This is a genomic window from Rhodococcus sp. T2V (assembly GCF_029269925.1).
Lineage (GTDB): Bacteria > Actinomycetota > Actinomycetes > Mycobacteriales > Mycobacteriaceae > Rhodococcus_F > Rhodococcus_F koreensis.
Genome location: NZ_JARJBD010000088.1, coordinates 1 through 43,505, shown reverse-complemented (window position 1 = coordinate 43,505; position 43,505 = coordinate 1). Strand labels below are relative to the sequence as shown.

At 62.3% G+C, this 43,505-nt stretch carries 31 protein-coding genes; 12 read left to right on the top strand and 19 right to left on the bottom strand.

The annotated features are described in order from the left end of the window. Window positions 1–245: 245 nt before the first annotated feature. The 13 genes from P3H15_RS42505 to P3H15_RS42445 all read right to left on the bottom strand — a co-directional run bounded on the left by P3H15_RS42505 (window position 246) and on the right by P3H15_RS42445 (window position 20,061). Window positions 246–1,895 carry a peroxidase family protein gene (locus P3H15_RS42505; protein WP_276142780.1) on the bottom strand — a complete coding sequence of 550 codons (1,650 nt, stop codon included), beginning with the start codon at window positions 1,893–1,895 and terminating at the stop codon, window positions 246–248. 196 nt (window positions 1,896–2,091) lie between these two features. Beyond that, on the bottom strand, window positions 2,092–2,934 hold the full coding sequence (locus P3H15_RS42500) for a C1 family peptidase (protein WP_276142779.1): 843 nt from the start codon (window positions 2,932–2,934) through the stop codon (window positions 2,092–2,094). Window positions 2,935–3,258: 324 nt separating this feature from the next. Then, on the bottom strand, window positions 3,259–5,844 hold the full coding sequence (locus P3H15_RS42495) for a LuxR C-terminal-related transcriptional regulator (protein WP_276142778.1): 2,586 nt from the start codon (window positions 5,842–5,844) through the stop codon (window positions 3,259–3,261). A gap of 67 nt (window positions 5,845–5,911) precedes the next feature. Next, the gene (locus P3H15_RS42490) at window positions 5,912–7,033 is read right to left on the bottom strand and encodes a catalase family protein (RefSeq protein ID WP_276142777.1); all 1,122 of its coding nucleotides are present in this window, start codon (window positions 7,031–7,033) and stop codon (window positions 5,912–5,914) included. Between the two features lie 871 nt (window positions 7,034–7,904). Beyond that, window positions 7,905–8,051 (bottom strand): hypothetical protein, encoded by a 147-nt coding sequence (locus P3H15_RS42485; RefSeq protein WP_276142781.1) that lies wholly within the window; start codon window positions 8,049–8,051, stop codon window positions 7,905–7,907. Between the two features lie 11 nt (window positions 8,052–8,062). Next, the gene (locus tag P3H15_RS42480; protein WP_276142776.1) at window positions 8,063–9,424 is read right to left on the bottom strand and encodes an MFS transporter; all 1,362 of its coding nucleotides are present in this window, start codon (window positions 9,422–9,424) and stop codon (window positions 8,063–8,065) included. Between the two features lie 894 nt (window positions 9,425–10,318). Further along, a complete protein-coding gene (locus P3H15_RS42475; protein ID WP_276142775.1) occupies window positions 10,319–11,056 on the bottom strand; it encodes a hypothetical protein in 738 nt (245 codons plus the stop codon). 93 nt (window positions 11,057–11,149) lie between these two features. Beyond that, a complete protein-coding gene (locus P3H15_RS42470) occupies window positions 11,150–12,565 on the bottom strand; it encodes a glycosyltransferase (protein WP_276142774.1) in 1,416 nt (471 codons plus the stop codon). A 523-nt stretch (window positions 12,566–13,088) separates the two neighbouring features. After that, window positions 13,089–13,418 carry a LysM peptidoglycan-binding domain-containing protein gene (locus P3H15_RS42465; RefSeq protein ID WP_276142773.1) on the bottom strand — a complete coding sequence of 110 codons (330 nt, stop codon included), beginning with the start codon at window positions 13,416–13,418 and terminating at the stop codon, window positions 13,089–13,091. 489 nt (window positions 13,419–13,907) lie between these two features. Further along, window positions 13,908–15,683 (bottom strand): M20/M25/M40 family metallo-hydrolase, encoded by a 1,776-nt coding sequence (locus P3H15_RS42460; RefSeq protein ID WP_276142772.1) that lies wholly within the window; start codon window positions 15,681–15,683, stop codon window positions 13,908–13,910. Further along, on the bottom strand, window positions 15,655–16,575 hold the full coding sequence (locus P3H15_RS42455; RefSeq protein ID WP_276142771.1) for a M36 family metallopeptidase: 921 nt from the start codon (window positions 16,573–16,575) through the stop codon (window positions 15,655–15,657). The genes P3H15_RS42460 and P3H15_RS42455 overlap by 29 nt, the downstream gene beginning before the upstream one ends. After that, a complete protein-coding gene (locus tag P3H15_RS42450; protein WP_276142770.1) occupies window positions 16,560–17,732 on the bottom strand; it encodes a hypothetical protein in 1,173 nt (390 codons plus the stop codon). The genes P3H15_RS42455 and P3H15_RS42450 overlap by 16 nt, the downstream gene beginning before the upstream one ends. Window positions 17,733–18,858: 1,126 nt before the next feature. After that, on the bottom strand, window positions 18,859–20,061 hold the full coding sequence (locus tag P3H15_RS42445) for a lipase family protein (RefSeq protein WP_276142769.1): 1,203 nt from the start codon (window positions 20,059–20,061) through the stop codon (window positions 18,859–18,861). Window positions 20,062–20,755: 694 nt separating this feature from the next. Here P3H15_RS42445 and P3H15_RS42440 point away from each other — a divergent pair. Then, window positions 20,756–20,962 carry a sigma factor-like helix-turn-helix DNA-binding protein gene (locus P3H15_RS42440; RefSeq protein ID WP_276142768.1) on the top strand — a complete coding sequence of 69 codons (207 nt, stop codon included), beginning with the start codon at window positions 20,756–20,758 and terminating at the stop codon, window positions 20,960–20,962. Window positions 20,963–21,241: 279 nt separating this feature from the next. After that, complete coding sequence (locus P3H15_RS42435; protein WP_346348841.1) at window positions 21,242–23,854, top strand: LuxR C-terminal-related transcriptional regulator; 2,613 nt, start codon at window positions 21,242–21,244, stop codon at window positions 23,852–23,854. A gap of 1,118 nt (window positions 23,855–24,972) precedes the next feature. On the opposite strand, the gene P3H15_RS42430 is transcribed toward P3H15_RS42435, so the two are convergent. Continuing rightward, window positions 24,973–25,203 (bottom strand): hypothetical protein, encoded by a 231-nt coding sequence (locus P3H15_RS42430; RefSeq protein ID WP_276142766.1) that lies wholly within the window; start codon window positions 25,201–25,203, stop codon window positions 24,973–24,975. Window positions 25,204–25,391: 188 nt separating this feature from the next. Here P3H15_RS42430 and P3H15_RS42425 point away from each other — a divergent pair, with 188 nt between their 5' ends. The 3 genes from P3H15_RS42425 to P3H15_RS42415 all read left to right on the top strand — a co-directional run bounded on the left by P3H15_RS42425 (window position 25,392) and on the right by P3H15_RS42415 (window position 29,164). Next, window positions 25,392–26,573 (top strand): DUF2235 domain-containing protein, encoded by a 1,182-nt coding sequence (locus P3H15_RS42425; protein ID WP_276142765.1) that lies wholly within the window; start codon window positions 25,392–25,394, stop codon window positions 26,571–26,573. Window positions 26,574–26,705: 132 nt separating this feature from the next. After that, window positions 26,706–28,016: a hypothetical protein gene (locus tag P3H15_RS42420; protein ID WP_276142764.1), complete on the top strand. Its 1,311-nt coding sequence runs from the start codon at window positions 26,706–26,708 to the stop codon at window positions 28,014–28,016. Between the two features lie 869 nt (window positions 28,017–28,885). Next, window positions 28,886–29,164, top strand: coding sequence for a hypothetical protein (locus P3H15_RS42415; RefSeq protein WP_276142763.1), 279 nt, complete (start codon window positions 28,886–28,888; stop codon window positions 29,162–29,164). A 582-nt stretch (window positions 29,165–29,746) separates the two neighbouring features. On the opposite strand, the gene P3H15_RS42410 is transcribed toward P3H15_RS42415, so the two are convergent. The 4 genes from P3H15_RS42410 to P3H15_RS42395 all read right to left on the bottom strand — a co-directional run bounded on the left by P3H15_RS42410 (window position 29,747) and on the right by P3H15_RS42395 (window position 32,806). Further along, entirely contained in the window at window positions 29,747–29,881 is a 135-nt protein-coding gene (locus P3H15_RS42410; protein ID WP_276142762.1) for a hypothetical protein, read from the bottom strand. A gap of 467 nt (window positions 29,882–30,348) precedes the next feature. After that, complete coding sequence (locus P3H15_RS42405; RefSeq protein WP_276142761.1) at window positions 30,349–31,230, bottom strand: hypothetical protein; 882 nt, start codon at window positions 31,228–31,230, stop codon at window positions 30,349–30,351. 3 nt (window positions 31,231–31,233) lie between these two features. Further along, the gene (locus P3H15_RS42400) at window positions 31,234–31,482 is read right to left on the bottom strand and encodes a hypothetical protein (protein WP_276142760.1); all 249 of its coding nucleotides are present in this window, start codon (window positions 31,480–31,482) and stop codon (window positions 31,234–31,236) included. 451 nt (window positions 31,483–31,933) lie between these two features. Then, complete coding sequence (locus tag P3H15_RS42395) at window positions 31,934–32,806, bottom strand: endonuclease/exonuclease/phosphatase family protein (protein ID WP_276142759.1); 873 nt, start codon at window positions 32,804–32,806, stop codon at window positions 31,934–31,936. Between the two features lie 126 nt (window positions 32,807–32,932). Between P3H15_RS42395 and P3H15_RS42390 the strand changes: the two genes are divergently transcribed. Further along, a complete protein-coding gene (locus P3H15_RS42390; RefSeq protein ID WP_276142758.1) occupies window positions 32,933–33,205 on the top strand; it encodes a hypothetical protein in 273 nt (90 codons plus the stop codon). Between the two features lie 2,760 nt (window positions 33,206–35,965). Here the strand turns inward: P3H15_RS42390 and P3H15_RS42385 are convergent. Continuing rightward, window positions 35,966–37,375, bottom strand: coding sequence for an NAD(P)/FAD-dependent oxidoreductase (locus tag P3H15_RS42385; RefSeq protein ID WP_276142757.1), 1,410 nt, complete (start codon window positions 37,373–37,375; stop codon window positions 35,966–35,968). Between the two features lie 676 nt (window positions 37,376–38,051). On the opposite strand from P3H15_RS42385, the gene P3H15_RS55905 reads away from it, so the two are divergent. From P3H15_RS55905 to P3H15_RS42360, 6 genes are all read left to right on the top strand, one after another. Continuing rightward, window positions 38,052–38,225, top strand: coding sequence for a hypothetical protein (locus tag P3H15_RS55905; protein WP_369426228.1), 174 nt, complete (start codon window positions 38,052–38,054; stop codon window positions 38,223–38,225). Between the two features lie 1,233 nt (window positions 38,226–39,458). After that, the gene (locus P3H15_RS42380; protein WP_276142756.1) at window positions 39,459–41,282 is read left to right on the top strand and encodes a hypothetical protein; all 1,824 of its coding nucleotides are present in this window, start codon (window positions 39,459–39,461) and stop codon (window positions 41,280–41,282) included. Window positions 41,283–41,347: 65 nt separating this feature from the next. Next, a complete protein-coding gene (locus tag P3H15_RS42375) occupies window positions 41,348–41,575 on the top strand; it encodes a hypothetical protein (protein ID WP_276142755.1) in 228 nt (75 codons plus the stop codon). 385 nt (window positions 41,576–41,960) lie between these two features. After that, a complete protein-coding gene (locus tag P3H15_RS42370; RefSeq protein ID WP_346348840.1) occupies window positions 41,961–42,350 on the top strand; it encodes a transposase family protein in 390 nt (129 codons plus the stop codon). A gap of 39 nt (window positions 42,351–42,389) precedes the next feature. Further along, the gene (locus P3H15_RS42365; RefSeq protein WP_276142753.1) at window positions 42,390–42,728 is read left to right on the top strand and encodes a hypothetical protein; all 339 of its coding nucleotides are present in this window, start codon (window positions 42,390–42,392) and stop codon (window positions 42,726–42,728) included. 354 nt (window positions 42,729–43,082) lie between these two features. Continuing rightward, window positions 43,083–43,421 carry a hypothetical protein gene (locus tag P3H15_RS42360; RefSeq protein ID WP_276142752.1) on the top strand — a complete coding sequence of 113 codons (339 nt, stop codon included), beginning with the start codon at window positions 43,083–43,085 and terminating at the stop codon, window positions 43,419–43,421. Window positions 43,422–43,505 lie beyond the last annotated feature (84 nt).

The window sequence follows — 43,505 nt, the reverse complement described above, 5'->3', positions numbered from 1 at the left end:
CAGGTTGTGCGCCGAAGAGCCACCGAACAGCTTTCTGCTTGGCGCCTCGTCGGACTTCGAGGCAACGGCGTGCGCCCCATCTGGAGGCGTCGGCGGGGAGCCGGTGCTACGACCGGGCTTATCGTTATCTGACCGTATGGTCACCGCTTGAGAAGTTTCCGTTGTTGTTGCTCGGGCCAAGTCCTTCCCTGATTGTGGGTCTTGAGTCGAATCGGTTGACGAATCAAGGTTTATCGTGAGAGTCTTCAACGTTCCTTGCATCCGAAACTGGCGGACACCCTTTCGGGATGACGAGAGTTCCGTTCCACTATTTGTTGGAGGGTATGCGTTGACTCGATGATATCCATTCCAGTCGGCGTGAAGGTGTCGGAGTTGAAGACGTTTTTTGCGAGTAATGGATTGGTGAATGCTTGGGTGAATGCGTCGTTGGCCACCATATTGGTCATGAGGTCGCCCATCATGCGGTAGTCGGGGTAGTCTTCCGCGAAGATTCCGACGTACCATTCCAGATTGTCGATATTCGAATAGAGCCTCTTGAGTCGTTGCTGGATATCGAGATTTCCCGTAAGTTCTTCGAAGCTGTTGAGCGGTTTGAGTCCGAAGGCTTGCCGGTAGTTGTTGTAGGGCTTCAAGTGGGAATTTCGCATCAGGTGGATAGTTCGCTGCTCGGCCGAGGGGTGGTCGTCAGCCGGTGGCTCTGTGAGGAACCATGGGGTGTTCAGGAGGCCTAGCCGTCCCGAGTGTGTCTGTGTGCACGTGGTGAGGAGGTCTTCGATGCCCCGGTTGATGACGATGGGATTGTTGTGGAGGAAATCGGTGTATTGGAGTTGGTCGGGCTCCGTCCCGATTGTTTCTGGGACGAGCGAGTGCCAACGGTAGAGTAGGTTGAATTCGATTGCTGCCCAGTTGGATCGATTCCACTGTTCGTTTTCGGCGACAAAGGGGACCGTCTTGATGGGGAAGTCGAATGGGGCGATGTGTCGAATGTAGTCTTCCACGACCACCTTGATGAGTAAGACGATCATCACATTCCGGGCGGTCTCGAATTTCCGTGATTCCTCCCAATTGGGATTTTCATCGGAAATAATATCTGCGATGCGGTTGTGTTCGCGAAGGAAAATGGTATTGAGTATCGTGTGACCGATCGTGGTGTTTCCGTATTCGAGTCCGGTGGCGAAAGTCTTGTCCTCTCGATTCTGGCGATCTGCGGCTGAGTCGGGGATCCGGGAGAGGATCCGAAAGACGGATTGTTCGTTGAAGAGGGTTTGGAACTCATCTTCTATGGTGAGTGGCGCGCCTTCTTTGCGTGGCGTGAATAGGAAGGGTGGGTACTCCTCATTGTCGATGAATTGGCTCTTGAGCCGTCCGCCTGTGTGTGACCGCAGTATGTGAGTCTTGGTGGGACGCAAACCGTAGATCTGGCACAGGTCGATTTCTTGGGTGGAGGTGTTTTTGCAGGGGTTGCGGTGGTTGGTGCGCAGGAACGCGTCGGTGAACCACTGTGCGAAGAACATGAAGGTTGCGCTGGTGTCGGTGGACTTTGTTTCGTGGTCGCGGCGGAACAGGTTGAGTACCTCCTCGGCGGTTGGTAGGTCATGTTCATCGAGTGTGCTTGGCGGTAGGTGTCGGCCGCTGTAGCTTCGGTCTGTGAGGCTGGTCCAGGTCGTGTAGTCGCTTGCGAGCGAGAGCGGACGTGGTCGCGGTGGCGTCGCGTAGGCGAAGTCGTTGATGATCCAACGGCTCAGTGTGGTCTGCAGTCGAGGTATCCGCCCGATGGTGGTGACGATGCGGGGAGCAATCCTCGTGAGGTTCGGTCGTAGTGCGGGTAGCTGTTGGGCGAGGTGGCGGAGATGTCTCTGTGCGTTGTGGCGGTCCAGTAGTGACGGAGTGAACATGGGTATTCCTCCAGTGATGTAGTTATTTGTGGTGAGCGACACTGATGGTGACGCGCAGGCATGGGTGCTTTCGGCTGTCGGGACGCCCGGGTCGCTGAAATGAGGCCTACGTCCGGTATGTCGAGGGTCGACTGGGGTGGGTCTGTTGAGCCTCTCTGCTGGTGACCGAGAGGATCGTGTGTCTGGTCCGGTTGCCCTAAATCGTGACGCCGTAGGATTCGTCGAAGAACGCCTGCTCGATGTAGGCGGATCCGGCGTATGCGAATCCGCCGTCGCCCCAGCCTGCACCCCAGCTGTTTCGGACGATGAACCGGCCGTCTTCTCGGTAGCCGACGAGTGTGACGGCGTGCCCGCCGCGCACCGTGTCGGGCTGAAAAACATTCAATTCCCCGGTGTGTCCTACTTGGTCCCACGTCGCGTCGACGCGCAGGCCCACGAGCACTGGCCCGATGTTCGCGAGCCAGTGCTTCCACTGCATCTGGTCGCGCCGCATGTTGAAATAGCTCGCGGCGCGTCGGGTGAACGCGGCGGTGAAGAATGCGCTCTCGTCGCCGAGATACATAGTGCGGCCAATGTGGAAGGGTAGTAGGTCCTCGGTGACCACCCCGAAGGTCTTGCAGAGTGCGACGGCGGCTTTGAGGGAGGTGCTGCTGTCTTCGATGAAAGTTTCCGGGTAGCGGCGGGCGGCGTCTGTCTCCTTCGAGGCCATCCATACGTACCGGGGGGACAGTCTGTGGCCCTTGCTCAATCGGTTGGCTTTGACGAGCTGGTAGCGCAGTAGGCCGTCGGCGGTTGCCCACCCGACGCAGGAGCCAGTGTCCTCCTGATCGCCAACGTCCCACCAGTTTTCGCGAAGGTCTACGGACGGGGGAGGTGTCGCGAGTTCGATGGCGTTGCAGGCGAGGGCGTCGCTGAGAACCCAATCGGAGTCCGTCTTCGTGCTTGGAACGAGGTTGCAGATCCGTTCCAGGGAGTCGAAGTTGTCTTTCCCCTGTGGCGATTGCGTGTTGTGTGGGGGTGGATGAATTCGGGATGTCACGGTGCCGTCCTTTCGGCAGGAGAGCTGTCCGTCCCGATGGTTCCGCGCGCAGTGTGTAGTGGGTAGCGTAGTGCAGTACGTGATTCGACAGTGTGGTGGTTGCGGGTCTCCATGTCGGGTGGCTGTTTGCTCGGCGCGAGCGGCAGCAATCGATTGACGTGGCCATGCCAGGCGTATTTTGTTCCGCTCGACGCCGCGGCTGGGGCGGGGAACAATCCCAGAGACAGACGTGGTCTTGCGGGGTGTTTGCACGTGGTGACTTGTTTCCCTGTAGCGGGAGCGAGGTCCGGGGTGCTGGTGATTTTTCCTGCATGATGGAGTTCGCTACAGCTGTTGGATGAGATTGGCGAGTTGTTCGCGGTCGGTGAGGTCGAGTCGATAACAAGCTCGATAGAGATGTCCTTCGACAGTGCGCACGGACAGGGTGAGTCGGTCGGCAATCTGGTTGTTGCTCAATCCGGCGGCGACGAGTGTGGCGATCTCACGTTCGCGTGGCGTGAGGGGCAGGGGGTGTGCAGCGTGCTTGATGGCGGGTGTTGTCGCGCCACCGCAGGTTGCCGCGATCCGGAGTGCTCGGGCGCCCGACGCGCTGGCAGCTGATTTCTTGCCGGCATCGTCGTGTGCCAGAGCGGCCTGTGCGGCGGAGTCGGCAGCGGACAGAAGTACGCCGATCTCCTCGAACTCGCTGCTTGCCTCGTCGAGGCCGGTGCCGTCGGAGCCGGCGACTGCGGCGGCGTGATTGGCCTGCACGGTCACGATCCGGCCGTCGTTCTGACCTGCGAGTGCTGCCAGCCTGTCTGCCACCGTGCGGTCGCCGAACCGGGCGGCGTCGTGGAGTGCGTCCGCCTCGACTCCGTGCTGTCCCGATTCTCGTGCCATCCGCGCGGCATCTCGGGCCAGCTTAATGCTCCTGCACTCGGAGTCTTCAGCTGCAGCGATCCAGGCTCGGGCGCTCGCTAGGCGAGGTGTGTGCAGTTCCACGAAGCCGCCGGAGTGCTGCTCGGTTTCTGCGAGGACCCGCTGGGCGTCGTCGAGACGACCGAGCGCGGCGAACGCTTTGATCATCAGGATTCGGGGTGGGAGTTGCCAGGGTAGGGACTTCTCCGCGGTGAGTGCGGCGAGCGCCTGTTCTAGAAACTCGATGACATCGGGTAGTCGGCCCCGCCGGAGGGCCACCTCGCCGGCCATCACCCGTGAGAGTCCCCAGCCGAGGAACTGGCCCGGGGAGGTGAACTCCGAGTACTCGGCTGCGCGCCTGTCTGCGGTGTCGAGGTCTCCGATGGTGGCGAGGGCCGTGACGTCGCAGTAGTGCACCAAGACGTGGATCATTCCGTCGGTGGGCCGGGGATTGGAGCGGCATCTGGTGGCGATGGGGCCGAACTCGGCTCCGCGACCGGCTAGCGGAAGCGCCAGTCCTTTGCTGAAGGCGGCCCATTCGACGGCCTGCATCGGTGCGGCGGGGTTGGACAGGACCTCCTCGGCGAGTGCGAGTCCCTCCGCGAGGTTGTTCTCGTGGACCGCCATGGCGGACTCAGTCGCCGCGACAACGAGTTTCAGGGTGGGGTGTGTGATGCGGTCGTGGAGGAGTGTGAGGAGTTGGTGGGCACGCTCCGGGGTTTCCATCGACCAGAACATGAGGGACAGTAAAGGAATTCCCCAGCGAACGAGTTGAAGTTCGTCCATGTCGTCGGGGTTGAACTGGGCCAGTGCCTCCTCGGCCTGGCGGGGGTGACCCTGCCATAGAAGGGCTCGGGACTTGACCTCGGCGGCGTCGAGGCCGCCGCCCTGCTGGAGTGCGGCGTGGGCGAGTCGTTCGCCGAGCGGCACGTTGGACAGTGCGATGGCGTCGCGTGCGGCGGTGGTGAGGAGATGGGTGTCGGCGGTCTGGTCGCTGTCGAGATAGAGCTGGGCGATCTTGATGCGTGCGCTGGCGGAGGTTCCTTCGCGTTCGCGGAGGGCGGTGACGAGTTGGCCGCGGAGCCGGCGTGCGGCGGCGGTTCCGACGCGGCGTCTGACAACTTCCCCGAATAGTGGGTGGCTGAAGCGGGCTTGGCGGCCGTTGTCGACGATGTGGATCAGGCCGCGTGTCTCGGCGGTGTCCACCGCGTCTTCACCCGCTAGGGCGCAGAGCACGTCGATGTGGATCGGTTCGCAGAACGCGACCAGACGGAGGGCGTTGACGACACCGTCGCCGGATTCCTCGAGGCGGCTCTCGAGCAGCGAGGCGAGGCTCGTCGTCACGACTGTGCCGCCGCGAAGCTGCCATACGTTGTGGACCTTGCGGAGTTTGCCGGCCTCGAGTGTGCCTTCGACGAGGTGTCGGAGGTAGAGGGCGTTGCCACCGGAGGTTTCCCACATGACGTCGGCGCTGAGTCCTTCGAGGTGTCCGCCGATGATGGTTTCGATCAGTGTGATGCTCTGGTCCTTGGTGAAGGCGCGGAGTTCGAGGCGGTTCAGGTAGCCGTCTTTCCAGAGTGATGTGATCGCGTCCGGTACCTTTTCTCCGCTGCGGACGGTCGCGATGATCCGTGCGGCTCGGTCGATTGCAGTTTGGTGGAGCAGGGTCGCCGACATGTCGTCGAGGAGGTGGGTGTCGTCGACAACGAGAATGGTGTTCGGGTGTTCGAGGAGCGAGGTTCGCGCCGCCGAGATGAGAGCGATGGGGTCGCGGGTGGTTGTGGGTCCGATGAGCGGTGCGAATGCGCCGAGGGGGATGCCGCGGGCGGATTGGGTTCCACCGATCCACTGCACGTTGGAGTCACTGGATTCGGTGACGGCGCGGGCAAGTGTGGTCTTCCCGACGCCTGGGGGCCCGAACAGTGAAACGCCACTGCGTGTTCCGTGAGTTAACGCTGCCTGGATTGCGCGGAACTCTTCGGGTCGATCGATGAGCGGCCAGTTGTCAAGCATCTCTACTCGAGTATCGTTTGGGGGACGTGGATGGATCGGGATTGTTGCAGTCGGTTGGCATTGATTATCAGTCGGGCAGTTCGCTGATGTTTATGGGCTCGGAGAACTCGACTTTGTTCATCTTGTGCCGAAAGTCGCTCGAGGCTTGGTATGTCTTGATCTTCAACCGGTTGATGGACCCCAGAGGCTTGTGGGCGGTGATTCCGTTCCACGGGTTGAAGGCCAGGACGTCATCCGCGTATGCGCTGCGGGCGGGGCTATATGCATTCTGCAGTGGGAAGTTCAGTGTCGCGACTGTCTGGAAGGGCGACTCGTTCTGTGGCCACGCCACCTTGGCGTTCTCGATGGGCATTGTGCGCAGGTCGGTGCAGAGTTGCGCTTGCACCGCGTATGAGGCCGTATTCGTGCGGAAGAAGTCGACCACCGTGTCGCGGTGCACGTTGTCACCGGTCCCCGAAGGGACAAGCTGGCCGGTCAGGGCTTTGGCACCGTCGGAGAGCGGGGCGACCCGGATCTGAGCGATGTATTTCCCGAAGCGCAGAGGAGCAGCGGTGTAATAGATCTCTCCGAGGACATGCGTGTTCGGACGCGCGAACAGGCTGAGCACCGTTGGAACCGGAATACGTACTGGACCAGGCATTTTGGAGGCCCCGCGTAGGACGGCGCTGACGACATTCATAGCGCTGTCGGGGGTCCTCGCTAGGAGCCACGCCAATGGCATGCTTCTGCGGTAATGGCGGATGTCGGCAGACGGGAACGATGGGCTGTTGACAAGGAGAAAATCTTGCGATGTGCCATGGTCCTCGGGCAGCAGCCGCGTGCCGGTTACCCCCAGGACCTTGATTGCCATCGCCCGCACGCCGCGGACGTTGTCGCTCCGGATCGCGCCCGCGGTGCTGGAAAGACGTGCGATGACCGGGTAGGTCGCAGGCGCGGCGAATAGGCCTTGGCGGAGGTGTTCAGGGAGGTCGGCGGAAGTGACGAGTTCGCCCCGGAGGACGCCATGACTCTTGGCGTGTGCGTCGCGGATGGCATGGTTGTGTTTCTTGAATGCCCACTCGTTGTTCTTTCGGAGCGTCGCGACGACGTTTTCGATCTGTTCTTCTTCGCGGGGGCCGATCTGCTCCAGGTCGTCGCTGTAGGGCACGTAGTTTCTCGTTGTCGCGGCTGTCGTTGTGCGGTCGGTCATGAGCGGATCGCTTTCCGTTCCGGAGGGAAATAGGTGTGATCGAGTGCGGGTATGTGCTGGTGGGTGGTGTGGTGGTCCTTCTATCGCGTGTCTGCGACAACTGAGCGACGCGGAGCTGCTGCATGATCGACCGCGAACGAACTATGTTTGCACGAACTGTGTTTGCCCGAATCGGAACGATTTGCGCCACGCCTGGAATTGCCTGCGGACGCGTTCCAATCGCAAACCGTGGACCTGACGTTCTCGCGTAGTCGTCGACCTGGACAGGATCGGTCATCGAGGTCGTAACCTCACAGGGTATGAGCTGCCGACTGACTGCGCTGGGAGGTGTTCCGCGTACGAACGAGGTCGGCGCGACCCGCATGACCTATCGCCTTGCGCTCGCCGGTGTGACATCGCAGACCGAAGCGAGGCCGAAGACCATCGACGCGCACCAACGTCCACGGCGGGCCGCTCCGGCGGTTGTTTGACACTCGTGTCCAGCCTTCGCGTGGTGTATTGCGACCGCGGATGCGCGATGTGTGTCGAGATCGCGGGATTAGGAGCTCGATATGCATCACCACCTTCCGAACGCGCGATCGGGCTCATCGAGGTCCTGCAGTTCCAGTACACAGCTCCGGAGGGTTAAGGGAGCGAGTAGAGCACTACTCGAATGCTCCCGCAGTGAAAGGTCAAGCTCGGAAGGTCGGATTGCCGTCCGCTCCCGAGGTCCGGATGACAGATCGGCTGGCGCAAAGTTCTGGGCATGTCCTCATCGGTATAGGCAACGGGAGAACCCGTCGACGGCGGAGCGCAGGCACACGTTCCCTGCGCGGGGGCGCCGACGGGAGTCTCCGCGCGATCAACCCGCTCTTGACTGATCGGAGCCTTCTCAGTGCTTGCGCCAGTCACCGCCGTCGGGGATGCGGCCGGCATTCTTGACATCGACGTGCACCATGTGCCCGGCCCAGCCGGCGACGGTCCTTCCCGGGGCTCGGCTGGACTCGCCGTTCGGGCCGAGAAACCGATGCCGGTTCACCCTGAGATGGGCTAGGTCGGCTCGCTTCGGCCCGGGTCGAGGTTTGTGCGCAGCGGGCGGTTCGGAATCAGCGCGACGGCGCCGAGGCTAACGAGCGCGAGAGCCGCCAACGCCAGGAAGACCCGACCGGTGCCTTCGCTGTGTGCGGGTAGCGCCGCGGCGAGGACAGGCAGGCCCACCGCTGCGCCGATGGATCGAAAGTACAAAACGGCACCGCCGGCCGCGCCGATGCGGACGGGATCGACGGTGTTCTGCACTGCGAGCACCAGGTTTTGCAGGAGCATCCCGATGCCGAGCCCGCAGAGGAGGACGGCGAGCTCGATCAGCCACAATGCGCTGGTGGTGTCGACAGAGGCGAGTGCACCGCAACCGACGAGTTGGAGCAGCGCTCCGGCGACGAGAAACACCTTCCACCTGCCGAACCGGGTGATGAGGCGGCCGGACACGATGGAGGATAGGGCGAGGCCAACCACCATCGGAGTGAGGAGAACCCCGGCGGCGGTGGCGCTTTGGTCGCGAACACTTTGGAAGAATGCGGCCAGGAAGGACTGTGTCGCATAGAACCCGAGCCCGGCCGAGACGGACGCGGCGATCGTGCACACCACCGTGCGCTCGCCGAGGAGATCGAGCGGCAGAACCGGGGTCTGCGCGCGGCGTTCAACGACGAGTGCGGCGGCGACCAGGCTTGCCCCGACGACGAGGTAGCCGGTAGACGTCCAGGAAACCCAGCTCTGGCCGCCGCGACCGGTGAGGGTGACGCAGACCAACAGCGAGGTGACGCCGGTTGTGAGCAGTGCGGCACCGAGCCAGTCGATGCGCACTTTCGACCGTTGGCCGGCCACTGGTTGCGGTGTGTGACGCAGCGCGAGCACCGCCAATGCGGCCGGCGGCGCGCAGACGAGGAAGCAGGCGCGCCACCCGAGTGGGCTATCGACAAGCATTCCGCCCAGCAGCGGGCTGCCGGCCATCGACACCGCGATCACCACACCCACGTATCCGGAGTAGCGGCCCTGCTCGCGCGGTGGAATGATGGCACCGAGCACGGCCACGGTTATCGTCACTACGCCGCCCATGCCGACGCCCTGCAGCGCCCGGCCAACGAACAGTACACCCAGGGTTGGGGCGGAGGCCGCGACGACGGAGCCACCCGCCAGGATCAGCAGCGCCAATTCGATGAGCGCTTTGGGATTGCGCAGGTCAGCCAGCGTTCCCCAGATCGGCGTAGACGTGGCATTGGCCAAAAGCGATATCGTGATAATCCAGGTCAATCCGGCAGTACCGCCGCCCAATTCGGACGTGATCGTAGGCAGCGCGGGGAAAGCGACGGTCCCCGACAGAAGCGCGGTGAATACCGCGGCGAGCAATGCGAACAAGACACGCAGGATGTCGCGGTGGTGGAGGGGTTGCGTCGAGCGTGCGGGGGTCGCCGAGCGTGGCGACGTGCTGGAGGTGTGCGCGGACATTGCGGGGTCCTCGGAGAATGCGTCGGCCGCTGGAGGGTCGGTCGACGGTGGGCGAAGCGGTGGCAGCGGGGTAGGAATGCAAGTCGGAATCGAACCGTCTGATGGCGGCGGAATCACCGGACTGATACTCGGCGCTCCATATTCTGCATTCGCATGGCTTCTCCTCGGAAGTGTCGGCGGCGGACTGATCCGCCGATGCGACACGTCCATCGTCGCGCTCCGCGCCTGTATCCCGCGCGAGTAGTCCACTCCTCATCTCAGTGCTGCGCCGATGGCGGCGTCCCCTGTCAGCGTCGTGGTCGGACACACCTCAAAGTGAGGAGTGCCGGGGTCCTGGGCGGCCCGGGTCTCACTCTCGTCCTGGGCAGACAGTCAGGGCAGGTTGGTGTCCTGGCCGGTTCGTAGGGATGCAACGTGCGGCGCGGAGCCCTCGAACGCGGCTATACCAGCGGGCACGAACGTAGCCACGGATTGCTACCGCTTTGTTGGATATCTCCTCGGCGATCGCGACGGCCGCCGCGAGAGTCACCGAATTCTCCTATCTCCATGCTGATTCAGTATCAGAGCTACATTCTGGGCGTGATCTCGATCCGCCGTCCTCTCGGTCAGTCCGAGGCCGGGGGTCGAACTGGTCGGCCGAATTGACCGCAGAACCAACGTTCTGCGAGCGGTCACCATGAATCAGCGATGGATGAGAATCGTACTCTGCACGAAACAGCTTTCGCAGGATCGATTAAGGTTACTCGTGAAACGGAGACCCAGGTCGTCGTTGCGCGAGTGCCGTATATGTCCGAATCGACCAATCTACCGGTCGGCGTTATGCGCAGTACTCAGTTCAGTGAGTATCTGCGAGGTCTTGGGCGCCTGCTCCAGGCTGAAGGATAGGCCTTGGGCGCGGATCGCTTCCTCGAAACGCCTCTGGTGTTTGCCTGCGTCGCGCTCGGCGCGGATCGACAGCTCGAGAAAGTCGACGCTTCCGAAGGTCCATCGTTCGGCGTCGACCTCGGAATCGAAGTCGCCGACCGTGATGTTCTTCCATTTCGCGGCGTTGACGGGGCCCAGCGGGGTGAGACCTGCGAATGCGATCCGAAGGTCCGCGCAGTCTTCGAGGAACTGCTGTTGATGGTCATTGAACAGCGTGCAGAGATCGTTTCCGTTGGAGGTCACGTCTTCAATGAGTCCGGGGGCGAGTTGGTGGACGGCGGAGGCGGCCAGCGTGCGTCGCTGTCCAGCCCAGTCCTGCTCGAGTCGATATTTCTTTCCGTCGGGGGAGCTTGTGCTCCACTTCGGGATCAATTGTGTGCGCCGACATGGTCTGAGTTTGATCGTCGAGTCGTCCTTGCTGTGGCTGCTTCGGAGGCGTATTACGATGCCCGCAGCCAGCAGTGGCAATTTAGTTCGGATTCCTGGTGTTTCGTCCTCGAGGAACCAGATCTGCATTGGTGACCCGTGATCGGGATCGAGTCCGAGTGTTGACAGTGCGGTCGGCACCGGCACCTTCTCGGACAATGTGACCTTGATCTCGACAGGTTCGTTCGACATTTGGGCTCCTTGCTCTGGCAGATGGTGATCGGCTGGCGGTGATATTCGATGACGCTGTCCTTCCGATTTCCGGCTCGCTGGTGCTGGTTGGTGTCAGGGATGCATTTCGACGGGTGGGCCGAATTTGTTGGGAGTTGTCGACATGTCAATCGCGCCGATGGCTACGCATGTGGCGAAACGCGGCGGCTGTGTTGCGCGGAATCTCACCAACCGGGTGGAGCCGCCGGCAGGCCTTGAGGTGGGGCGTCGATACCGGCCGCCGATGCTCGCCGGTCGCGCGGACTTCAAGGACTCCGTGCGGTCAGCACCCAGGGCCATCACAGGCTTGCTCCCTTCGTCTGGCTCAGTGTTCCTTCGGCAGGCTTGGCTAGGTATGGGAGCCTTTCGATGAGGTCGGTTGCCCGAGTGGAGCCGTTGCGGGCGCGGATCTGCTTGCCGAGGTTGGCGGCGGCGATGCGGTGGGGGCCGTCGGTGAGGAGGCCGTCGGCGGCCGCGCGGATCGCACCAGCGCCACTGGCCGTCCGCGACCATCCGGTCGGGGTGGGTGGTGGGGTGCAGGCACTGTGCGGCTCCGTGGTTTTCGATGGTGCGGCCGATCATGTTCTGGTCGGCGAGGGGGTGGATGGGCATCACGATCATCGGAATGTCGTGGGTGAGGGTGCGCAGTGTGGTGTCGTGTCCGCCGTGTCCGATGACGAGGGTGGTCTTCGGGAGCACCGTGCTGTGGGGGCGGTAGCCGTGGATTTCGGTGTTCGGGCCGGTGGTGAGGCTGGTGGAGGTGATGGACGGTCCGGTGGTGACGACGGTGTGGGCGTTGATGCCACGCAGGGCGTCGAGGATGGATTGGAGTGCGCGGTGTTGTCCGGGGAGGTTGTTGATGCTCAGGCTGACCAGAATCTGGGGTTCGCGGTACGACACCGGTGTGAGGGTGGCGGGCATGGGGTGGTGCACGGCCCCGATGTGGTGGATCGCGGGGTGCAGGCGGCGTGTGCCCGCGGGGTCGAGGTGCTTGTCGGTCGCGACGAGGACGAGGTCGGAGGCCTTCCACAGCGCGAGGGGGTGGTGTCCGTGCAGTCGGGCCAGCACCTGGGTGGGACCGCTGCGCATGGCGCGTTCGACGAATTCGCAGAAGGTGTGGACGAGCACTACCCGCGGCAGGTGCGCCTTCTGCGCGGCGTGCAGGGCGCCGAGGAGCAGGCAGTCGATCACGATGAGGTCGGCGGGCTCGCGGTTGAGGGAGTCGAGCAGGTCGCGGCCGGGCCCGGGATCGGTGAACACGGACGGCGATGCGAATAGTCCGGTGGCGCTGCGGTGTTCGGTGGTGGACTGCCAGGGTCGGGCGTGCCGGTAGGGCTCGAAAGGAAACCCGGCGGGGGCGATCTGGGACCTTTGCAAGGCGTGTCCGAGGAAGCGAACGCTGTGTCCGCGCTTCTGGAGTTCGCGGGCGATTCCGAGGGCGGGTGGAAGGTTGCCTCCGCCGTCCCAGGTGACGAACAGTATCCGCGCCATGGCGGGCCTCCCAGAAATCGTGTCGGGTCGATCAGCGATCGGACCTGCCTGTCCAATAGTGGGCCCCGGTGCCGGCGGTGTGCTGATGCCTCCCAGCCTCGGCGTCGAGAGCTCGACGCTGAAGCAGTGGTGACGGCTGATCGGTCTGGAACTAGTATCCGGCCTGTCGATCGCATCTCTGCGGGTATTCGACTACTGCACTGGGGTTGTTGCTCCTTCGCCCTGGTAGTCGGTGAGTTGCGTCTGTCCGCGTTGCGAGGACGGCCGAACCGTGATTGCCCTCCGCGGCGTGGTAGTTCAGGGCTCAAGGTGCCGGGTCGTGGTCAAGATCGGCGCGAGGCGGCTCAGAACAGCAGTGTGTCATCCTCATTCGACTCAAGACGCAGTTCATCGCCATCATGAATCCTTTCGTCAGCCTCGTCTGGAGGACGGATTCCGGGTAAGAATTGTGCGATATCCCGCGGGCGGTGGACGGGATGAAGGCGGATTCATCCCGCCCACTGTGGGGATTCAATGCTGACTTCTATGTGATGTCCGGGATTATCAGCACCTCACCGACGTCGATACGATCGGGATTGGAGATGCTGTTCGCGATCGCGATCACGTCGTAGAGGGTTGCGTCCCCGTAGTAACGGCGTGCCAGTTTTGACAGTGTGTCGCCGCTGATCACCCGATGCCGCGGCGCATCGGGCCCGATATCTGGGATGATCAGGACTTGCCCAACCCTGATGATGTCCGGGTTGGCGATCTTGTTCACCAACGCGATGATTGGGTACAGGGATGCGTCGCCGTAGTAGTCCTGTGCTATGCCGGAGAGTGTCTCACCCCGCGCAGTGGTGTGCTTCGATGCCATGTCGGTCTCCTCTTCTCGGATGGTTCATTTCCTTTGCAAGGGATTGCATTCCCTCACGAGGCAATTGTTCATGGTTGTCTTGTCGGCGTTGTGGGTAGTTGACTACTCGTTCGCGGAATGGGTAACGGGGGGCTGTGATGTGTCGAGACCCGACTCGGCTCGGCAAAGTCGCCCGGTGCCGTTCCTCGTGCAGTACATTCGATCTGCCCTGCTGTGCCAGGCGAGCAGGACGATCGCATTGATCTGGCACGTGGACTATGGCCAGGACAGTCCCGCGACCCCGCCGCCCCGGTGGGGCCCGACCGTATTCGGATGGGGCATCCGATTGGTCGGCCGGGTGCGCATCAGACAGCCGCATTTGGTCAGTGCCGCAGCTTAGGGTGCTGAGTCCTCCCGATGCCAAACACGCGTTTCCATTGACGCCTACCGACCGCTGATCTGCACGTCGTCGTTGTGCACCTTGCAGTGACGAGTTGTCTGGCACTCGCGCTATGGGCTGCTGGTGGCTTCCGCGATGAAAGCAGCGTTCATCCTGAGGATCTCCGTTGCAAGGTTGGCGTCGATGGTGTCCAAAGTGTCGTCCGGGCTGTGGATGTTGTTGTTCGAGCTGTCTGCTCCCTCGATGGTGAGCACGGCGGGGATTCCGTGGTTGATGAAGGGTACGTGGTCGCTGTTGAAGGGGTTGAGGCTGGTTTCTACCGCGAGCGCGGTGTATGTGTGAGCCGCTCTCGTCAGACCGTCGATGACCTGCTGCGAAAGAGCTGCGCCTTCGAGCAGTACGGTGGGTTCCGTCGTGTTTGTCGTGGCGATCATATCCATGTTCAGAACTGCTCGAACACGTGTACGGTCGAGTGAAGACAGGCTCGCGACGTACTGATTGCTGCCGAAGAGTCCTTGCTCTTCGCCACCGAACAGAATGAACCGTAGGTCTTGGGATACCGTGGTTTCGGCGAGTGCACGTGCGAGAGTAAGGATTCCTGCGCAGCCGGAGGCGTTGTCGTCGGCGCCTGGAGCAGGTGCGTGGGGACCACCGGCAATGTTGATCGAATCCAGGTGAGCTGAGACGATGACGACGTCCCGTGGCGCGGGTGAAGTGCCCGTTCGGTCGGCGATTACGTTGCGGCTGGGCTTTCCGGCGACCGTGATCGTCTGGGTGCGTACGCGGTAGCCGAGGCTGTCGAGGACATCGCCGGCCCAATCGGCGGCCGCGACGAAGTCAGGGCTCGTTGAGTATCTCGTGGTGAAAGAGACCAGCGTGCGCAGGTCGAGCTCGAACTCTTGTCGGGACACTGCGTTGACTGACTTCTGTACGTCGAGGTCTGGTGTTCGTCGCCGCCCGACTTCGGGAACCCGTGTGTCGACAATAACGGTGTTCCAGGGGATCTTGGCAACGCTGTAGCAGGGGAGGTGTCCCTCGAGGTCCTGGTGCTCGGTGTCGTCGGTGACCACGAGGTAACGGCCCAGGTCGACGAGCACTGGTACGTCGGGCTTGTCTTGCTGGAAGAGGCGTCCGTTCTGGGTCACCAATCGTAGGTGTGTTGGAGATATGTCGTCGCGGATCGAGCCGGTCGGAGCGATGGTTTCGAGGACGGTACGGTCTCCCTCGATTACCAGCACGTCCTTGAGCCGTACCCAGGACGCGCCGGCTCGTTCGCAGGCATCGGTGACCTGGGCGGGTCTAGGATGACCACGAACAATCGCCGCCGCCGTTCGTGCTGTGGGTGGATGGATGTGGGCTTGCACGTGAGGGATCAGCTCGGCCAAGGACGTCATGTCTCCACCCGTTCCGTCGGGCGGGCACACAGACAAGGCGTGCATTCCCAGTCTGCGAGCGGTGTCGACGTGGATGCGGTTCTCGGAGACGAAGAGTACGTCGGCGAAGCGCATATCCGAGGCGGTCTTGGCGACCACCGCTTCGAAGAACGCAGCTGCGGGTTTGAACACCCCGACCTCACTCGACAGCGTGACTCTCGATGCGAGGGGTTGGAAGAAACGGTCGATGCCGAGTTTGCGGAGAATGGCATAGTACTTCTCCCGGATGTGCGGGAGATCGCTGCTCTGGGTCGGCATCTCGAAGTCGGAACCAAGGCTCAAAACGACTGGTGCGCCGTCAGGATCCCGCATCTTCGCGATGGACTCGAGTGTTTTCACCGCGCCCGGTAGCAGCTCGTCGTTGTGTTCTAGCGTGTCGCCGAGGTCGAACAGGACCATCTTCATCTCTCTACTCACTTCCTCGTCAGGGAACGTCGAAGTTCTCGACGACACCGGCCAGACTGGAAGAGTTCGATGGCGGTGATACGGCCCCGGCCCCCATGCCGCGCTTCGCGAATCCTCTCCACACCAGCGGAAGGTCGCTGGTGTCTAGCGTCATGACGGCCGTAAGGATTCCGTCTCGGGCCTGGGTGAAGGTTGGACTGTTCGGGGTGAGTTTGAGCCCGCCGACGACATAGTCGAGTACCCGCCGTTCGGCTTCGATGTGGCCGTGCTGTGCGACGAGATTGACGAACACCTCCCACAGGGCGGCGCACCACACCTCGCCCGCGTTGTGTACTTCGTTATTCGGACCGCCCGACGTCGGGTTTCGGGGTACGCCTGGCGGGATGATCACGCCGTTGCTGATGTATCGGAAGGTCAGCGGGTTCTTAGTCAGGTCGGCGGAGTAGGGGTAGCGGCGGATGGAAAAGTAGTAGTTGTTATCGAAGTCTGCTCGCAGGTCCGTCCACCCTCCCACCGGAAAGGCACCGTTCTCGAAATCGTCATCGCGACTCGAGGTCATGGCGATCGCGAAGAAGTCTCCCCACCCTTCGCCCATGGCCCTACCCTGTCTGTTGCCCAAGCCGTTGGCGTTTCCGACGAGACGATTGGTGATGTAGTGGCCCATCTCGTGGAAGGTGATCATCGCGTCGAAGTTGCTGGTGCGTGCGGGCATGGCTGGTTCGCACCCTCGGAAGAGGTACATCTGCATGCGGGGACTGGAGCCGTCCGGTGGCGTTGCCATGTTGGCGTTGTCGGTGCCGCTGAAGTCGTTGCCTTCGGCGAGGATGGGGTCGCCGGGGATCCCGCCACGGCCGTAGTTGTCGAGTTGGGCGTTGCCTGCGGCTTCGTCGAATCCGGCTTCGTACCAGCGGTCATGTAGCCAGTTCACGTGGACGAACATGCCGACGATGCTTGCTTGCAGATTGTGGGAGAGGATGCGGGCAGTTGGTGGTTGTAGGGGTAGTCGAATGTGTCGGCGGAGGTGATTTTCCCGAGGATGTCACCGGTGCCGAAGCCGTCTGGGCTGGCGAGGTCTGCGTACGCGATGCAGTTGTTGCCGGCGGTGGTTGTCGCTCCCGGAGGTAGCCAGGGGTCGCCGGTGAGCAGGCTTTCGACCTCGACGAGGCGCGCGTCGATCGGCGTGGCCTGGAAGCCGTCAGGAATGCCTGTCGGGTGTGGTGATCCTGGCGCGGGGGAGTCCTCGGGGCGGAGCAGCGCATCGCCGGCGTTGTAGATGCGGTAGGCGAACTTGTCGTCGGAGGCCAGATTGCTTCGATACAGGACGTCGGGAGTGCCGACGGAATCGACGACATACGCGAAAGCGGGATAGTCGCGGATCCACAGCTCGATGTAATACCCGGGAACGAAGTTTTCGTCGCCGAGCGGGAAGAGGACGTCCTTGACACGTACTGGGCGGGTGAAGTGGAAGGCGGCGCCGGGCTTCTCGGTGAAGTTGTAAGATGTGTAGGTATCATCCTGCGCTGCAGTGTCTGTGAGAACGAACGCGGCGGCATCACACGAGACGTTCGTCAGGTCGAGCGTAGCGAGAGCGATGGCTTGTTCTGGGGTTGTCGACGTCGCTGACCGTGACCGAAGCGCGCGCACGGCACCGGGGAACAGTTGGCCGGCGAGGGACACCACCTCGTTGTCACCGTTGACTGCAGCGGTAACCTCGGAATTGAAGACCTCAATGCCATCTACCTTCTGGACTAGCTGGACGGTGCGCATCCGGTTGCCGCTCACGGATTGGATGTCGACGCTCGACGCGACGTCCTCGTCGGACAGATTCCACAGTTCGGCATTCGTCGCTATGAACTTCTCGACAGATTCCTCAGGCGAGGACGCTTGCTGTCGTGTGTGTTGAGCGGACTTATCTGTGACGAGTACTCGGTTCGGGAGGTTAGTTGCTTCGTCGAAGTCCACGCTCAGGCCGGGCGGCGTGCTTTCGGGACGTTCGCTATCTGTCGCTGAGCTGCGCGCGAATGAGCGGCCGCGGAAGGCTCGCTCGCTCGCGTCGTAGAGGGCGTGGAAGTTCTGTGGAATCTGGTTGGTCTTCATGATCATTCTCCGTCGACGGTGTGCGCAGGCGTGTGGTGGACGCCGTGGTCCTGATTGTCGGCGGCAGCGTTCGACGCGACATCAGTAGTGCACTACCCGATTCGGTTGGCGCGAGCGCGCGATTGTGCGTGTTGGTCACCGGCCGTGCAACCGCATCGGTGGACGGCTGAAGTGCTCGCAGCTGCCTGGCGATGAGGTGCGAACGCGGGTCTTCGCAGTATTTGCTTCGCGGCGGGCGTAGGTACCAACGTTGTGGATGGGGTTTGTGTCGGTCGATGCAGCGAATCTAATACTTTGCTAGTCGATTCCGCTTCTGAACGGAGGTAACTGGTCCAGTGAACGTCACGGTGCGCTGAATGGGCAGTGCCACGCAGGTGGCCGCGGAGACGGAGTGTCGCGTTCCGGAATGCATGCACGTGTGATCTTTGGAGTCGTTCGCTAATGCTTGTCGCGAGCCGAACCCCCGCAGCGGCACGTGAGGACCGATTGGTGGGACATGTCACAGAAACCGGAGATGCCGTGTGGACGGCAGGCGGCCCGTGTTGTGGGGTCGAGGGCCTCGTCTTGCAAATCCGCGTGGGCATTCCGGATCGGGACGTCCGTGATGTGGCCGGTGGTGGACGGTCTTTTCGTTGTGGGTGAGCAGGAAGGTCGGAACACCCGACCCAGTCCGACGAACACGCTCGGCGAGGTCCCGATCACGCAGCGCGATTGACCATTCGTAAATCAGCACCAGGCCGGCCAAGGCGGCGGGAGCACGACTTTGCTTCGTAGACGATCGATCGTCCTCGGCACCGAGACCCCGCGCGGCGCTTGCGCGCCGCGCGGGGCGAAATTTGGTCCGGGCAGATTCGTGTCAGCCTTTGGGAGCCTTCGTGTTCGGCCGCAGGCAGTCATTGGTGTCCGCCGACAGTCGCCGATCGAACGGATGCGACCCCGGAAACCGGGATTTCCGGTCCGCCTCTCTACGTGCCACTCGATAAGACACGATTACATGTCCGGTTCGTCATAGGTCCGCGAAGCGCACGTTTCCTCGGGTGTGGTGATCTTCATGTCCGTCAGTCGGATCACCTATATGCCCAAATATGTTGTCCCTCGATCAAAGAGATGAACACCGGCCGATTCTTCATCCGAACTCGGATCTTATTCCCTGGGGTGTGAGTGCGGTGATGTAATTGTGCGGGCCGTGGTCAGCGATCTCCTGCTGCCATGGAAGATTTCGGAGCAGCGCAACCTGCCGGGTCAGCATCGTCACCCCGCCGAGAAGAAGCCCAATCCCATTGGTTTGCGATGTGTATCGATGTGCACGGGACCACGTATGATGTGGGCTTCCGCCTCGGCGGCGAGGGCACCGATATTCGACTCCGAAATGTTGGAAGCGTCCCGACTCACGGGGCGGCAGTTGGGGGACGACGTCGGCTCCGTAGACGTATCGGAAGATCCTCTCGTGGAGCAATCCGTCTCCGGACCTCGAGCGCACCTTCTCGCAAGCACGTGCAAAGTCGGGTGTTCCAATCATGGGTTGTCCGAAAGTGTAGGTAGCTCGATTCTTGGACGCGATCTCGCTGAATCGGTCTTGCGTATGCAGCATCACGGTCATCAGGACGGCCATGGCCCCACCGAGACTGTGTCCGGTGATGTAGAGCGCTTCCATGGGATTGACTCGTTCCTTACTGCCGTCGGCGATCGAGAATCCCTCGAGGGCGCGCTGCAGAACATCGATCACTGCGAACCTGGAGGCCCTGGTGTTCCGATAGAAACCGGCGTGCACGCGACTCGTTTCGGCGTGGTCATCCCCCAGGTCGTACCCGACCTGGGCGGGATCGGCGTCCAGATCGGTCAGCCAATTGACGACGTTCACCGGCTGGGTTCCACGGTAGCAGAGCACGACCACTCGTCCGTCGTGGCTCTGCACGACGTACGCTGTCGAGGCGATGAACATTGCATCGACGATGACCTGCAGCATTCGGCAACGGCTCTCGGAAAGCCCGAGCCGCGTCATCATCGTCGTGAGTATCCTTTCGTCGCCGTAGGCGTATCCCGCACAGGTGGCGAGTACATGCCGAACTTCTTTACTCGGCTGGTTGGCGGTGACGAGGGTATCCGCCAGATTGGTGTACACGGGTTCGTAGGTCGCTGCCGGATACGCTGGTTTCAGGTCGGGGAGTGCGGGCCCCACGAAGTAGGCCTGCTCGATGAAGTGCGTGGCAGTCCGTATCGCCTCACCTAGAAAAACGTTGCGGCCGTCTGCATCTGCCGTGTCACGTCTTTGATGGCCATCTTCGGGTTGTCGTGGTTGCGCATCTGGCTGTTGAACATTGGTCTCCACAATGTCTCCTCTCGACGGCTGTTTTCTCGCAGAGGGCGGATTCGGATGCTTCTATCGGATAGTTCGGTACGGGACTCGACTGGAAGCGGATCTGCGGTGGTGAAGCTCGGGTGGTGGCGGCTTGACCCGATGGCCGTCATCCCGGTTTCGCGGACCGAAGCGGTTTCGCGGACCGAAGCGAGTCGGACACCATCGCTGGACGGCGCAACTCGACGCGCACGGCAGCAACATGGCTGAGGGCCCCAGTTCTGCCGTGCCGCGGTTCGCTGCGTTCGCGCACGTGTGTGCCTGTACTTCAGGCCGTCGGATTTGAGAGTCGAGACGCATCACCACCTTCTATAGACGAGATTGCGTATAGACGAGATTGCGCGGGGTCGAGGTCCGTCGAGATCTAGTACACAACCTCAGAGGGCAGGGGGCGTGAGTAGAGCACTACTCGACTGCAGGGCCTGTTGCAGGGTTACGGATCACGTCGGTAGCAGTGGAGTCAGGGCGGCGGCGATCCGCAACGCCGTGCGAGGGGACGACGCGGGTGCTTGGCCGTGCGGCATTGGTTGCGATTCGGATCCAGATACTGAGGACTTTGTTGTCCGATGGGACGGGGTCTCCCGCGGCGGAGTGCACGGTGATCGGCAGGCAAATGAGGTAGCCCGTTACGTGCAGCAGGATGCCGAAAATGCGAGATCATAGGTGAATGGTCAACGAATCGGTTCATCGCGAGAGCGCAATCGAACGGCTCCCGGATGCGTATGCGGTGGCTCTGCGCATGCGGGACGCCGGCCTGTCGTACGCCGCCATCGCGGAGAGAGTGGGTGTCGAGCCGGAGGCTGTTGGGCCGATGCTGCGGGTTGCGAAGGCCAAGCTTGCCAGCACTGGGTACGACGACACCAGCGAGAGCTGACGTACCCGTCAGCTGGTCGTCGTGACACATGGCTCGTTTGACCTGGGGGTATAAGTCGCTGCGTGTAAATTCACTCGGCCTGGACCATCACAATGGTGTGCCGTGACCCGTAGAATCAGAACCGTTCGGTTTGTTTAAGGAACGTAACCGCGGGCGCCTTCACCACCCAATGCGATTGGTCGGTTTCGGTTCGAGGCTAGGTTCGTCTGCCGACCCGCGGGGAAAGGCAAAGTGGACGCACCTAAAGGGGTCTCTGCGTCCCAGCCTGAGGGGACAGGTATGAAACGCGAGTGGCCGCTCACCGGGCGAGCCGAAGAGCTCGAACTGATTACCGAGGCCGTCGCGACGGCCGGAAGTACTTCCGGATTCATCATCGCCGGCGCCGCCGGAGTCGGTAAGACAAGACTCGCACGGGAAGCGTTGGCCGTCGCAGCATCACGCGGAATGACCACACGGTGGGTGGCGGCGACCGCGTCCGCACGTTCGGTTCCGCTCGGGGCGTTCCACGACATCGTCGGCAGGTTTGGACCCGATCCCGGGACGCGGGTGCGTGACGCGATATCCGCGCTGACTTCCCGAGGCGACTCGGTGATCTGTATCGACGACGCACATCTGCTTGACGACCTTTCGGCGCTCGTTGTGCATCAGCTCGTCCTGGCAAAAACGGTTCGGGTTGTCCTCACGATTCGCAGTGGGATGCCAGCCCCAGATGCGGTGACCGCGCTCTGGAAGGATCGGCTGGTCGAACGACTCGACCTACAGCCGCTGTCCGTGGATGAGACCTGCTCACTCATCGAGGCAGTGTTGGGTGGGCAGCTGGATTCCCGAACGGTCCGGGGGCTCTGGACACTCTCATGCGGGAACGTTCTGTACGTCCGGCAGCTCGTCGAGGAGGAACTGTCTGCCCACCGGCTGGTGCAAGTCGCGGGTGTCTGGATCTGGAGCGGTCAGCCCGTCATCTCACCTGGTCTCGGTGACCTGGTCGGCGCTCGGATGGGACGCCTCACGCCACCTGTTCTTGACGTGGTGGATGCACTCGCGCTGTGTGAGCCACTGGACCTCGATATCCTCGTCCGAGTGACCAGCCTCGGAGCGGTCGAGGACGCCGAGATGCAGGGACTGATCGACCTCACCGTCAAGTCCGAGCATCTTCGTCATGTCACTCTTGCTCATCCACTCTTCGGCGAAGTCCGTCGCGCACGTTGTGGGGAACTCCGGAAGGCGAGATTCTGCGGCCATATCGTCACGGAACTCTCCGCTCGCCCCTGTGTCGACATGCGAGACGCGGTGCAGAGGGCAATTTTGACACTCGATTCTGACATCGATCCCGAACCGACTCTGCTTCTTCACGCCGCGCGGTGCGCCATGCAACTCCTCGATCTCGAACTGGCGGAGCGGCTCGTTCGTGAGTCAGTCCGCGCGGGGGCCGGCGTCAAAGCGCAAACGCAATGGGCAATCACTTTGACTACGCTCGGGCGAGGTAACGAAGCACAACACGTGCTCGCGGAACTCGAGGGCGCAGGCCTGCCCGATGCAGATATCGCCACGATCAGTTCGGTGCGCGCTGCGATTGTGCTGTGGATGCTCGGCGATCCAGAATTCGCGCGGCGAATACTCGACGCCTCTGATGAGAACGCGATGCGATCAGGGGCGATCGGTTCGCACACGGCGGTCCAGGCGTCGCTGTCGGCGGCAACGGGAAATCCGACCTCCGCAATCCGAGCGGCGAAGGTGGCATTGTCGAACCATCTCGATGACTTCCACTCAGCCATCGCGACGTTCGCATTGGTAATCAGTCTCGGGGAACTCGGTTGCATTCGCGAGATGCGCACTGCCGCCGACGCCATTCTGGAGGTCGCCGAACGCTCGCCGGAGGCGGCGCAACTCAAGTTCGCGCTCGGGCAGTTCCAGAGTGCAGCCCTTCGAACATCCGGCAATCTCGACGACATGTGTCGATGCGGCGAACAGCTTTGCCGACACACGGTCGACACTCCAGGAAACTTGTCGGCCCTTGCAGCGATGCTGCGTGGACACACGGACCTTGCCTTCGGTCGAATCACGGCGGCTGTGCGTTGGCTCCGTGAGGCGAGAGCGGAGTACGCAAACGAGAGGCTACATGCGCGTGCCTGGCGAGCACTTAACCTTGCCTGGCTCGCTCAGGCCTACGGGAAGAATGGCAATGCGAAGGCCGCCGCCGAGGCCGCCACACAGCTCGCGAAGATCCGGCCCGATGACTTTCCATACGTCGACATGGACTGTGCCCTCGCGGAGGCGTGGGTTAGTGCGGCCGAAGGTGCACTCAATGCCGCAATTGCGACGGCACTATCTGCCGCCGACACTGCACGTGCACGCGGGCAACTAGCCAACGAAGTGCTCTGTCTCCAAACAGCGACGCAGTTCGGTGACGTTTCGACGGTAAAGCGCTTGGCGTACCTGACCGGAAAGGTCGAAGGCCCGCGCGCTTTCGCAGCATCCGCTCATGCTTCAGCGTTAGTTTTAGCCGACGGTCCGGGACTGCTCATAGCAGCGCGCCAATACGCGCAGTTCGGTGACCGAGTAGCAGCCGCGGATGCCAGCGCCCAAGCCGCGCTTCGCCTGGCGTCCGCAGGCCATCGCGGAACAGCACTGACTGCACACGCGGCAACCCTGCGGATCGCCGCGGAATGCCAATGCCTCCACACACCTGCACTCAGGGAACTCGCAGAACCCATCGCGTTCACCGGGCGTCAGCGTGAAATCGTTCGGCTCGCAACCCAAGGCCTGACAAACCGAGAGATTGCGGAGCGGCTGGTCCTGTCCGTACGGACCGTCGAAGGCCACCTCTACCGCGCCTCCCAGCGGGCTGGAGTCACCAACCGGGAAGATCTGGTAGCAATCCTGGGACGAGGCTGAGCCCAAACGGTCACCGGCGCTGCGACAACGGTTTCAACCAACGTGTCGTCAAGTCGAGTTGCGTGAAGAGTTTTGCAGTGCCGTGGGGAGACGATGGGATCGATGTCTTCGCGGTCGGTGGTGAACACGCTACGTGGCATCCGCCTGGTCACGAAGGATTCCGCCTCTACCGACTCGAGCATCGGCGTGATTCTCCGGGGCCGATGTTGCGGCTGCCGGCCGCTGCGCCCACCCATGAGCCTGTATGAAGTGGCTCCCTGCTCAGTCGGCATTTGACGCCGGCCACGACGTTGCGCGACTGCATAGGTCTGGGCGAGGTCGAGATCGTGTGGATATCGCACCGGAGGTCCTCGACAGGTGACTGTCGCTAAGGTATTTCGCGTTCGTGGTACCGCGGCCCGTCATCGCCCGTTCCGCAAAATTGGGGTAGAGAACTACCCCTTCGCGCTGCGTACCGTTCGAGCACAGTGGATTTAGGTTTCCGAGCAGCTCAACCGATGACTCGGGTGGTGCGCCGCACTGCTCGTCGAATTGAGAGCTCCGTCGATGTGGGCGGGAATGCCACCGGATAGTCGGCGACAGGAATTGAACGCGGAAAGGAGAAAGCGATGAGTCCCACCGCAGATGGACCTGTCAGTCGACACGTATGTGCTGGTCAAAGATCGCATGGTTCGTTCAGCGAGACCCGACCCGCAGCGCCAGCCCGGCGCAGCGCGTCGCGGCATGGACGGGTACAGGCCTTCGCTCGACCGATTGCCCACGCGGTCGGTTCCGGAGCATTGCGAGAGGACGCATTGGTGGCCGCGTTGGTCGAGGCGTCAGGCCAACAGACGACCGACTCGAATGTGCCGCGATGTCCGGCGCCTGCGCGGACAGCATGGTGTGCAGTCGTATTGCGTGAATTGTGGCGGGAACGGAATGGATCAGGGGACTCTCCGCCGGCGTGGGAAACAGGACGGAGAGATCGGGGATCGGACCTGCATATCGGAACTGTGGACGCGGTGTCGCTCACCCGATTGCTCGGACCTCAGTGGCGTGCGCTGCTGGCCGTAGCAAGGGCCGAGGACTGCCCATTCGATCCAATGGCCGAGGACATCAATGTAGTGGAACGTTGGACGTCATTGAAATGGATTTGCTCGGTTGAAACCGTTGATCGGGCGGCTATCGAATCCGGACGTCACGATCAGCTGCGCGCGGCGCGTCGAATCACTCGTCACATCGGCGTCGGAGTACATCAGCGCGCGGCGTCGGACGCCGCTACGGCGCTTGTCGTCGGAGACGTGGTTGGTGTGCATGGCTTGGGTGCGCACCACTTCGAGTTCCTCATCGCTCCGTGGCTGTGCGCTCACCCTGAGCAGCGTCCGAATTGTGAGGGCCTGACCGCACAGCGCACACGAGTCTAGGGATCTCACGCAAATGGACGTCTCAGGCAATCGCTCCGCCGAGCGGACAAGAATTCGGGTAGTGGACTACTCGTGCTGCACGGCTGCCGGTGGGGCAGGCTCGACGTTAACGCGGTGGGGATACGGAGGAACCGATGAAACACCTGGTGATCTGTTGCGACGGCACCTGGAAACGAGCCGACGAGCAGAACGTGTCAAACATCGAGAAGATCGCCCGCGCCATCGACCCAGTACCTCCCGGCGGTCCACCCCAAGTCGTCTACTACACCAGCGGAGTGGGGACCGGGGCCACTCGCGCTGAGCGCATGTTCGGCGGCGCGTTCGGTCTCGGACTCGACGCGGCGATTATCGGCGCCTACCGCTTCTTGGCCTTGAACTACGAACCGGGCGACGAGGTGTATGTGTTCGGGTTCAGCCGCGGCGCGTACACCGCGCGCAGCCTCGTCGGCATGATCGCCGCGATCGGATTGCTGACACCGGACGGTGTCGTGCGGAACAGACTTGGCTCTGCCATCACGGTCTACCGCAACCGGCCCCGTCCAGGGGCAAATCCGCACCCGGAGGCGGTGAAGGCGGTCGACGACTTCCGCGAATTCTGCTACAGCGACACCGACGTGAAGATTAGGTTTCTCGGGGTATTCGACACGGTCGGGTCGTTGGGGGTACCTGGCGTCTCCGGCCGCAAGTACCGGTTCCACAACGTGGAGCTGACCGCGCAGGTCGCGTACGCCCGCCAGGCCCTCGCCCTCGACGAACGCCGCAGACCATTCGCGCCGTCGGTCTGGCGGCAGGGCGATAACACGCGAACCGATGTGAAGCAGGTCTGGTTCGAAGGAGTTCACACCGATATCGGTGGCGGATATCCCGATTCCGCCCTGTCCGACCTCACCTTGACCTGGATGATCGACGAGGCGAGGAACTGTCGGCTTGCCTTCCACCAAGAACGCGTTGACGTCAACCTACAAGCCAAGCGGGCGGTGGAACCGCACGACTCGATGACGGCCGGGTACAGGATGGTGGGCCTCGTAGGTGCGGCCCGTCATCGCCTCCGGCTCGACGACGGATCGGGCTCGCGTTTCCGTGGTGGTTGGCGTCTCCTGGAAGCCTGCGGCACCGACGATCGGAACGACGCTCCCGGGGATTGGGCCGTCCGCATCGCGGCACCGGCGTACGAGCACTGGAAAGCCGCTCCCGAAAAGGGAGTGCGGGCAGCGCCGAATGTGGGGTGGTGGATCGACGAGTTGCGGCGTCGGAAGATCGATCCGGAGAGTCGAGTCGAACGGCTTCCGTGGCCGGTGCCCGTCGCGAGCACTTGAATACGAGACCCTCTCGGCACGTCGCTTCTCCATTTCAGACCCGCGAACGGCGAGCGTGATCGTCCCGGCCGCCACTGCATGCGCAACCAAGGCTGACGCTGCTGAGAAGGAACACTATCTATGGAGCACACGATGGCTGCCACACCACCACCAGCGCCGCCGCTCGCAACGCCGCCGCTCGCAACGCCGCCGCCCGCGGAGTCGGTGACCGTACCGCCGCCAGCGCCAGCGCCGCCGCCGTCGGAGCCGGCGACCGCAACACCGCCGGTGCCGCCGTATGACGATGCGGCGATCTTCGAAGTTTCAGCGGTCGGAGGGCCTGTGTGGGTAGCTTGGCGCGAAGGTACGCTGACCCGAGCTGCCGAACTTGAAGCGTTGTGTGCCTGGACGAAATCAAGTCGCCCAGAGAAGAGCGACAAGGTTCTATCGACGGCAATTCAGCGTCACCTTGCAGCGGCCAGGGATGCGGCGCGGGCGGCGAAGCTGAAGCCGCACAGAAAGTTCCGAATCTTCCGCAACGGGCCACTTATCGAGCGGGCAACGAGCAACCTCGACGCTGTCGAAGCTCACCTCCTCAACCTGGCGGACACCGAGTATGTCCTTGGTCAAATGCCCTGCCTGCTGAAGCATGTGCAGTGCCACCTACCCCCGAATGACCCGCGCCGACAGGAGTTCGAGCGGATTGCCCGGAAGCTTGGTATCAAGGATCCGGACCATCCGTTGCTCGCGAAGGACAAAGGGCCAAGTCGAAAAGATAAGACGGACACCATCGACGAAGAGCGCCGCAAAATCGTATCCATCGTCCGAGCGGCAAGCTCGGCGGCGCTGCGCGAGCATGTGCGTCTGCGTAGCTTCCGGAACGTCGTGGTCATTACGGCCATACTCATGGCACTGCTGGCAATCGGGTTGGCGATCACGGGGATCTTTCGTCCGACCCTGGTCCCAATGTGCTTCGCTCCGGAGGAGTCTGGCATAGCGACGGTCGTATGCCCAACCGCCGAGTCCGAACCATTCATTCCCCTCGGTGGGCAACCACACTCCGGCGTAGCAATACGAGACATCGACGACGTAGTAAAGGACACCGTCAATCCTGCGGACCTCATCGTGGTCGAACTCGTCGGGCTCACCGCCGCAGCCATAGCGACCGCCGCAGCCATTCGCGGCATCAGGGGCTCATCCGAACGGTATGGGCTGCCCGTTTCTCTCGCCGCACTCAAGCTTCCAACCGGTGCAATCACCGCCTTCCTCGGTCTACTGCTCATGCGAGGCCAATTCGTGCCCGGCCTCAGCGCACTGGACACGTCCGCGCAAATTCTTGCGTGGGCTCTGGTCTTCGGGTACGCACAACAGCTGTTTACCCGTCTTATCGATCAGCAGGGCCAGACCGTACTCAACGATGTGCGTGGCGCTGACAGACCGAAGGCCAGCCCAAGTCCGGTGTGAGACCATGATCTCTCGGAGGGTACGACAGACTCGGCGGGTGGCGTGTACCGCCGCTACACGTCCAATGGAGCGCGCCGGGAAGCGCTATGAACCGCTCGAGCGCAACTTGATCGAATCTGGCGCGCAGGACGCAACCTCACTCGTGATCGACACGCAGCGGCTCGACGAGCAGCCTATCGACAACGTATCGATCGAACCCAACCTGGCGACTGCATCGGGCTCGACCGGCCCGGGCGGCAAGGGACGAGACCACGACCGAGGAAAGAGCAAACGGGATAACCATAGTGAACCATCTGAGGGGTCCACCTCGACGCGTGACGCTGACAACGCAGATCTGGGGGATTTCGATCGTGGACGCCGGATCGGCCGTCACCATCAGCCGGCTCTAATCGGACCTAGAGGAGGTTCGGACCGCGAGTCAGTTCGAGAACGTCCGAGTGGACGAAGTCCGCGACGTAGTCGGCACGACGAAGGCGGACCGCGCGACCGCCCAAGTGCAGCAACCGGGGTCCGGGAGCGAGCAGAAGAGTTGTGCGCTGACCTCACCGAAGTCCGCAGCCGCGTCGAAGTGGTGAAAGACGGACGGAGTGAACGTTGACCGAGCCGGCCGCCAGGGCGACATGGTCGGCCGTCCTTACGCGGATGGCTCAGACAGTAGGGCGCAGAGTGTTGACATCATGCAGCGTTACCACATCCGAAACCAGTACACACTGGCGGACCGGGACGGTGATCAATACGCCCCCGGATGGCACTGGCGTCGGACGCCGGGAGGTCGCCCGATTCGACCCTTCATTCTGCTGGTGAGTAGGCGTGTGCGGGATGGTCCTGTCTCGAACCGCTGGCTTCTTGTTTGGAGGAGGATTGCCATCATGGCCGACCCGACGGCGACCTATCGCGAGAATGCGCAGGACCTAGAAGAGATGGTTCACGCACTACAGCGCCGACTCCTGCGCGTGAGGGCGGAAGTCGGGGACTGGCCGGACGCGCGACATGGTCTGCGAATTGAAGGAGATGCCTCGTCAGCCGAGCCGGATGCTCTGGTGGCGGTTGTCGCGGCGCAGATCCGCGATGCGCGGGCCGCGCTCGCCCACGTCGATGCGGCGCTGCAGTCTGCGTGGGCAACCGCGAGTCGGCTTCGTATTCGATGATGCCCGAACCGGTCCCGGCTTTCTGACGAGCCGGGCGGCTGGGATTCCCCAGATGATCTCTGGTCTGCAGGTGTTCATGAAATCACGCGGACCTGTTGTCCGGCCAACTCGAGAGGCGGACCCCCGCGATGATTCGGTAGACCTTGCTGGGGTCCAACAGCTTCTGGATGGTGGCCTATCGGGCCGGTAAGGCCGTCGGTTCCTATGGCCGACTGGTCTACGCGGGCGCATTATGGACTATCCGATGTCGTATGAGAGTCGCGCTCGGTGACCGCGGTCGGCGAGCCCTGCGCGTGCGTGACCACGTCTGCGTTCCTCGGAGAACAACTGGTATCAAGGGACTGTTCGGGCGACCGCGGGAGCCCATCCTTGAAGCGGCGAAACGCACCGCGCCCGAGATCGCGATGTGGAGCCGGTCGCCGAGATTGGGGTCGACAACGGGGCTGATGAACAACTCCATGCCCCGGTAGACGCTGCGGAATCCGACATACTTGACGGACAACCAGCGATCGGGCTCGTCGATTTCTTCGTCGAAGGGGTCGTCGGCCACCTTAGCCGGCCACGATCCTCCCCTCCGGACGGTCATCCGGCCGACCCGTGGACTGCGTCGCCTTCGAGCATCGAGGTGAGTTCGTCGAGGCCGACCGCGAGAGGGCGGAGCATCGGTGCCGCGGCGACACCCAAAAGCGGCGTCGATTTGGTCGGCGAGCTCGTCATCACCGGTCCAGCCGCGCACGCAGAGCTGCGCAGTCGCCTCTACGGCGACGTCGCGGACCCCGGCCAGGCTCTGTTCGACCGTGGCGTGTAACGCGATCGGCCGCTCCACTCATTGTTGTGAGGGAGGTGAGCAATTGGGTCGACGCTGACTTGGGCACTCCGAGAGGAAAGCCCAGCTGAGAGCCAGCGCCGAGGGGCGCCAGCGCAACGAGCAGACCTACGGCCGCGTAGTTCGCGTGTGCGCCTGGTGAAAATAGCGCGTACATCTCGATCAAGGATTGATCTGTGAATGCGATGCAGATCGTAAGCACGCTGAGTAGCGTGCGTCACGGTCCTGCTTACTCGTTGCTGTTTTGGTGTCCTGGCTTTCGTGTTTGAGGCCTTGGAGTGGGTCCTACGATCAAGGTGTCCCGCTTCGACTGACCCATTTGGATGACGCGGTGAGGTGGGGCGGTCTCCGAGTTTCGCTACGGATCCATCAAATCGAAGTTCGACAGCGGTGGCCCGTAGACCGATTGGCTTCCGATTCGGTCGGCGTCGCTGATGGTCAGCTCTCGCCTGCCGGCCCCGCCGCAGAAGTAGTGCATCACTGATCGAGGGTCGTAGTTTGTCAGGTCGAACGTGTCCGTGGTGTCTTCGTCCGGACAGATCGGTGGCGCTCCAGACTGGATGTGTTCGTGCCGGAATCCGAGTACATGCCCGAGTTCGTGCCGGAGCACTCCAACGTGGTCGAAGTTGGTCGAGAAGTAGGACGGGTCGATGAGAACTCTTCTGCGGTCTGGGGGATCGTGGGGGAAGAACGCCGCAGCGATGAACTCGCCGCCGGCATCGATGAACCGTACTGGGAACACCACACCTTGTGGCCTGACCCCCTCGGAATTGTCCAGATCGGTTTGGTGCGAGAAGGAGATACCGCACGTCGCTTGCCAGTCGGCGGTGGCCTGCTTCATGGTCGCTACCGTCTCGTCGTACCATGCCTGCTTGGGGAATGTCCGCCGGAGGACGCAGTAGGTCAGCACGGTGCCAGCATTCCAACGGATGATTTTGCCGTGCTGAAGAATTCCGACGAGGCTTTGGACGTTGTCTCGGATTGGTGTCAGGACGTTGCCGGACGGGGACGCCTCGGCCAGTGCATTTGCCTTTCGCTGAGCGTTCGCGGCGGCACGCTGCTGGCTGTAGATGAAGAGTTGATCTTCGTCCATCAGATAGTCCGATTCGACACGCCAGTACTCGGTGTCGTCCTCGTCGATCTTTACCCGTTTCAACTGATTCTTCAATTGGTCGAACAGATCGGGATCGACGGCTGATGCGTCAGCATTGCGGGGGGTGTGTCCATTCGTGGCGATCATTGGTCATTCCTCTTCATCGGCTAGAAATTCCGGGTGAATGCTTCTGATCCACTCCGTCATGATTTGGTCTTCATCCTTGAGCATGTCTCCGCCCCGAACGTAATAGGTGATCGCGTCCACCGTGACGGTGTTCAAGCCACGTCGCCATTCGTTGTATTCTGGAAGGGACGAAACATGACCACGCAGGGTTGGGTGCTTGTCGAGCAGCTTCGTCTCTGGAGGTACAGCGTCCGGCGGCAGCCCATCATTCACGTGAGTCCTCCCGGTGTGGTGCGTCGGTGTGCGTCGAAATAGTGGTGGGGTGATCACTCCCTTGGTCGAAATACGTTGTGAAGCAGATGCATTAAAAGGTAACTCCGCTTAAGAGGAGTAATGATGGGTACTCGACTACCTGGATCGGAAACGGCCATTGGGCCGCGCCCGATAGGCAGGGCGAGCTTGCCGCTGCCCGAATTCGTCACCCCAGCTGCGCGTCCCTTGGGAGACACGCGGCGCTCAGTATCAGGTCCTCGGCCTCGCGGAACGTGCACGGGTGTTTCGCTACTACCTGCGTGTGGTCCTGCGACACACCCCCCTCCGGCTCGCTGCTCTCGTTACCGTTCGAACCGAAGGCGAAGTTCGGCGATGCTCGGTGCGTCGCGAGGAGCGTTGCCGCTTCACCTTTCCCATTTGATGAGGGGTTCGCGTGGCACCAATGACGCGGTCAGCTGATGTCGATGTCGGCGTAGAGAGCAGCGTGGTCGGAGGCGGCATTGACCTTGCTCGTAATGGTGTCGAAGTGCGGGAAGAGGGTGCCGTTCTTGCCGCCCCAGACTCCTTTTCGGAAGATGCCGCCACCGGTGGTGCGTTCGAAGAGGCTGGGTGAGAGCAGGAGGTAGTCGATCTTGTCGGATTTGGTGCCGTTACCGAAGGTGCCGGGACGCTCTTCGTCGGGATCTCCGTCGTCGAAGGGAGTCGCCTTGGAGATGTCAGTGAGGTCGGTGCTGTGAAGGAGCGGTTCGAGGGGATCGCTGTCGGGGGTGTCATTCAGATCACCCAGGACTGCGATGTGCTCGACGCCGCGGTCACGGAGGTTCTTGTAGATTTGAGCGACTGCTTCGGCTTGCTTGCGACGGCGCTTGGAACTGCTGGAGTCGTTTCCGCCGAACTTGCTCTTCAAGTGGTTGATCAGGATGACCAGCGGTTGGCCGGCAAGACTGCTGCCGGCAGGGAAGGTGAATTGGTACTCGGGGCAATCGCGGCTGAAGATGGGGTTGCCGATTGGTCCGTCGTCGATGTGGGAGCGGATGCCGCCAATCGGATATTGGTCGGTCGACAGGACGCCGACATCGATGCCGCGTGTGTCGTTTCCGTCGATCAGCATGATGTGTGGGTAGCGCGGTCGGTCGGCGTTGTCACGGATAAGGCTGTCGCTGAATCGTGCCAGCGTGATGCGGTCTTCTGCCTCGACGACGCCGACTATATCGGCTGCAATTTCGGTGAATACTCGCGCGGTGTGGGTGATGGCGCTGGCGTCGATGCGATCCTTGATCAGGTCCACCCAGCCGACCCAGTCGCCGCGTCCTTCGGCAACCACAATGACGTCGTCTTCACCGCCGCCGCGGGGACGCTTGAGGAGTTGTCCGCGTATACGGCGTAGGACAGCATACGTGTCTTTGCGGCTCGGGTCGCCGTCGTCGAGTACAAGTCGAAGCGTCGAGAGGTGGTCGAGGATCTCCGCTTTGTCGGCGTCCGTGTACGTTTCGTGCTCGAAGAGCAGGTTGATCCTCGCGTGCGCTTCGAGGGCGTTGGTGGCGACATCGGGCGGGGCACTCATCGCGCGCGGCCGGGAGAAGAGATTCTCCACGTTGTACGACGCGATCCGCAGATTATTCGCAGGCATGGCACACAACTCCAGGAGGATGGGTTCAATGATGGCGATGCATCGTCATTGGCGACGTGTTCAGTCTGGCATCACCAAGTGAAGGATGGGTAAGTAGTGTGCTACCTGATAGGTATTGGTGGGCAGCATTCGAATGGAACTGTCAGGCGTTCGATTGATGACCCTGATCTGGTGCCGGTCTGCTTTTCCGTGGCTGGGCGAACGGTCGTGGCTGATCGAGATCGTGGGGCGGATATGGAGTGCGGGCTGAGTGGTTGTGGCCGGTGTGTTCGTCCACACGGTGTTGATGCCCGCCGGTTTTCGCCGATGCGGCAACGTCGCCTGGTGCCAATTGGCGACGGGCGCCGGATTGCCCGCCACCTCCCTTCATGGGTGGCTGCCCTGATTGCTGCGACGTTGGCTGCGCCGCTGAACGGCGTCAGGTCGTGCGGGTGTCACGACGGCGACGGGCTCCGGCCTCGTATGTGAGGCCGCGCTGCCGTATGAAGGGGCGTCCATCTGCGGCCGCTGGGATTGTGATCGGTGGCCGAATCTGCTGTTGTAGTGGGAATGCGGCGGATCCGTGCAGTAACGGCGGGCAGTCATGTAGAGACAGTTCGACTGTGAGCTTGCCAGTTTCGCAGTGCACGGACTCGATCGCACCGTCTCGCACCGCCACTGCCGTCTCGCCCATGCTGAATGTGGCGTTCAGGTCAAATGGTATCTTCGCGACCTCGCTTTCGTCGACGAACAGGGTTACCTCTGGTCGATGGTTGGATGTGATCGAGTACGGGTGGATCAGGGTCACGACGATTTCATCTCCTGGAGCGTCCCGGGTGTCCCGGGCCGCGTCGGTCAGTGCGCGAATGCGTTTGATTCCTGCCAGAAGTAGAAGAGTGGCGTCCTGGTCGAGGAATCGCAGGGCTGTGGAGAGGATCCGGTTGTCCGCGATTCGGAGTGCCGACCGAGGCAGTGGGGAGGAATCGAGCATGCTCGTAGTGGTAATTCCACTCGATGGTAGGTGGTTCCTCATTCGCTCGAGTAGTTCGGAGTCGAGGTTCCCTCCGAACGCTGTGATTCGCAGTGTGGGGCGTCGTCGCCGCTCAGTTTCGGTCACGATGGTCCTCCTTGAAGATTTGGTTTCCCGTGTCGGTGCGGGTCTCGAGCCGCAGCGACGGCCCACGTATCTCCTGGTTTGAGGGTTGGAAGTGGATTGAGGTTGGCCCTGATCGCTCGCGTGCGTGAACGTGGTCGTTGACCCAGCGACGGGCTTTGCGGGTGCGCGCTCTGGCCCGTGCGAGCGTGATTGTGCCCGTGGAGACAAGGGCGATTGCGGCGAGCAGCGCCACAGGAGGAGGGCTATCCGCATCTGGCGGCGTCGATGTGCTCGGCGGAGTAGATGCCCTGCCTGAGGTCGGGACGGTTAGTGTTACGTGCGTAGCCTTCGTCGTTGTGTACGGGTCGGGTGGGTTGCCACTTGATGGGGGCGGTGCTGTTGTTGGCGCGACGGAAGATGTCGTGGGGGGCGTCGTCTTGGTGGTCTGAGTAGAGATGCGAGTGGGACTCGGAGTCGAAGTGGGAGGGCTCGGCGAGGTGAGAGCTTCGAATGCTGTTTCAGCGGAAACTGTGTTGCCTGGGGCGCTGCATGTGACCGAGGCGGTGTAGTGGCCGGCGTCCAGTGCGGGAACTCTGCCGCGGTATTCGAGCACGCTGTCGGAGCTGATCGTGTCGAGCGTGTACTGATCGATTCCCACTGTCCAACCGGCACGGCAGCGAGGCAAATTGCTGGCAGTGAACACCACCTCACTGCCGGGTCGGCCTTGGGCGGGGTCCACTGTGAGGATTGGTTTGGGGGGTTCGGGTGGTTCGAGCACGGTGAAGGGCGCGGACGCACCGCACACCGAGGCGGTGTAGGCGGCTGGTGCGATGTCGGGGACGATGAAGGTTCCGGAGTAGGCGGGCAAAGGAATCCCGCTGATTGACGGCGTGATGGACAGCTGGACGTTAGCGCCTCCGACAGCGATAGTGAGCACGGAACTGCTGACGTCGTCGTTACAGACGATAGAGGCAGTGACGTTGGTGCCGACGGCACCTCGATTCGGTGTTAGTGCAAGAAGCGGACCGATCTCGCCGGTGGCCACCTCTCTATGACCCTCGGGGTCTGGCTGCGAAAGTTCGGGCGCTGTGGTCGGCACCGTGGTCGTGGAGGGATTAGGTGCCGACTCGGTCGGAGGGATTGGAGCGGTCGGTTGAGCGGCGGCGGGTGTTGCCCATAGCAGGTTGACAAGTAGGAGTCCTCCGATGAGCTGTTGGAGGCCGTGCATGGTTCTTCCTTCGTCGGAGGCGCATTCCTGTCAGTCGCTCGTATGGTGCGCCTGTGCTAGTGGTGTCCAGACCAAGTGGGGTGGTTGCCGACTACCCTGCCAGGAGTCTGTGATGGTGACCTGCGTAGCTGGTTACGCGGATTCGGTGTACGTGACATTTCACAACGGTACGGAAGAGTCACTCTCGCCCTGCCCGTGGTGATTCCGTGTGGTATGCGACAAGCTGGTGTGACCGCTGGACAGGGCGGCGGCAACGTGCTTGGGCAGGGTCCCTATCAGCGGTCCGTCGACGACACCCGGCGACACCACCCCCGGATCATGCGTGTGGGGCAAGGAGCCATACCGGGTCTGGCGACCGTAGCCCTTCTGTGAACGGCCGTGAGTAAGGTAATGCGGGTCTACGTCCGTAGTCGGCCGTGGCACCGTCCGGGGAGTGACTGCGGAAGATGACACCGTAGGTCCACGGATTCCGGGTCACCTTGGCGGTGACGTTCGCCGTCAGCGTGCACTTCCACGCCGGTTCGGTGAGCGCCTGGTCAAAGCAGGAGGTTCAAGTTCCAGTTTCGGCGTTGGTCGAAGCAGCATCCAGGGGGACGCTGTCGGTAGGTCGAGATGTGGGCGTGTTCGCTTGGCGCGGTAAACGATTCGCCCAGAGTACGCGGGTAAGGGTTGATGGCCTGACGAGTGAGGTAGGGGGGTCGAGGAGACTGATCACTCGAAGGAATGCGTTCCCGACGTGGGGGTCGGTCGCGGCGGCTCGGTGCACGCGTGCGATGTAGGCATTGGTGGCCCGTGCGCGTGCGGTGCGCTTGCCCTCGATGAAGGGCATGCGGAGATCTGTGTTGCAGGACGTCTCCCAGGCTTGATCGAGGATCGGTCGTATCGCGCGCAGGAACCGGTCGGTTGCCTGTCGGTGGTCGGTGACAAGGCAGTCCCGCAGGATGAGTGATTCGAGTGCCGCGACGCTCATTCCCTGTCCATAGACGGGGTTGAAGCTACAGATGGTGTCGCCGAAGGGAACGTATCCACTGGGTAGTTGGGCGGCGTCGAAGTGTCGGCGCACCGTGGTGGGAACGCGGTAGCGGACACCGTCGTCGATCGATTCGGCTTCCGAGATCAACTCCCCGAGGTCGGGTGCGGGACATGATGCCGCAAACGCGGCGAACCCCTCTGCATCCAGGGGCGGTTCGTCGTCACCGTATCCGGCGAGGGTGATGATCCAGCTGTCATTCTCCTGCGCCAGGGCGAGGCCTCCTCGCGGAAGTGTGGGGAGGCTGCCGACTCCGATGCCGAGGTCGCCGTCGATCTGGGATGGTTCGCGCCGGTAGCGGCGGGTTGCGTACGCGAGGTGGATGGACAGTTTCTCTTCCTCCGGTCGGGGATAACCGAGCGGTTCGAGCCATCCCTGACTCTGGGAGCTTCGGCCCGACGCGTCCACGATCAGATCGGCGTCGAGGGAGTCATCGGCGATTCGGTTAGATCTGCCGCTCAGGGCGAGTCCGGTGACGGCGTGCCGTCGGGGGTCGGTGATGATGCCGGTGGCGACGCAGTGGCCAATGATCTCCACGTTGGGTAGGGCACACACCAGGTTGCGGAGATGCCATTCGACCAGGGGCCGGCTGGCGAGCAGCAGGTGAACTCCCGAAGTGCCTTTGGCCCATCGGTGTCCGTCGAAGACCCATCGGAAGTCCGATTGCAGATCGCCGGTGGGGGCCCCGAAGCCGACGAGGTCGTGGGTGAAGCCGGGGAACAGCTCTTCTATTGCCGTTCTGCCTCGTGCGGTCAAGGCGTGAGCGTGACGGGCTTGTGGAACACAGCGTCTCGCGATGGGGGCATCGGGCAACCCGTCGCGTTCGACGACGGTCACCCGGTCGAAGCGCTCGCTGAGCACCCGGGCGGCAAGGAGGCCGCCGATGCCGCCGCCGATAACGGCCGCATGTGAGTGTGTTGGTGCTTCCATGTCAACCATCTGCTCTCGAGTTGAGTACTGATCGGTAGTGGGTACTGGCCGGAACTGATTGCGTGCGTGTCTTGCGGTCCTGCCGTTCATGATCTGCACTCCGATGCGTTGCGGTCCCGAGTGGGTGCCCACGGAGTGGTTTGACTCGGCGCGCTCGAGTCTCGGTGCCAGGGTTTCCTCCTCATGTAGAGGTTTCGCACAATTGGAAATCGGAACACCGGCGCCACGGAGCCGCTGGGCCAGCGAATCGCGGCACCGGCGCCGCAACGCCCGCTCGCGCGGTTGAATGGATTTCTCATGCATTCAGTCTGTTGCGGAGGCTTGCGGTGGTGCGGGGTAGTCGTCTACTCGACTTCGCGGAGCGGGCGCACACGAATGTACGTTCCGCCAAGTGTGCTGAATCCGACATCGATGCCATGGGTGGCTACGAAGATCCGACTTGGCCTAGCTTCCGGCGTGTCACCGTCGCGGCCTCCGGGATTGATGGGGCGGATGGCTACGTTCATTGGCGCGCCGACACAGGATCTTCACTGACGCACGCCCCCTCAAATGCAACCGGGTGCCTTCACTCCAGGCGCGGGGATGCACGAACTGGTATTCGGCCGGCAAGATATCGCGCCGTAACGGCTCCTACTATTGGTCATTGCGTGAAGGGCACGTCGACGCGCTCCAGCTCATGATCGTGCCTCTGATGTGCGGTGGCGGAAAGACGGTCTTCCCTGACGCCGGTGCGCAGCGCACGCTCGAGCTGGTCTCTACCACCGTCACAAGCGACGGGCGTGCACGTGTGCACAGATCGGCCCGCCATCGGGGCAGCGCGGTCACTGCCTGGACGGGAGCGGACGTATGAGACTGAACTATCCTGATTCCTCTAATTTCACGAGGTTCGGGTTAGGTTGTGTACCAGCCTGATTTGCCAATGACGGCCGAGTGAGGACCCTGCGAAAATTCATAGGGTAAACCGATTAGTGTCGCCTGATGTCGCTTGTACATAAGGAGTGACCGGAACCAGAGTTGATGACCCTTCGCGAAGTCGGCGATCAGCAGTGTCGGTGGTACTGCTCATCCCGTAGCGGTAGTGGGGTTCTTGCGGTGTGTGGAGGCTGGGTAGTACGCACCTGTCGGGGACGATCTGGATGGCTTGTGGCGAGAGTTCGTGGTGCTCTACTGTGCAGGGCAGGAGTTCGGAATTGCCCCTGCAGGCGCCGAGAGCTGCTACCGACAGTACAAGTGCCGCGGCCGTCATAGCCAGGGACATCGGTCTCCTGGATCCTGACGCGTCGCTAGTTGTTGCTTGCATCGGAACTCCCCACCACATGTTCTTGTGCTTGGTTAGAACACTGGCACTGTGCGCGAGGGCTGACGTGAGTAGTCGGCTACCTGTCTTTCGGTCTGGGAGAGTTTCGTCGTGCAGGCGGCATGGAAGCCGAGCTTGCCGAGTTGATTCACGCGGTGCGGGCGGGACAGTTCCCCTACGAACTCAACGGGCAGCATCGGACTCTGCGGATCAAACCCGCCCCGATTGAGGTGACCTTGGAGATAGTGGTCACCACCACACAACCGCCAAGACGGGCGTGAAATGGTGGCTGATCGAGCCGGGCGGCGAACTGGCGCGTGAGAAGACGGCCACCCAGACGATCGCAACGTCAGCGATCCCGACGGGCTGCGCGAGCTCATGGTCACCAGCACCGAGCGGGCATTCACCGAGTTCTGCCGAGCGGTCGACGTCACGAAGTTCTCCAGGGTTATTACCGTGTCGGTGAGGTCGAAGTGGGTGGAAGTCGGTGAGCAGGGGGTCGAGTAGCCGGGGGTGAAACTTCCTCCGGCTGTCCGACCCAGGACTGCACCCTGTGCAGGTCTTCGTATCAGAGCACCGGCAGACACGAGTAGTCGACTACCCGTGATGCCTAGACGCTATGGGCACATGCTAGGTCTGACAGAAGTGGAAATGCTGGTCCATCCGGTGTCAATGTTTGCTTCCACAAACAACTTTCGAGGACGAACAGGAACTCGTCGACAGGATGCTCGCCGAGCCGGTCTGCCACATTTCTGATATCCGGAATACCAGTGAACGGAGCTAAGCATGTCTCGCTTTGAGATGAGCAGTGAAGGTGCCAATGAAGCTGACCAGGTCGATCGCGTGGAGGATGTCCAAGCCGCTAAAGATGTTCCAAGTGGGGATGCCCGGGATCCGGGCACCTCAGACCAGTTTCGGTCGTCAGATCTTGTCGCCGACGTTAGCCTCGCTGATGGCGTCCGGTACACACCGGACGGACTGCACGTGCTCAGGACCAGCTATGTGTTCAGAGTCAACGAGGTGGTTCGCGGGAACTCGGCGGGCGAGTACGTCACCATCAGAGACACGGGGGGCGTATATCCAGACGGCTCGAGCGTCTCGACCGAGAATTCGTTCAAATTGATCCCAGGCGGACGCTACGTAGTTTTCGCCGACCTTGTCGGAGAAGATTTGTGGCTTCGGCAGGTCTTCCAGGTCCACGGCGATGGCGATGTCGTGGCCGACGCCTCCGGCCGGGTTCTGGTGGAAAGCCGCGAGGGTCTTCCCCTCGCTCAGGCCGCGCCGACCTACGAGGCGCTTCGCTATGTGCCGGCGGTGGTGAGGCCTGTGGAGCCGATGGAGGGCCCTCCCGACGAGGCGTCGGCGCCGTTGCCTGCGCATCCGGAGGCGTCCCCCATCGCGCGACAGGGAGCGCTGAGCCTGCAAGCGGTCGTGCAGTTTCTCCGGTCTGGTAATAATCAGCCTTCATCCTCGGAAGGTGTTCGGCCCGCGTTGGAAGGTGACGAGGATCCTCCTGCGGCCCCACCGCTGGAAAGACAGCCGCCAGCGGACATTGAGGAGCCGAGTCAGGAGTCGGCGCGTGGCACCGTGAGCGAGGACCCTGCCCGAGCGGTTCTCATGGGCAGCCACGTCACCGCTTTCCAGAGTCACTTTCATTTCATGCCTAGAGACGACAATTGGGCCTGGACCAACCACTGTCGCGGGAGTTGGAACACCCTTGTCAACAACAATCTCGGCCTGTTCGCGTACAAGATCACCACATCCGACGGCCAGCCGATTCGCAACCGATTGCCTGTAGCCAACAACAACCAGAACAACGTCGGGGTCTTGTCAAATGCACAGATGACCGCCGGGGGCTACGACACTTGGGACGTGCTCTCGGCCAACGGTGTCTGCTACAGGTGGGTGGACAGCAACAATCGAGTCCGCGAGACCGACATCCTCATTAACCCGGCTATCGCCGGAAATGAGGACCAGTTCCGCAAGTCGCTGACTCACGAGTTCGGGCATGCCCTGACGCTCAACCATGAGACCGCGCGGATGGCCCTGCTATACCCGGGCACGTTCCGGCAACCCCCCAACTATTCCTCCCTGTGGTACTCCAGGCGGGATGACCATCAGGGGGTACGGGCCATGTTGCAATGGGTGAACAGCAACATCGGCGCTGGAACTTGGGATATTGCCCAGTTCACAGACATGGCGACCTGGTCACAGGCGCACGACAACCCAGGTGCCGCCGGCAACCTAGTCACGACCCGCATATCAAGCGAGACGGTCCGCCGCGGCGATGTCGCCACCCTCAACTTCGTTCATCTGGAGAACCGGGGCAATGTCGCTGCCCAGAACGTCCGTTTGAAGTTCTACTTGTCAACGAACGAGGCGATCACCGCCAACGATCACGAGATAGCCTCGTTCACCTGGAATACATTTACGAGCTGGTGGAGCGGTTCGCTCAACGTGCGAGTACCGAACACCGTCCCGGCCGGCCAGTACTTCCTCGGCTGGATCGTCACCACTGACACGCCAGAACGATCGTCGTCCAACAACACTGCGATCCTGATGCGCGACCATACCGCTGCCTTCGCGAAGGTCCGCATCACCGTCAACTGAACAGGCAGAAGGATCCCAGCAGTCGTGGGTGGAGCGGTGGCCCCTTTTCGGCTCTATTGCTCTGAGTGGCAGTGTCATCCCTCGGCGACTTCGCCATCACCGGTGAGTTCGTCTACACGGTCATCGACTGGCGGAACGGAATCCGCGGCCCGGTCAACGTGATCGGACAAGGCATGGACGTGAGCACCGATCAGCAGTGCCGCGACCTCCTCGACGACCTCGAGGCCGGCCGGTGGGAGATCAGCCACCGCAACCGCGTCCCGCTCGACCTCCTCGACACGGACGAGTCATGACACATTACACACCAACGGGGTCTTATCGCGGCACTGATGCTGCTCATCGCGGCCGCGGTGGTCCTGCTGTAGGTGCAGGTCATCCCGTCCTCGTTCGAGCATCCGCCACCACCGATCCACCCGCAAAGTGCGTGGATCGCCTCCTTCGAAGGTCGGCTCGGATGTCAAAGGAAGAAGCGCGGCCTCGCTCGTCGATCCGGCTCGCCGACCCATACCGTGCGATGGCACGTGGGGATGGCCGCCATCGTCTCTGCGTAGTCAGGACGAAAAATGACGGCGCTCGTTGAAATTGGATCTGGCGCACTTTTCGTGAAGGTGTTGGGCGTGTCGCCACGGTGCGCTGACCTGCGGCGGGTGAGGTTCGTCGGCGTGTGATTTCGAGAGTGTGCGGGCATTGCTGCCTCACCTGGTTGGTGTTGTTGTCGCGGGGGTTCGTCGGGTCGGTTCGACGATCCGTATTGCCGCAGCGCCGAAGGGCGACCGGGGACGGTGTTCGCGCTGTGATGGTGAGTCCGCTCGCGTGCATTCTCGGTACCGCCGACAGCTGGCCGACACCGCGACCGGTGGACATCCGGTCATGATCGACCTTCGGGTCCGTCGATTCTTCTGTGACACCATGATTGCACGGCGACCTACTACCAGGCGGCCGCCGCGCTGGCCGAGGGCGGACTGGACGGGCTGGTCGCCGCCAAGCCCGGCCCCCGCGCCGGGCACAAGCTCACCGGCGAGATCCTGGCCTGGGCCGAGCAGCAGCTCGCCGGCGATCCCGCACTGAAACCGGCCGACCTGGTCGAGCCGATCGAGCAGCGGTTCGGTGTGCGCGTGCACCCCCGCTCCGTCGAGCGAGCGGTGGCCCGCATCCGGGAGCACTCCAAAAGCCGCTGACTCACCCGCCTTCGAGCAGCGGGAGAACCCGCAGTCCCCGGACGCCGACCGGGACACAGGCCCGCTCGACACCCGGTACGAACAGCTCCGTCACGCCGCCCTGCACGAACGTGCTCGCGCGTTCCCGCTCGGGCTCGGCGTGCTGGTCGGCCGGGGCATCACCGCCTGGCGGTGGGCCCTGACCCGGCTGACCTGCGACCGCACCCCGGCCCGCGGCCCCCTAGCGGTCCCTGAGCCTCCCCGTTTCTCCGGAGACGTCCGAACCTAGGTTTGATCGTGGAGACCGAGGAAGGACGCCATGGTGGGAACCAAGAAGTATCCGCCGGAGAGCTGCGGGAGCGTGCGGTTCCCTTGTGTCGGGAGTCCGAGTCGAGGCCGTGAACCCGGATGGCCGAGCAGCCGAACGCGCACCCAGGGGTGCTGCGGAACCGGGTGTCTGGACCGCCATCCTTGTGTGCAGACCGCGTGTTTGGAATAGCCGACTACCTCAGTCGCGCGGGTGACCTCGGCGGAATGCCCGGGCCCGCCGTGGGCAATCGAGTAGTCTGCTACTCGTGCCTTGCGTCGGTCCAGGGGTGACCATTGGATTGTCAATGTAAGTCTCCAGCGTGGGAGGCACCTGATGGCGGTCATGGAGGCCGATTTCGAGTTCGGACTCGTGTGGGATGAGATCCAGAAATCGTTCGACGTCAGTCTTCGCTTTACGAAGAACGGCGTCGACAGGTCGCGATATCCCCGGTCCGCTCCGGTCACCGTCGACATCGCGGCGCTACGACGGCTCCGGAGCGACGAAGAGTACTCGCGGCTCCTGACGCGCAGCGTGTTCGAGCATGACTCGGTCCGCGCCTTCTACCAGGAGTGTATGGCCTCAGCGGGGGCGTTGCCGATTCATTTCAGGCTCAACGTGGATGGGCCGACCGAGTACCACGCTGTCCGCTGGGAACTGCTAGGAGCCCGCTGATTTATCGAGGCGGTGGGGGTTGGCGGTGTGGGAGAATGCTCCGGTCTGGGAGTCGATGATGTGCCGAAAATGGTGTTCGAGCAT

What these genes read in the sequence shown, in the direction of transcription:
- P3H15_RS42505 (WP_276142780.1), bottom strand. Translation starts at nt 1,895, where the DNA reads ATGTTCACTCCGTCACTACTGGACCGCCACAACGCACAGAGACATCTC.
- P3H15_RS42495 (WP_276142778.1), bottom strand. Translation starts at nt 5,844, where the DNA reads ATGCTTGACAACTGGCCGCTCATCGATCGACCCGAAGAGTTCCGCGCA.
- P3H15_RS42490 (WP_276142777.1), bottom strand. Translation starts at nt 7,033, where the DNA reads ATGACCGACCGCACAACGACAGCCGCGACAACGAGAAACTACGTGCCC.
- P3H15_RS42475 (WP_276142775.1), bottom strand. Translation starts at nt 11,056, where the DNA reads ATGTCGAACGAACCTGTCGAGATCAAGGTCACATTGTCCGAGAAGGTG.
- P3H15_RS42470 (WP_276142774.1), bottom strand. Translation starts at nt 12,565, where the DNA reads ATGGCGCGGATACTGTTCGTCACCTGGGACGGCGGAGGCAACCTTCCA.
- P3H15_RS42465 (WP_276142773.1), bottom strand. Translation starts at nt 13,418, where the DNA reads ATGGCATCGAAGCACACCACTGCGCGGGGTGAGACACTCTCCGGCATA.
- P3H15_RS42455 (WP_276142771.1), bottom strand. Translation starts at nt 16,575, where the DNA reads ATGTTCGTCCACGTGAACTGGCTACATGACCGCTGGTACGAAGCCGGA.
- P3H15_RS42450 (WP_276142770.1), bottom strand. Translation starts at nt 17,732, where the DNA reads ATGAAGACCAACCAGATTCCACAGAACTTCCACGCCCTCTACGACGCG.
- P3H15_RS42440 (WP_276142768.1), top strand. Translation starts at nt 20,756, where the DNA reads ATGGTCAACGAATCGGTTCATCGCGAGAGCGCAATCGAACGGCTCCCG.
- P3H15_RS42435 (WP_346348841.1), top strand. Translation starts at nt 21,242, where the DNA reads ATGAAACGCGAGTGGCCGCTCACCGGGCGAGCCGAAGAGCTCGAACTG.
- P3H15_RS42425 (WP_276142765.1), top strand. Translation starts at nt 25,392, where the DNA reads ATGAAACACCTGGTGATCTGTTGCGACGGCACCTGGAAACGAGCCGAC.
- P3H15_RS42420 (WP_276142764.1), top strand. Translation starts at nt 26,706, where the DNA reads ATGGCTGCCACACCACCACCAGCGCCGCCGCTCGCAACGCCGCCGCTC.
- P3H15_RS42415 (WP_276142763.1), top strand. Translation starts at nt 28,886, where the DNA reads ATGGCCGACCCGACGGCGACCTATCGCGAGAATGCGCAGGACCTAGAA.
- P3H15_RS42410 (WP_276142762.1), bottom strand. Translation starts at nt 29,881, where the DNA reads ATGACGAGCTCGCCGACCAAATCGACGCCGCTTTTGGGTGTCGCCGCG.
- P3H15_RS42405 (WP_276142761.1), bottom strand. Translation starts at nt 31,230, where the DNA reads ATGATCGCCACGAATGGACACACCCCCCGCAATGCTGACGCATCAGCC.
- P3H15_RS42385 (WP_276142757.1), bottom strand. Translation starts at nt 37,375, where the DNA reads ATGGAAGCACCAACACACTCACATGCGGCCGTTATCGGCGGCGGCATC.
- P3H15_RS55905 (WP_369426228.1), top strand. Translation starts at nt 38,052, where the DNA reads ATGATCGTGCCTCTGATGTGCGGTGGCGGAAAGACGGTCTTCCCTGAC.
- P3H15_RS42380 (WP_276142756.1), top strand. Translation starts at nt 39,459, where the DNA reads ATGTCTCGCTTTGAGATGAGCAGTGAAGGTGCCAATGAAGCTGACCAG.
- P3H15_RS42360 (WP_276142752.1), top strand. Translation starts at nt 43,083, where the DNA reads ATGGCGGTCATGGAGGCCGATTTCGAGTTCGGACTCGTGTGGGATGAG.